At 45.3% G+C, this 57,671-nt stretch carries 49 protein-coding genes (1 of these 49 running past the window's edge); 36 read left to right on the top strand and 13 right to left on the bottom strand.

Annotated elements, in window-relative coordinates; translation table 11 throughout:
• From nuoH to nuoK, 4 genes are all read left to right on the top strand, one after another.
• On the top strand, positions 1-252 hold the 3' end of the coding sequence (gene nuoH / locus AAFP14_RS20890) for an NADH-quinone oxidoreductase subunit NuoH (RefSeq protein ID WP_341734129.1). The gene continues 867 nt to the left of window position 1, outside the view; 252 of the gene's 1,119 nt are visible here — the last part of the coding sequence; the start codon falls outside the window, past its left edge; the stop codon is at positions 250-252.
• Positions 253-358: 106 nt separating this feature from the next.
• The gene (ndhI, locus tag AAFP14_RS20885; RefSeq protein WP_341734128.1) at positions 359-934 is read left to right on the top strand and encodes an NAD(P)H-quinone oxidoreductase subunit I; all 576 of its coding nucleotides are present in this window, start codon (positions 359-361) and stop codon (positions 932-934) included.
• A gap of 209 nt (positions 935-1,143) precedes the next feature.
• Entirely contained in the window at positions 1,144-1,773 is a 630-nt protein-coding gene (locus tag AAFP14_RS20880; RefSeq protein WP_341734127.1) for an NADH-quinone oxidoreductase subunit J, read from the top strand.
• 302 nt (positions 1,774-2,075) lie between these two features.
• The gene (gene nuoK, locus AAFP14_RS20875; protein ID WP_341734163.1) at positions 2,076-2,381 is read left to right on the top strand and encodes an NADH-quinone oxidoreductase subunit NuoK; all 306 of its coding nucleotides are present in this window, start codon (positions 2,076-2,078) and stop codon (positions 2,379-2,381) included.
• 117 nt (positions 2,382-2,498) lie between these two features.
• Here the strand turns inward: nuoK and folB are convergent, their stop codons facing one another.
• From folB to AAFP14_RS20855, 4 genes are all read right to left on the bottom strand, one after another.
• Complete coding sequence (folB, locus tag AAFP14_RS20870; RefSeq protein ID WP_341734126.1) at positions 2,499-2,855, bottom strand: dihydroneopterin aldolase; 357 nt, start codon at positions 2,853-2,855, stop codon at positions 2,499-2,501.
• A gap of 155 nt (positions 2,856-3,010) precedes the next feature.
• A complete protein-coding gene (locus tag AAFP14_RS20865) occupies positions 3,011-4,375 on the bottom strand; it encodes a serine/threonine-protein kinase (RefSeq protein WP_341734125.1) in 1,365 nt (454 codons plus the stop codon).
• Between the two features lie 264 nt (positions 4,376-4,639).
• On the bottom strand, positions 4,640-5,401 hold the full coding sequence (map, locus tag AAFP14_RS20860) for a type I methionyl aminopeptidase (protein WP_341734124.1): 762 nt from the start codon (positions 5,399-5,401) through the stop codon (positions 4,640-4,642).
• 328 nt (positions 5,402-5,729) lie between these two features.
• The gene (locus AAFP14_RS20855) at positions 5,730-6,893 is read right to left on the bottom strand and encodes a HEAT repeat domain-containing protein (RefSeq protein WP_341734123.1); all 1,164 of its coding nucleotides are present in this window, start codon (positions 6,891-6,893) and stop codon (positions 5,730-5,732) included.
• A 314-nt stretch (positions 6,894-7,207) separates the two neighbouring features.
• Between AAFP14_RS20855 and AAFP14_RS20850 the strand changes: the two genes are divergently transcribed.
• The 6 genes from AAFP14_RS20850 (at position 7,208) to gmk (ending at position 17,898) form a co-directional block, all read left to right on the top strand.
• Positions 7,208-10,090 (top strand): pentapeptide repeat-containing protein, encoded by a 2,883-nt coding sequence (locus tag AAFP14_RS20850; RefSeq protein WP_341734122.1) that lies wholly within the window; start codon positions 7,208-7,210, stop codon positions 10,088-10,090.
• Between the two features lie 284 nt (positions 10,091-10,374).
• Positions 10,375-12,129: a CapA family protein gene (locus AAFP14_RS20845; RefSeq protein WP_341734121.1), complete on the top strand. Its 1,755-nt coding sequence runs from the start codon at positions 10,375-10,377 to the stop codon at positions 12,127-12,129.
• 1,309 nt (positions 12,130-13,438) lie between these two features.
• Entirely contained in the window at positions 13,439-14,257 is an 819-nt protein-coding gene (locus AAFP14_RS20840; RefSeq protein WP_341734120.1) for an MlaD/PqiB family protein, read from the top strand.
• A 173-nt stretch (positions 14,258-14,430) separates the two neighbouring features.
• Complete coding sequence (locus AAFP14_RS20835; RefSeq protein ID WP_341734119.1) at positions 14,431-16,533, top strand: M3 family metallopeptidase; 2,103 nt, start codon at positions 14,431-14,433, stop codon at positions 16,531-16,533.
• Positions 16,534-16,994: 461 nt separating this feature from the next.
• Positions 16,995-17,261, top strand: a complete 267-nt coding sequence (remA, locus tag AAFP14_RS20830) for an extracellular matrix/biofilm regulator RemA (RefSeq protein ID WP_340518650.1) — start codon at positions 16,995-16,997, stop codon at positions 17,259-17,261.
• Between the two features lie 79 nt (positions 17,262-17,340).
• Positions 17,341-17,898: a guanylate kinase gene (gmk, locus tag AAFP14_RS20825; protein ID WP_341734118.1), complete on the top strand. Its 558-nt coding sequence runs from the start codon at positions 17,341-17,343 to the stop codon at positions 17,896-17,898.
• A gap of 221 nt (positions 17,899-18,119) precedes the next feature.
• Here gmk and AAFP14_RS20820 read toward each other — a convergent pair whose 3' ends face one another.
• On the bottom strand, positions 18,120-18,854 hold the full coding sequence (locus tag AAFP14_RS20820; RefSeq protein WP_341734117.1) for a hypothetical protein: 735 nt from the start codon (positions 18,852-18,854) through the stop codon (positions 18,120-18,122).
• Positions 18,855-18,932: 78 nt separating this feature from the next.
• Here AAFP14_RS20820 and xseA point away from each other — a divergent pair, with 78 nt between their 5' ends.
• Together xseA and xseB are read left to right on the top strand one after the other, a co-directional pair.
• On the top strand, positions 18,933-20,102 hold the full coding sequence (gene xseA, locus AAFP14_RS20815; protein ID WP_341734116.1) for an exodeoxyribonuclease VII large subunit: 1,170 nt from the start codon (positions 18,933-18,935) through the stop codon (positions 20,100-20,102).
• The gene (gene xseB, locus AAFP14_RS20810) at positions 20,099-20,326 is read left to right on the top strand and encodes an exodeoxyribonuclease VII small subunit (RefSeq protein WP_341734115.1); all 228 of its coding nucleotides are present in this window, start codon (positions 20,099-20,101) and stop codon (positions 20,324-20,326) included. Before xseA ends, xseB begins: the two co-directional genes overlap by 4 nt.
• A 103-nt stretch (positions 20,327-20,429) precedes the next feature.
• Here xseB and AAFP14_RS20805 read toward each other — a convergent pair whose 3' ends face one another.
• From AAFP14_RS20805 to AAFP14_RS20795, 3 genes are all read right to left on the bottom strand, one after another.
• Complete coding sequence (locus tag AAFP14_RS20805) at positions 20,430-21,308, bottom strand: 3'(2'),5'-bisphosphate nucleotidase CysQ family protein (RefSeq protein ID WP_341734114.1); 879 nt, start codon at positions 21,306-21,308, stop codon at positions 20,430-20,432.
• Positions 21,309-21,501: 193 nt separating this feature from the next.
• Positions 21,502-22,626, bottom strand: coding sequence for a cupin-like domain-containing protein (locus AAFP14_RS20800; protein ID WP_341734113.1), 1,125 nt, complete (start codon positions 22,624-22,626; stop codon positions 21,502-21,504).
• A gap of 559 nt (positions 22,627-23,185) precedes the next feature.
• Positions 23,186-24,043 carry a PfkB family carbohydrate kinase gene (locus tag AAFP14_RS20795; RefSeq protein ID WP_341734112.1) on the bottom strand — a complete coding sequence of 286 codons (858 nt, stop codon included), beginning with the start codon at positions 24,041-24,043 and terminating at the stop codon, positions 23,186-23,188.
• A gap of 49 nt (positions 24,044-24,092) precedes the next feature.
• On the opposite strand from AAFP14_RS20795, the gene rsmI reads away from it, so the two are divergent.
• The 7 genes from rsmI to AAFP14_RS20760 all read left to right on the top strand — a co-directional run bounded on the left by rsmI (position 24,093) and on the right by AAFP14_RS20760 (position 30,321).
• A complete protein-coding gene (gene rsmI, locus AAFP14_RS20790) occupies positions 24,093-24,953 on the top strand; it encodes a 16S rRNA (cytidine(1402)-2'-O)-methyltransferase (RefSeq protein WP_341734111.1) in 861 nt (286 codons plus the stop codon).
• Between the two features lie 79 nt (positions 24,954-25,032).
• Complete coding sequence (locus tag AAFP14_RS20785; RefSeq protein ID WP_341734110.1) at positions 25,033-26,256, top strand: glycosyltransferase; 1,224 nt, start codon at positions 25,033-25,035, stop codon at positions 26,254-26,256.
• 256 nt (positions 26,257-26,512) lie between these two features.
• Positions 26,513-27,673 (top strand): FAD-dependent urate hydroxylase HpxO, encoded by a 1,161-nt coding sequence (gene hpxO / locus AAFP14_RS20780; RefSeq protein WP_341734109.1) that lies wholly within the window; start codon positions 26,513-26,515, stop codon positions 27,671-27,673.
• Positions 27,674-27,721: 48 nt separating this feature from the next.
• The gene (gene uraH / locus AAFP14_RS20775; protein WP_341734108.1) at positions 27,722-28,084 is read left to right on the top strand and encodes a hydroxyisourate hydrolase; all 363 of its coding nucleotides are present in this window, start codon (positions 27,722-27,724) and stop codon (positions 28,082-28,084) included.
• Positions 28,085-28,194: 110 nt separating this feature from the next.
• Positions 28,195-29,214 carry an aromatic ring-hydroxylating dioxygenase subunit alpha gene (locus AAFP14_RS20770; protein WP_341734107.1) on the top strand — a complete coding sequence of 340 codons (1,020 nt, stop codon included), beginning with the start codon at positions 28,195-28,197 and terminating at the stop codon, positions 29,212-29,214.
• Positions 29,215-29,409: 195 nt separating this feature from the next.
• Positions 29,410-29,910 carry a 2-oxo-4-hydroxy-4-carboxy-5-ureidoimidazoline decarboxylase gene (gene uraD, locus AAFP14_RS20765; protein WP_341734106.1) on the top strand — a complete coding sequence of 167 codons (501 nt, stop codon included), beginning with the start codon at positions 29,410-29,412 and terminating at the stop codon, positions 29,908-29,910.
• A gap of 255 nt (positions 29,911-30,165) precedes the next feature.
• On the top strand, positions 30,166-30,321 hold the full coding sequence (locus AAFP14_RS20760) for a hypothetical protein (protein ID WP_341734105.1): 156 nt from the start codon (positions 30,166-30,168) through the stop codon (positions 30,319-30,321).
• On the opposite strand, the gene AAFP14_RS20755 is transcribed toward AAFP14_RS20760, so the two are convergent.
• Positions 30,306-31,076: an ABC transporter permease gene (locus AAFP14_RS20755; RefSeq protein ID WP_341734104.1), complete on the bottom strand. Its 771-nt coding sequence runs from the start codon at positions 31,074-31,076 to the stop codon at positions 30,306-30,308. The genes AAFP14_RS20760 and AAFP14_RS20755 overlap by 16 nt on opposite strands.
• 16 nt (positions 31,077-31,092) lie before the next feature.
• Positions 31,093-31,920, bottom strand: coding sequence for an ABC transporter ATP-binding protein (locus AAFP14_RS20750; RefSeq protein WP_341734103.1), 828 nt, complete (start codon positions 31,918-31,920; stop codon positions 31,093-31,095).
• 409 nt (positions 31,921-32,329) lie between these two features.
• On the opposite strand from AAFP14_RS20750, the gene AAFP14_RS20745 reads away from it, so the two are divergent.
• The 4 genes from AAFP14_RS20745 to puuE all read left to right on the top strand — a co-directional run bounded on the left by AAFP14_RS20745 (position 32,330) and on the right by puuE (position 37,865).
• Entirely contained in the window at positions 32,330-33,451 is a 1,122-nt protein-coding gene (locus AAFP14_RS20745) for an ABC transporter substrate-binding protein (protein ID WP_341734102.1), read from the top strand.
• Between the two features lie 28 nt (positions 33,452-33,479).
• Entirely contained in the window at positions 33,480-35,618 is a 2,139-nt protein-coding gene (locus tag AAFP14_RS20740) for an iron uptake porin (protein ID WP_341734101.1), read from the top strand.
• Between the two features lie 514 nt (positions 35,619-36,132).
• Positions 36,133-36,825, top strand: coding sequence for a GntR family transcriptional regulator (locus tag AAFP14_RS20735; protein ID WP_341734100.1), 693 nt, complete (start codon positions 36,133-36,135; stop codon positions 36,823-36,825).
• A gap of 113 nt (positions 36,826-36,938) precedes the next feature.
• Positions 36,939-37,865, top strand: coding sequence for an allantoinase PuuE (gene puuE, locus AAFP14_RS20730; protein WP_341734099.1), 927 nt, complete (start codon positions 36,939-36,941; stop codon positions 37,863-37,865).
• Between the two features lie 167 nt (positions 37,866-38,032).
• On the opposite strand, the gene AAFP14_RS20725 is transcribed toward puuE, so the two are convergent.
• Entirely contained in the window at positions 38,033-38,485 is a 453-nt protein-coding gene (locus AAFP14_RS20725) for an allophanate hydrolase-related protein (RefSeq protein ID WP_341734098.1), read from the bottom strand.
• A gap of 167 nt (positions 38,486-38,652) precedes the next feature.
• On the opposite strand from AAFP14_RS20725, the gene AAFP14_RS20720 reads away from it, so the two are divergent.
• The 3 genes from AAFP14_RS20720 (at position 38,653) to AAFP14_RS20710 (ending at position 42,905) form a co-directional block, all read left to right on the top strand.
• On the top strand, positions 38,653-39,891 hold the full coding sequence (locus AAFP14_RS20720) for a Zn-dependent hydrolase (protein WP_341734097.1): 1,239 nt from the start codon (positions 38,653-38,655) through the stop codon (positions 39,889-39,891).
• Positions 39,892-40,229: 338 nt separating this feature from the next.
• Positions 40,230-41,075, top strand: a complete 846-nt coding sequence (locus AAFP14_RS20715; RefSeq protein ID WP_341734096.1) for a FecR family protein — start codon at positions 40,230-40,232, stop codon at positions 41,073-41,075.
• 6 nt (positions 41,076-41,081) lie between these two features.
• Positions 41,082-42,905, top strand: a complete 1,824-nt coding sequence (locus tag AAFP14_RS20710) for a CHASE2 domain-containing protein (RefSeq protein WP_341734095.1) — start codon at positions 41,082-41,084, stop codon at positions 42,903-42,905.
• 50 nt (positions 42,906-42,955) lie between these two features.
• Here AAFP14_RS20710 and AAFP14_RS20705 read toward each other — a convergent pair whose 3' ends face one another.
• Positions 42,956-43,993, bottom strand: a complete 1,038-nt coding sequence (locus tag AAFP14_RS20705) for a DNA cytosine methyltransferase (RefSeq protein ID WP_341734094.1) — start codon at positions 43,991-43,993, stop codon at positions 42,956-42,958.
• An 80-nt stretch (positions 43,994-44,073) separates the two neighbouring features.
• Here AAFP14_RS20705 and AAFP14_RS20700 point away from each other — a divergent pair, with 80 nt between their 5' ends.
• Positions 44,074-45,336 (top strand): bifunctional folylpolyglutamate synthase/dihydrofolate synthase, encoded by a 1,263-nt coding sequence (locus AAFP14_RS20700; protein WP_341734093.1) that lies wholly within the window; start codon positions 44,074-44,076, stop codon positions 45,334-45,336.
• Between the two features lie 565 nt (positions 45,337-45,901).
• Here the strand turns inward: AAFP14_RS20700 and AAFP14_RS20695 are convergent.
• Positions 45,902-47,185: an ABC transporter substrate-binding protein gene (locus tag AAFP14_RS20695; RefSeq protein ID WP_341734092.1), complete on the bottom strand. Its 1,284-nt coding sequence runs from the start codon at positions 47,183-47,185 to the stop codon at positions 45,902-45,904.
• Positions 47,186-47,503: 318 nt separating this feature from the next.
• Between AAFP14_RS20695 and pilM the strand changes: the two genes are divergently transcribed.
• From pilM to AAFP14_RS20650, 9 genes are all read left to right on the top strand, one after another.
• A complete protein-coding gene (gene pilM, locus AAFP14_RS20690; protein ID WP_341734162.1) occupies positions 47,504-48,598 on the top strand; it encodes a type IV pilus assembly protein PilM in 1,095 nt (364 codons plus the stop codon).
• Between the two features lie 47 nt (positions 48,599-48,645).
• Entirely contained in the window at positions 48,646-49,572 is a 927-nt protein-coding gene (locus AAFP14_RS20685; RefSeq protein ID WP_341734091.1) for a PilN domain-containing protein, read from the top strand.
• On the top strand, positions 49,569-50,396 hold the full coding sequence (locus AAFP14_RS20680) for a pilus assembly protein PilO (RefSeq protein WP_341734090.1): 828 nt from the start codon (positions 49,569-49,571) through the stop codon (positions 50,394-50,396). Before AAFP14_RS20685 ends, AAFP14_RS20680 begins: the two co-directional genes overlap by 4 nt.
• A gap of 112 nt (positions 50,397-50,508) precedes the next feature.
• Positions 50,509-52,926 carry an AMIN domain-containing protein gene (locus AAFP14_RS20675; protein WP_341734089.1) on the top strand — a complete coding sequence of 806 codons (2,418 nt, stop codon included), beginning with the start codon at positions 50,509-50,511 and terminating at the stop codon, positions 52,924-52,926.
• A 464-nt stretch (positions 52,927-53,390) separates the two neighbouring features.
• The gene (locus AAFP14_RS20670) at positions 53,391-53,696 is read left to right on the top strand and encodes an HU family DNA-binding protein (protein ID WP_341734161.1); all 306 of its coding nucleotides are present in this window, start codon (positions 53,391-53,393) and stop codon (positions 53,694-53,696) included.
• Positions 53,697-53,714: 18 nt separating this feature from the next.
• Positions 53,715-54,857, top strand: a complete 1,143-nt coding sequence (cobD, locus tag AAFP14_RS20665; RefSeq protein WP_341734088.1) for a threonine-phosphate decarboxylase CobD — start codon at positions 53,715-53,717, stop codon at positions 54,855-54,857.
• Between the two features lie 610 nt (positions 54,858-55,467).
• Positions 55,468-56,946, top strand: a complete 1,479-nt coding sequence (locus AAFP14_RS20660) for a dihydrolipoyl dehydrogenase family protein (RefSeq protein ID WP_341734087.1) — start codon at positions 55,468-55,470, stop codon at positions 56,944-56,946.
• Positions 56,947-57,144: 198 nt separating this feature from the next.
• The gene (locus AAFP14_RS20655; protein WP_341734086.1) at positions 57,145-57,339 is read left to right on the top strand and encodes a hypothetical protein; all 195 of its coding nucleotides are present in this window, start codon (positions 57,145-57,147) and stop codon (positions 57,337-57,339) included.
• Entirely contained in the window at positions 57,336-57,668 is a 333-nt protein-coding gene (locus tag AAFP14_RS20650; protein ID WP_341734085.1) for a type II toxin-antitoxin system RelE/ParE family toxin, read from the top strand. The genes AAFP14_RS20655 and AAFP14_RS20650 overlap by 4 nt, the downstream gene beginning before the upstream one ends.
• Positions 57,669-57,671: the final 3 nt, after the last annotated feature.

Here is a 57,671-nt window from a genome sequence, read left to right as displayed (position 1 = left end):
ACCAATGCCCTAGGATTGAGCGAAAATACTCCTTGGTTGCAGGTAATTACCGGCTTGCTGGGCATTACAATGACCCTGATCAAAGCCTACTTTTTCCTGTTTCTGGCAGTTCTGCTCCGCTGGACTCTGCCACGAGTTCGGATTGACCAATTGCTCAATTTAGGATGGAAGTTTTTGCTTCCCGTTGCTCTAGTTAATTTACTATTGACCGCAGCGTTGAAACTTGCCTTTCCCTTTGCTTTTGGCGGTTAATTCGTAATAGGTAAACAGCTAATAGCTAAGGTCAATTAGCTGTTAACTATCCTTACCTATTATCAATTAGCAATTACCAAAAACTCAAGTACAGAGAGAGAACACGATGCTAAAATTCCTCAATCAAGTAGGCGAATACGCCAAAGAAACTTTTCAAGCTGCTAAGTATATCGGTCAAGGGTTATCGGTTACTTTTGACCACATGAGGCGGCGGCCAGTTACGGTGCAGTATCCTTACGAAAAACTGATTCCCTCCGAACGTTTTAGGGGCAGAATTCACTTTGAATTTGACAAGTGCATCGCCTGCGAAGTCTGCGTTCGGGTATGTCCGATCAACTTACCTGTAGTGGATTGGGAATTTAACAAAGAAACTAAGAAGAAACAACTCAAGCACTACAGTATCGATTTTGGGGTGTGTATCTTCTGCGGCAATTGTGTGGAATATTGTCCGACTAATTGTTTGTCGATGACAGAAGAGTACGAGTTAGCAGCCTACGAACGTCATGAGTTGAATTATGACAACGTGGCCTTGGGACGTCTACCCTACAAGGTTTCAGACGATCCGATGGTGACACCGTTGCGGGAATTCGCTTATTTGCCCAAAGGTGCGATGGACCCCCATGAAGTTTCCAGCAGCGATCGGCGTGCAGGTCTTCGTCCAGAGGAAATTATCGAAAAATAGGTAATTAGTCATTAGTCAGCAGTCATCAGTCATTAGTAGCAACGTGCGTCAGATCCCGAAATTCTCGATAATCGTTATAGAACTTCGTCTGACGCACCCTACAAGTCGATGGTCGTGTGACAGTTGTGTCCAGGACTATAATTATTAATGACTGCTAACTAATGAATAAAAACGAACGATCGAAAACTAATGATTGAGGATTAAAGATTGTGAATTTAGCTGAAGGGGTTCAAATTGTTTCATTTGGCATACTGTCCGTAATGATGATTGGAGGAGCATTAGGAGTAGTGCTATTCTCCAACATCGTTTACTCAGCTTTTTTGCTGTGTGGGGTGTTTACCAGTATTGCTGGTTTGTACCTATTGCTAAATGCCGACTTTGTAGCAGCAGCCCAGGTATTGATTTACGTTGGTGCTGTTAACGTCTTGATTTTGTTTGCGATTATGTTGGTGAACAAGCGAGAAGATTTTCGCAACATTCCTAATGCTTGGGTGCGTCAAGTAGCAACAGCAGTAGTTTGCGTAGGTTTGTTTGCTCTCTTGAGCACAATGGTGCTGTCTACTCCTTGGGCAATTGTCGCCACGACGGGCGCACCAGCCGAAAGTTCGATCGTGACGATCGCCAAACACTTCTTTACAGACTATTTGCTACCTTTCGAGTTAGCATCAGTGTTTTTGTTAATGGCAATGGTAGGAGCAATTGTGTTAGCCCGCCGCGATTTCTTCGTCGATGAATTGCCCTCCAACAAACTATCTGAAACACCAGCTTTTAGTTTGCCAGAAAGACCTCGTGAATTAGTAGCAGCCGGAGATACTTCTTTACCCGAATCTAACAAGTAGTAACTCGTTAACTCGTTCCCAGGCTCTGCCTGGTAACGCAGATCCAGAGGCTCTGCCTCAAATTTTCATGAAACTAAGAAGGAAGGTTGAAGAAGCGAGGCAGAGCAAGAAAGAAATCGGTTCCCAGGCAGAGCCTAGGAACCAGTTAGAAGCGAGGCAGAGCAAGCAAGAAATCGGTTCCCAGGCAGAGCCTAGGAACCAGTTAATTTCCTTCTTCCTTCTTCCTTCTTCCTTCTTCCTTATTCCTTCTTCCTTCTTCCTTCTTCCTTCTTCCTTCTTCCTTCCTCTTTAAATTTATGCAACTGCAACTCCAGTATTTCCTGTTATTAGCCGCCGCACTTTTCTGCATTGGTATTTACGGTTTGATCACTAGCCGAAATGCAGTGCGGGTGTTGATGTCGATCGAGCTAATGCTAAATGCCGTCAATCTGAATTTGATGGGTTTCTCTAATTATCTCGACCCAGTGCACATTAAAGGTCAAGTATTTACCGTATTTGTAGTCACGGTAGCTGCTGCTGAAGCTGCGGTAGGTTTAGCAATTGTGTTGGCGATTTATCGCAACCGTAATACCGTAGACATGGAAGCATTTAATTTGCTGAAGTGGTAATTAGTCAGTAGTCATCAGTCATTAGTCATTAGTTATTGGTTGAATCATAACTGACTACTGCCAATAGCCAACAGCCAACTAACTAATGACTAATAACGAATGACTAATGACTAAGGACTAATGACTTCTAGTAATTTCGAGAGTAATTCTGCCACCAAAATCCGGGATAGGGGCTGCTGGTTTTGAGAGTTGTAACTTGACTTTATCCACTAAAGGTAGTTGTAAAAGCGCTTGGACGATGGTATCTGCTAAACGTTCGATCAACAAAAACTTAGATTCTTTGACTAGATTTTGAATCAGAGTAATGGCACTGCGGTAATCGAGAGTATGTTCAATATCATCACTTTTGCCAGCTTGCGATAAATCCAGCCAGAGAGTAACATCCACTTCAAACCACTGCCCCAAAACCTGCTCTTCCGGCAGATAGCCAGTATATCCGTAACAGCGAATGCCTGTAAGTTGAATAGAATCCATTTTGCAATAAACTAAAAGTGGTTTGCCTATACAAATTTGTATTAAAGCAGATAAAGTTATCTTTCTCTTCCCTCTCTTTCCTGTGCTACTCTTCCTCTTCCCTCTGCGCCCTCTGCGCCCTCTGTGGTTAAATAAATCTTATTCTATCTTAAATATCAAAAAGTTCCTCCTTTCTCCAACTTGTCCAGAAAATCCTCAGCAACTTCACACCATTTCTGCCTGATTTCTGCATCTTCTGGCTTATCTGTCAAGCTACGACCTTTTAATTCGGGATATTTATTGTAAAATAACTCATCAACTTTTTGATAGAATATATCTTTATCAATGTTGAGATTTTTACGTCGCTGACCAATTTTTTCTTGACGAAGTATTTCGGCTCTGTCTAAGGATGTATCCGGTGGTTGGCGGCGGGAAGAAAATTTCGGTAAATCAGGCAGCTTAGGAAAGGTGAAACCAGACTTAACTACACTAAATGCTAGCATTCCTGGTAATAAAACAACACTTAAACTCGCTAATATTTTCCAAGGAATTAATTGGAAAATTTTGATATTAACAACTTGAGGATTGGGGCCAACAGGAGTATGATTGCTGGTAGGGGTTTGAGTGCTGTTTTTGAAAGGGCGGCCGACAAAGTTCATTGTCACCATTTGGGAGATGATGCTGCTAATTTGAGATAATTTTGGATCTTTGAGTGCTGCGCGGACTTCTTTTGCAGACTGATAGCGATCGCCCGCATTGTCTGCTAACATCCGATCCAATACAGTACCGAGATTTTGACTGACACTGACGTGCGATCGCCAATCCCAAGTTTTGTGATTAACATCGTACAATTTCTGAGGCTTTTTCCCTGTCAGCAAGACTAAAGCGGTGACAGCCAAAGCATACAAATCGCTAGCCGGAGACACTTTACCCTGTCGCATCTGTTCCATAGGCGCATAACCCTGTTTGCCGATCGCCGTATCCGATTGTCCTTGAAACTGAAATACAGCAGTGGCTGCGATTTGTTTGACAGAACCGAAATCAATTAAAAATGGTAATTTGTCAACATCATGTTGAATAATATTGTCCGGGGAAATATCGCGGTGAATTAAATTTTTCGAGTGGATGTATTCTAGAATTGGCAAAATCTGAAATAGCAGTTGAGTAACTTCAGCTTCGTTAAAATTTTTACCTTGTTGCTGACGCGATATCAGTATTGCTTCGTAGGTTTGACCAGGGATATAATCTTGGACTAAAAATAAACATTGACTCCCACCGATATCGGTTCGCAGAAGTTCTCGAAAGCGGGGAATTTGGGGGTGTTGGAGGTTGTAAAGGATACTCGATTCGCGATCGAACAATTCGGCAGCTTTGGGGCTGTGAATCACCGGAGAAAACTCTTTGAGTACGCAAGGTTCGTGGTAGCGGTTGATATCTTCGGCGAGGTAAGTGCGCCCGAAGCCACCGCGGCCTAATTCGCGGATAATTCGGTAGCGTTTTTCGAGAGTTGAACCTGGGTTGAGGAGGGAGGAGTTAGACATAGACAACTGAAATTTGTTCGAGTTGGGGAGCTCAGCATAGCTTAATTCTAGCCAAATTTGTGGACAAGGGAGAGAAGCAAGGGCGATCGCTTTTTTTGATTAAGGAAAAGAAACACTTTGCTAAAGATTGATAGCAGTAGCCAAAGCGCCTTAACAGCTTTGGCAGTTGCTATAGGTAATTCCGAGTCGTGAGTTTTGCCAAGGAACACAAGCATCTCAGACCCTCACCAAACCATTAAAATGCCTAATGTTGGTTAATCAATTCTAAGGTAACGTCAGAATTTCCACCCCAGAATCAGTCACCGCCAAAGTGTGTTCAAATTGAGCCGAAAGCTTTCCATCTTGAGTCACAGCAGTCCAACCATCTGCGAGAATTTCCACTTCCCAAGTACCCTCATTAATCATAGGTTCAATGGTAAAAACCATCCCTTGTCTCAACTTTTTTCCAGTCCCCCGTTTCCCATAGTGCAGAATTTCCGGTTCCGTATGAAACACTCGATGGACACCGTGCCCGGCAAAATTTCGGACTACCGAAAAGCCCTGTGCTTCTGCATACTCTTGAATTGCTGCGCCGATGTCGCCAGTACGAGCACCGGGTTTGACTTCCGCAATTCCTCTTCTCAAACATTCCTCAGTTACTTCCACTAACCTTTTTGCAACGGGTGAAGGTTTCCCAACAAAAAAAGTTTTGGAAGTATCGCCATGATAACCATCAACTAAAGGCGTTACATCAATATTAATAATGTCACCTTCTCTCAAAATTTGTTTGGCATTTGGGATGCCATGACATACTACTTGATTTACACTAGCGCAGAGAGACTTAGGAAATCCTTTATAACCTAACGGAGCACTTTTTGCGCCATGTGCCAAAGTCCAACGTTCGGCTTCGTCATTAATTGCTAAAGTGCTGACACCGGGTTTGATCATGGGTTCAAGGTGTAGTAAAAGTTGGGCAGCTAAGCGACCTGCTTGGCGCATTTTTTCTATTTCTCTACTAGATAACAACACTAAACGTTCGGTAGCCATAGTTATTTTTTTGTGTTTTTTGTGGTTGAGTAAGAGTTAATTTAACTCAAAGGGGACTTTTCCGAAAGCTTCAATCCAGGGTGTTTTCATCAACAAAGGTGGCCATGGACACCCTCGGATTTGTTTTTGTACTTCGGTTGTGGTCAGAAACCATAAATATTCTACCGGAGCATTGGGGTAATCTGCACAAATTTTTCGCCAATCATCCTCATTCTGTATTTCCATAATTGGGAAAGGTGCTACTACTTCTATTTTATGGTGGCGATCGTGCAATTATTTAGTAATATTAGAGAATAGAGAAATAAATAATTTATCTGGAAAGAAATTATTAACTATCCTTCCCAGAACGAGGACGGATGAAACTTAACTGATTAATTGCCCAGCGGGCTGTTTCCTGAACTTCGGGGTCGGGATCGTCAGTAGCATAATGCAATAAGTAAGTAATTTGATTCACCAATTCATAGATGCGTGTCAAATCACGAATTGCATTTTTACGCACTTCGGGGTTTTGATTTTGCAATGAAATTGACCAAGCATTATTCATTGGCTTGAGGGTGCGAACGCCTATTTCTGAGAGAGTTGCCAAGACTAAACTGTACTGGTTAGAGTCAGAATTTGCGAGCAGATCTACCAGTGGCTTAATAGCTCTGGAATCTCCATGTTGCCCCAGTTCCCAGATTGCCTTACGCCGCCTCTCTGGATTGAGGTGCTGCAAATCTTCAATCAATAATTCAATAATATCAACTTGACTTCTTTCATCATTTTCGGGCAGGAAAATATCTTTGGTAAGAGGGGCTAAGGAATCGGCAAGATGGCTCTTTGGGGAAAGATTCAAATCTGTGTCACTGTATAAGCCGTTGCTGCTAGTCTCTACATATAAGGCATCGGAATTAATTCGATCGCCTTCACTTCCTGTTTTTTCCGCTTCTCTACTGTCTGGATTGTCGCCTTTAGAGAAATCAGAACCATCGGGCAATACTGGTGTGGTTTTGATTCCCAAATAAATGCCTGCTGGTCTAGTTTCGTTGAGCTTTGTGGGAGAGTCGGCAGTTTTGAATTGAGTATTTTTTGGTTTGTGGCGCTCGAATCTACCCCGTTTTCGCTTAGCATGATTTGAATCGTCACTACCCACTAATTTGAGCATGATAAATACTGCTGCTGCCGTGATGACAATGGCTGCCACACCCAAGATTAACAACCCTCGCTGGTGAGACAAAATGACGATTAAATTTGAGATTGATTTGGGGAGTTTGGAATTAGATTTTTGGGTTTTAGAGGGTTGAGATTTACTTCTATTGGTTTCTGGAGATGGTTTTGGAGTCTTGGAGTCGGGGCTAGTGTCCGAGGAGGAGTTCGCCTCAGCAATTTCTGGAGAAGCATCGCGGTAGGAAACATTGACGGCGTGTTGACGTCCGTCCCCATCGGGACTGAAGGCTGCCCCCAGACAGGCGATACAGGTAAATAAAAGTAAAGTGAATCGGTAGTACGCCATAAGACTCAACCGGGTTTTTTAGAGGCAATGCCGCATGACAGGCTTTAGCTGGAACCTTGAGCTAGCTCGATCCTAGCTGCTATGGGCTCAACTAATTCAAAAATAGCCCCAGATTATGAAAAAATAATGGTTTGAGATTGCCTCAAGGAAGGCAAAAGGCTTTCGGCAGCAGACAGAAGAAAAGAAAAATTGGGAATGCAAGACTTTTGCTGTTTTTTCGATCGCACTTTAAAAGTCTGTCTTTAGTTGACACAATTGCCTCCTTGCCGGTTTAGTCATTGAATTAATTATCGTAAACAGATACTGAGACTCTTGTGAGTAAAGCAGCACAATCTCGAAAATTTATTGCGACTGAGCCACTAGGAAAAACCGGAGAAACGGCAGAAAAAAAGGTTTGGGATGCCGTTTGTGAGGCTTTTGCCGATCGCGATTGCATTGCCTACTGGCGATATCCTATTTTTTCTTCCTGTGGAAATTTTCGCAAAGAGCCTGATATTCTAATTGCTGATTTTGAACTGGGTTTAACTATCATTGAGGTCAAAGCGATCGCGATCGACCAAATTGTCGCCATATCTGGTCATAGATGGGATTTCCAACATTTTTATACTACTGGGGGCAACCCCTATCAGCAAGCAGAGCATCAACTATACGCCCTGCTTGGCTACTGCGATCGCGAAACAGCTTTGCGAGGCAAAGTCAGCGGGCGGGCGATCGTTGCCTTACCATCAATTTCTCAGCAACAGTGGCATAATAAAGAGTTTAACAAGCTTCCGAGCAATCCGCCGATCCTTTTTCACGACCACCTCCACAGAAATTCAGGACAAACAATAATTAGTGGAATCGAAAAACCAGGAACCGCCCAAAATTTTGTCATTTCCTCACCGGGAAATCCTCAATTATCTATTCCGCATCTAATAGAATTCATTAAAAATACGGCTTGTGTTTTTAAAGGAAGCCAATTAAACCGGGAACAGTGGCAGTTACTGCTAGCTGTAATTGGCGGAACTCCTATTTTTAAACCACGACCCAGACGATTTTTTTTCAATCAGCAGCAACCAGCACTACCAACAAATTTGATTTCTTCCCCTCTGGCAAATTATACAACCCGTGCAGCAGTTTTAGCTACTTTACAGCAGCAGTTTTCCCAACTAGATTTACAACAAGAACGCATCGGCAAACAGATTCCTCCTGGGCCGCAGCGAATTCGCGGAATTGCTGGTTCTGGCAAAACAGTTGTGCTCTGCCAAAAAGCAGCTCTGATGCACTTAAAATACCCTGATTGGGATATTGCCTTGGTCTTTTTTTCTCGCAGTTTGTACGAGCAGATTGTCGCCCAGTTAGATAAGTGGCTCCGCCGTTTTAGCAATGGTGAAATTGGCTACGATGCTAATAATAATCAAAAATTGCGTCCCCTCCATGCTTGGGGTGGACAAGACAAACCCGGACTTTACAGTACAATTTGTCGCGCTGCGGGAGTGGGACGTTTGACTGTTGGTGACACAGATTTTCAGGAACCAAGTCAAGCTTTAGCCTATGTCTGTCGCCACTTGCTAAAGTCTGCTAATATACCCCAAATTTTTGATGCTATTCTCATTGACGAATCTCAAGACTTAATGGTTGCCACAAATTTTAATATACAAGGAAAACAGCCATTTTTTTGGATGGCTTATCAAGCTTTGCGTCTTGTGAATACCCCCCCAACTCCCCCCGATCGAGAAGGCGGTGCTAATCAGCTACAAACATTGGATAATTTCTCCCCCCCTTTACAAGGGGGGGTTGGGGGGGGTCAAGATTTGCGCCGTTTAATTTGGGCTTATGATGAAGCACAAAGTTTGGAATGTCTAGAGATTCCCACCGCTAGCAAATTATTTGGTGAAGAGTTAGGGCATTTGGTAAATGGCGAGTACAGCGACGGTATCAAAAAGACTGAGATTATGCAAAAATGTTACCGCGTTCCCGGCCCAATTTTAACTGCTGCTCATGGAATTGGTATGGGTTTGTTGCGACGGGGGGGAATGCTGACTGGTATTACTCGCGTGGAAGATTGGAAGGCGATCGGCTACGAGGTAGTTTTCGAGGGAGAATCGGCACAAAATCTATCAACAGTCAAAAATAATCAGTATCAATTCACTAAAAAAGTTACTATTTATCGCCCTGCTCATAACTCTCCGAATTTAGTGCCTAAATTGTGGTTAAATCCGGTTTTAGAGTTTGAAGCATACCGTTCTCGTCAAGAAGAATTAACTGCCATAGCTGAAGATATTTTATACAATCTCAAAGTGGACGGTTTGAGACCCTCTAGGGAAATTTTAGTGATTGTTTTAGGTACGGGCTTTGAAGCTATGGAACTTGAAACTTATACGGCTAATTTTTTAATGAACCAAGGAATTGATATTTACATTCCCAGTACCCCAAGTTGCAATCTATTGAAAGTAAATAAACCCAATTCTCAGCCCGATCGCTTTTGGTGCGAAGGCGGAGTCACGGTATCTCGAATTCACCGTGCTAAGGGAAATGAAGCAGATATGGTTTATCTGGTTGGTTTTGACTCCATTGCTAAAAATGAAAGTAATTTGATTTTGCGAAACCAATTATTTGTAGCCTTAACTAGGTCAAAAGGTTGGCTGAAATTGAGTGGAACTGGTGCATATCCTATGTATGATGAAATGTGGCGAGTCATGCAAAGTGGCGATAGTTTTACTTTTACTTGGAACCAGCACCATCAGAGAAATATTAGTGTTACAGATGCGGGAGATTTGGTGGGTAGATATGCAGCGGGAGGGAGAAATTTTCAGGGTGTAAATTTATCTGGTGCGGATTTAGTTGGTGTAAATTTGCAGCGAGCTAATTTGGTTGATGCTAAGTTGAGCGGTGCAGATTTAGCAAATGCTAATTTAGATGGTGCAAGGTTGATTATTGCTGATTTGAATGGTGCTAATTTGAGCGGTGTTAGTTTGAAAAAAGCCAAGTTAGTGGGGGCTTTTTTAAATAATGTTAAGTTAAATCAAGCTAATTTAAGCCGTGCGGATTTGAGCGAGGCTCAGTTGAAAAATGCAGATTTAAGATGTGCTATTCTCACTAAGGCTAATTTGAGTGGTGCAGATTTGCAAGGTGCTAATCTGGAGGGTGTTGACTTGACTGATGTTCGTTTGAGTGGGACAATCATGCCGGATGGAAGCGTTTGGGCGATCGATTAATATTTACATTCCTGGACGCAAAAAACCCGGTTTCTTTCAAAAATCGTCGCTTTATCCGAGAGATTTTGACGCAGAAACCGGGTTTTTGACCCCCCGTGCCTTCAGGACTGATTTATTTACTGATATAGCAGTCCTTGCAGGAGTCGTAAAGTTTTTTACCCCACCCCAACCCTCCCCTTATTAAGGTCCGGGAGTAAGAAATTCACAAATGATTTAGGATTGCTATATGGTGTAATTTTGGTATAAAATTAACCTAAATTTTTAGTGTGAGAGTAGAGGCATTTGTGAGCCAACAAGATATTGTAAATTTAGCAAAAGAAGGCGATGCTAAGGCGATCGCATTTTTGATCTCTCAAGCACTCCAAAACTTTGGAGTCACAGCTAAAGCCAGTCGCGAAAACAACACCTTGCATCTGTTGCTCGAAGGTGAAAAATTACCCGCCCAAGATGCTTGCATCCGAGTCGCAGTCAAAGGCTTGCAGAGACTGCAACCAAATCACCTTTACTCCCTGACAATTTACGGGCGACAAAATGGTGAGGAATTGCCAGCTTGGACTCAGAATCTCGAATTAACCAAACCATTGAATTCCGCACCAGCAGTTACAGGGGCTGCTCGAATTAGTGCGGTTTTACAAAAGGTAGAACCACATCAAAATGTCAAAATTGCTGCTCCTCAAATCACCGAGCAAACAGCACCAAAACCACCTGTACTTACAACAGAAAAACCAAAAAGTCCTCAAATCACCGAGCAAACAGTACCAAAACCATCTGTAGTTACCACTGAAAAACCCAAGAATCCACCGGAAGAACAAAAGCTTGTCAGCAGCAAAACTCAGCATCAAAAACCTTGGCTTTACATGGCTGGTTTGAGTCTAATTTTAGTGCCGATATCTGGGATTGTTCTAGCTACTCAACTTTACAAATCGCCAAGCACCGCTGCTACTGAGACTGAAATACCCCAGGCGGAGGTACCCCAAGTGCGATCGATAGACTTCCCCTCACCAACTCCCCAAGCCATCCCCACTCCAAAAACACCACCCGTAGCAGCCAAAAAAACCCTCACAGCACCCGCAACTGTCAGTATCAAAGCAGTGGGGGATATTATCCCAGGTACTAATTTTCCCTACAACAAATTACCTCAAAAAAACGAGATTTTATTTGAGTCGGTTAAACCGCATTTGAAAGGAGCTGATATTCTATTTGGCAATTTTGAAAGCACGATGACCGATCATCCTTACAGCTCGAAAGGAGGCGGCGGAGGTATGCTGTTTGCCTTTCGCACACCTCCGAGTTATGCAAAAATCTTGAAAGATGCTGGTTTTAATATTTTGAATATTGCCAACAATCATTCCTACGATTTTAACGAGCCGGGATTTAAGGATACGATTAAAAACATTGACAGCAATGGGATGAAAGCCGTTGGTAAAAGAGACCAAATTGTCTATAAAAATGTCAAAGGTGTGAATTTTGCTTTTATCGGTTTTAGCAACTACGGCGAAGTTCATAATTCGTTATTGGAACTAAAGGCTGGGGCGGAAGTTGTCAAAAAAGCTAAGCAAAAGGCTGATATTGTGGTGATATCTGTTCATGCCGGTGCGGAAGGGACGGGGGCTTTGAATGTGCGAAATAGAACTGAATTCTTTGCTGGTGAAAACCGGGGAAATATGGTTTTGTTTTCGCGAGCAATGATTGATGCGGGTGCGGATTTGATTTTGGGACACGGGCCCCATGTTCCTAGGGCGATGGAACTTTATAAGGGGAAATTGATTGCTTATTCCCTGGGCAATTTTATGGGCTATCGTACTTTGTCAACTGTGGGAGAATTGGGTAAATCTCTGATTTTGGATGTGAAGATGAATCCGCAGGGTGATTTTGTATCTGGTAAGATTATTCCGATCGCACTTAATGGCCAGGGTATTCCGTATTTGGATGATGATTTTAGGAGTGTGAAGTTGATTCGGCGTCTGACGAAAAGCGATTTTCCTAATGCTGGTTTGAGTATTGGCGATGAGGGACAAATTGTGAAGCAGAGTAAATAGTTGATACCAATTTTTTGTGAGGCTGCATAGAATGTGATCCCCCCTAACCCCCCGCGAGTTCGGGGGGGACAAGAGCGCTTTCAAAGTCCCCCTTTCCGCATCCCCCCTTGGGGGGGGTGGGGATGCGAGGGGGATCGGAATATTAGGTGTAAATATTACAGAAACCGGAGTTTTTGGTTCTAGTGGAAGGCTGAAATGCAGCATCTAGGTAAGAAATCCGGTTTCTGGGTGTAAAACTTAGTATCTTAAAAGAGTGAGTTAGTCGATCGCTCCGACAATCAGGCGATCGAGCCGACTTGCACAGTGAATCTAAAGAAACAAGGAAAGTTTTGTGCAAATGGTTCTGTAACAGCACAAAGTGAGTGAGGGCAGGTTTACGAGATTGTGGGTTTTAGGCAATTATTGTTAGTGAACCCGCCCCTACATATTTTTAACACACAGTAAAATTTCAGTTATACCCAATCCGCCTTAAATACCTCCTTTATTTCTTAGTCGGCGGAGGCAGACTTTTTGTCACAATTGAATGCTCTGGAAGTTATCAATAATCAGAGCAAAAGTCTGCGATGTCATGGCATAGTTGGGAACAATACTACTGAACCTAATGGCTTTGGGATTCCCAATGAATCTGCGCTAGTAAATATGCCCTACCAGTTTCAAATTTCTGCGAATGAATACGGTCGCATGGCTTTTTTAGTGAAAATGTTTTTTATATTGTCTGGCTAGACCCAGACCATAATCTTTACAGTTGAAATTATAGCCGAAGAAAGAAGTCACCTCCCCAAGGGCATGGCTGTCAGCAGGACTTACAGACTCCGACTAAAGAAACTGGGTTTTTTTATTGCATCTGTGGCTGTCAGGAAATATTCCCGCAAAAAATCTGGTTTCTGCGCTATCTAGTCTGGTTTAAGAAAATTTTGCATAAATAGCTAAAATAAAATTAACGCTTAAAAAACCTACTCCAAATGCAAGAATCACAAAGATTGTGATACTGAAAATAGACTGGAGCCGATCGCCAATTCCGGGTTTTTCTGAGTTCATCGGTCAATTATTACCATAAATTTGGGACGGGCAATCGATGTTGACTAGGACTTACGCGCAAAATCCTGTAGAATAGGGGCGCGAAGGAGGCCGATCGCCACAAACCGCTAAATACACTAGACATATCATAATATGCAAGCCATCTTTAACTGACTCGCTCAGGTGAAAATATTAAGAGTGGCAGGAAATAATCTAAGAAATATAGTTTTAAAAAGGATAACCATCGATGCTCCACCCAATCTCGCAACCTTACCAACAACGAGAAGATACTATGACCCAAAGAGTCCTGCGGCAGCCAAACCCCTCAGCCTCTAAGCAGTTGAGACAAACAGCCCCTCAAAGACACTGGCTGGAGTTGGCAGAATACGCCTCCCTCGCAGCCTCTGGTGTCGGTTCCCTAGCCGTGGCCCTGTCGGGTCAAGCTTTTTATGGTGTGGCACCCCTAACTTTAGCTTTGTCGCTGAATGTTGCCAACCGTTATCGATTTGAGCAGCAAGTGCGGCTCGATCAATACTCGGAAATTGCTACAGTGCAAAAGTCTGTAAACAAAGTCGAGAAAACTGCGGCGACGGTAATTCTCAAAGTCCGTAATCAGTTGTCCGCAGATATAGAATCACTCCGCCAGCAAATGTCTGCACTACCACGGCCCGAAAGTTTTGAGGATTCGATCAATATTGAGCAGCAGTTGCTGAGCTTGGGACAGTCGGTAGCTTCTTTACAGGAAATTGTCGCCTCCGCTGTCCTAGATGTCCGCCACCAGGTGAGAGAACAACTCCAAGATTTATCCGTGGGATCACCGACAAATCTCGAAGCAGTTGAACAGGCGATTGAGGATTTGCAAAGCCTGACTCAACTATTGGGAGAAACTTCCATTACCCAAGATGACTGGGAAGGAGTCAATACTCGATTTTTAGAAATCCAGAAAGTAATTGCCAATCTCCAAAGCCAAGTGCAGGCTCAAGCACAACAATCGGGAGATTTATCCCTCGTCAAGGCGCAAATCGACAATTTGGAACAGGAACATCAAGAAGTTGTTAAACCCCACCTCAAGCGGTTAATTTCTGTGGTGAAGCAGTTGCAGAATACTTAGTAAAAGTTAGTAGTGTCGTTTCCGGTTGGATCGGAATGATTTAACCGCAGAGGACGCAGAGAACGCAGAGGGAGATTGCAGTGAGATGAAGACAGGATTATGCTATCTGTGTTACACAATTAAAAGCTAACCTGTCTAGTTCCAAAGTTTTTAACCTCTCACCACAAAATTAAATGACTGAAACCGTCACGATTACGGAAAATCCGTTACTAATTGGCAAAGGATTGCCTCCTTTTGAAGCGATCGCGCCCGAACACATTGTCCCTGCGATCGCCCACCTGCTGCCGCAACTAGAAGCAGAACTGACTGCTTTAGAAGTCTCTGTCAAGCCGACTTGGAGTGGCCTAGTAGAACCTCTACAGGAACTCGGAGAGCGTTTAAATTGGACTTGGGGTATTGTCGGACATTTGATGGGGGTGAAAAATAGCCCGGAATTGCGATCGGCTCACGAAACTGTACAGCCACAAGTAGTAAAATTTTGGAGCAAGCTCAGTCAAAGTAAGCCTCTTTACGAAGCTTTTAAAGCACTGCGCGCCAGCGAAAGTTGGGATAGCCTGGAGTCTGCTCAACAGCGAATTGTAGAAGCTGCTATCCGAGATGCCGAACTCTCTGGTGTCGGTTTAGAAGGTGAAAAAAAAGAGCGTTTTAATGCCATTCAATTAGAATTAGCAGAAGCTACTACTCTATTTTCCAATCACGTTCTCGACGCTACCAAAGCCTTTAGTCTCACCCTCACCAACAAAGATGAAATTGATGGTTTACCTCCCAGTTTGTTGAGTTTGGCAGCCCAAGTTGCTCGCAGCGCCGGCGCAGAAAATGCTGATGCTGAAAATGGCCCTTGGCGCATTACTTTAGACTTTCCCAGTTACGGCCCTTTCATGCAGCACAGCACCCGCGCTGATTTGCGGGAAAAATTGTACAAAGCTTTTATTAGCCGCGCTTCTAGTGGGGAATTGAATAACTGGCCCTTGACCGATCGCATTTTAGCACTACGCCAGGAACAAGCTGCTTTGCTGGGTTTCAGTAGTTATGCAGAATTGAGTTTGGCGAGCAAAATGGCTCCCAACGTTGCAGCAGTAGAAGCTTTATTAGAAGAATTGCGCCTCTCTAGTTACAATGCTGCGGTTAAAGATTTAGAAGAATTGCAGGCTTTTGCGGAGGCAAAAGGCGGACTGGAATCTGGGAAATTGAAGCACTGGGATGTCACTTTTTGGTCGGAACGGCGACGGGAAGAAATGTTTGCTTTTAGTGCTGAAGAATTACGTCCTTATTTTGCTTTGCCACAGGTATTGGAGGGGTTATTTGGATTAGTCAAACGACTGTTCGGCGTGACAGTAATTGCTGCGGACGGTCAAGCTCCTGTGTGGAACAAAGATGTGCGTTATTTCCAAATAAATGATGAATCAGGAAATGCGATCGCCTATTTCTATTTAGATGCCTACAATCGCCCAGAAGAAAAGCGTGGCGGTGCTTGGATGAACGAGTGCGTGGTCCGGGCTTCCTTTGTGGAAGCGGGTGTTACTAAGACGCGCTTACCGGTGGCATATTTGGTTTGCAACCAAAGTCCGCCCGTGGATGGTAAACCGAGTTTAATGACTTTCTTGGAAGTAGAAACTTTGTTCCACGAATTCGGTCACGGTTTGCAGCATATGTTGACCAAGGTCGATTATGCGGGAGCATCTGGCATTAATAATGTTGAGTGGGATGCTGTGGAGTTGCCCAGTCAATTTATGGAAAATTGGTGTTACGATCGCGCTACGTTGTTCGGGATGGCAAAGCATTATGAAACTGGGGAAACTTTGCCGGAACATTATTACCAAAAGCTGTTAGCAGCGCGTCATTACATGAGTGGTAGTGCCATGCTCAGACAAGTACATTTTAGCAGTGTTGATATCGAATTGCACCACCGCTACCAGCCGGGAGGTAACGAAACTGTGATTGATGTCCGCAACCGGATTGCTAAAAATACTACTGTTTTACCTCCTCTGGAAGAGGACGCATTTTTGTGCGCTTTCGGACACATTTTTGCGGGTGGCTATGCGGCCGGTTATTACAGTTATAAATGGGCGGAAGTGCTTAGTGCTGATGCTTTTGCGGCCTTTGAGGAAGCGGGTTTGGAGGATGAAATGGCGATCGCCTCTACAGGCAAACGCTTCCGCGATACAGTATTAGGATTGGGTGGCAGTTTGCACCCGATGGAAGTATTTAAAAGTTTCCGGGGACGGGAACCGAGCACTAAAGCTTTGTTAAGACATAGCGGTTTAGTGGCGGCTTAATCCACTCAGGACATACCCATAGGGGACAAATAACCCGGTTTCTGTCAGAAACCGGGTTTTGTCGTATCAGTATTATTACGGTTATTATCCATGGAGTATTTGTGGAATTAAGTATGTAATTCTACTTAAAAATAGGGGTTGATAGTTTTTCATGTAAAGTGGATTTTGTTTGAATACAGATAATGCTTTTATTGGCAACTATAAATCGAAAACTTTACAAGATTTTTCAGATATCGGGCAAAATAGCTGCTATTTCTTAAAGTTTTCATAAACAGCCGGAACTACTACTGATGGGGATTTGGGTTGTTTCCGGTCAATCAGTTTGCGAGCGAATGACTCCGGGAGTCGAGAACTAAAAAAATATTTGAACTGAGTTTGAAAGTGGTAAAAAAACAATATTTTTATATATGATGATAAATCAGGAATAACAGTCGATCGTTCACCTATACATTTAGCTTTTCATGGATATTCAATTAATTAATATCGGTTTTGGTAATATTGTGTCTGCTAATCGAGTGATTGCGATTGTCAGCCCAGAGTCAGCGCCAATTAAACGAATTATTACCGATGCGCGGGAGCGAGGACAACTGGTGGATGCTACCTATGGACGTCGCACGAGGGCGGTTATTATTACGGATTCAAGCCATGTGATTCTCTCGGCGATTCAGCCGGAAACCGTGGCTAATCGCTTTGTGGTGAGCAAGGAGGGCCAAAGTCGGGATGATTGAGCTTGTGACGGTTGCAATTTGAGCGCCTACAGTCTAGACTGAGCGACAACTTAAATTGTTCAAAGTTTCTATTGTCAACATGAAATCAGGGAAATTAATTGTTCTGACAGGGCCTAGCGGTGTGGGGAAAGGCACCTTAGTTCGATCGCTCCTCATGCGCCATCCCGAACTTCATCTCTCTGTATCGGTGACAACTCGTGAGCCCCGTCAAGGAGAAATTGACGGACAACACTACTATTTTGTCAGTCGCAGTCGCTTTGAAGAAATGGTTGAGGCTGGAGAATTGGTTGAATGGGCTGAGTTTGCGGGTAATTTTTACGGTACTCCCTATTTTGCTCTCCAGCGGGGTATCGAAGCGGGTAAGTTGGTATTGCTAGAAATTGAGCTTGAAGGTGCTAGACAAATTAGAGATAAGTTTCCAGAGGCGCTGCGAATTTTTATTTTACCTCCTTCTTGGGAAGAATTGGAACGCCGTCTGCGGAGTCGGGGTTTAGATTCTGAAAGTGCGATTACCCGTCGGTTGTTACGGGCTAAAGCAGAAATTGAAGCTGCCGGAGAATTTGATTTTCAAGTTATTAATGATGATTTGGAAGTTGCTTTAAAAGGGCTGGAATCTGTTTTGACTGTTGAATGTTGACTGTTTCTTCCCTCGGACCTCGGACTGATGTCAAATCCGTTGACATCGGAATTATTATTTCTCTCTTCTCTTTCTCTGTGTCCTCTGTGTTCTCTGTGGTTTAATCATTCCGATACAACCGGAATTGATATGACCCGCTTCAGTCAGCTTTGCGGTGCGCGTGAGCCTAATCCAAGGGTCGAATGGCCCTCTTCCTTCTTCCTTCTTCCTTCTTCCCTCTTCTATAACCATTTTTCAGTGCGGGCTAAAACTTCGGTACTTTGTTTGATGGCGAGACAAATTTTTAAATTCAATTCCAGTATATTTGATTCCGGGAATAATCTCCTGATTGGTTCTATTTCGCGGGCGGAACAACCCAACATTTCCATATAAGCTAGGGTCCATCCAATGGCTGCAATGTCAGTGATATTTCCGGTACCTGCACAAAGGTGACAGCTAATTCCGGCTTGGGGGCCACACTCAGGACAAACCCAATTGCCGCTCGATAAATGTGGCGAATTTGTGCGAGTATCTGATGCTGTTTTTAAGGCTTTAATGTGATTTTGAACTACTTGGTCAAAACTTCGAGCTTGCTTGAGGTGGTGGATGGATTTGCTGCGCGGCACCGAATGTTCTGCTGGCTGTTTGGCCGCAATCATTGGTGCTGTTTGCTGTGCTATTCTAGGTCCAGATTCCCCTAGATTTGCAGTTAGTTGAATGCCGTAATCCTTTAAATCTTGCCGATGCTCGTTCTGTCTAGAGTCTGTGGATGGAAAGGAGGAATTGGGTTCGCCAGTGGTGAAAGATGGTGGAATGCGATCGGCTTCGGATTGTATCGAGAGGTGATGTTCGATCGCCAGAGACCAAGTTCTTCTGTGTCGAATGTTGCCATATTTTCTGGCTTCTTCCTCAGTAATACCGATCGCCTCCGCCTCTTGGCGCAACATATTCATGGAAGTCATAGAAACTGATATCATTAATATATTATTTCCAAACAAGTCGAATAAATCACCTTAGATATATTAGCCTAGATTTGCCTTTCGTTACGACGGTCGATGACTTCAACTATTTCCGACAAAGCTTTATCTGTTGCTCTACTAACATCTTACCTCCAAGACTTGTTAGAGGGCGATCGGCGCTTGCAATCCCTGTGGGTTACAGGGGAGGTAGCCAGCGTTTCCGAACACCCCAGCGGCACCTATTTCACCCTCTGCGATGCCGACAAAAGCGCTGCTATTCGCTGCGTAGTCTGGAAATCTCAGCGGCCAAAATTACTAGAGAAACCCAAAAAAGGAGCGCAATTACTGGTATTGGGAAGCCTCCGGGTTTACAAAACTCGCGGCGAGTACCAGTTGAATGTTTCCCAATCCCTACCCGCCGGGGAAGGCTTACAAGCCTTGCGATTGGAACAATTACGATCGCGCTTGGATGCTGAGGGTTTGTTCTCTCCCGCTAACAAACGCCCACTCCCGGCACACCCAAAAATTGTGGCAGTGGTAACATCCGATACCAGTGCAGCTTGGGGGGACATTCAGCGCACCCTAACTCAAAGATATCCGCGTTTGCAGGTGTTGTTATCGCCCACAGCGGTGCAGGGAGAATCAGCTCCTGCTGAGATTGTTAGGGCGATCGCCCGGGTAGAATTGGATGGTAGGGCTGATGTGATCGTTTTAGGGCGGGGTGGGGGTGCTGCGGAAGATTTGGCCTGTTTTAATGATGAGCGAGTGGTAAGGGCGATCGGCAATTGTGCGATTCCGATTATAACTGGCATCGGCCACGAAAGAGATGAATCTCTCGCTGATTTAGTGGCCGACAAGCGAGCTCACACTCCGACGGCTGCGGCTGAACAAGCAGTACCTAATTTAGCCGATATTTACTTCCAACATCGACAGCGAGTCGTCAATTTAGCACAGGTTGTCAGATCCAGATTCCAAAAAGAAGAAAAGCATTTACAACTACTGCAAAATCGATTAAAGCGTTTACCTGTAACATCCCGAACTTTGCAGCAAGCCAGTGGTAAATTGGAAGTGTTGCAACAAAAGTTATCCGCCTTAAATCCCGCAGCGGTTTTGGAAAGGGGTTACGCAGCGGCGATCCAAAGTGATGGTACGATCGTCCGTAGCACCGAGGGTTTAGTGTTGGGAGAGGAATTGACGCTGAAATTGAGTCGGGGCGTGGTGAAAGTTAAGATTGTAGAAATATTGGATGCGACAGAAAAGTTATGATTAATTCGCCCTTGCGCCAGTCAGACTGGAATTATGAAGAAACAGTCGATCGCATAGAAGCAATAATTGAGCGAGTGGAATCGGGAGAATTGCCTCTGGAACAGGTTTTCGAGGAATTTTCGGTAGCTGTCGAGTATTTGCAGGAGTGCGAAAATTTTTTGGCGCGGGGAAAGGAGAAAATGGATTTGTCGATCGAGATTTTAGAAGATGAAATAGATTTTTAGGAGTTCTTCATAATCTACCAAAATTCAATGCAAATATCTCCTGACTTCCCGTGACACCAATTTCCCTAGGGACTTAAGAAACAGTACAAAAGTCCCCACCAAATTATTTCAAACTTTCATCTATCCCTGCTAAAATCGCCTCAGCTTCCCCACACAAAGCAGCGTGACAGCAACCGTTACTAGCCAACAATCCCCCCCACTGACTCACATCTCCCCGGTTATATTGCAAAGCAGAACCGTCAAAACGAGTAAATCGGCCGCCCGCTTCCGTCAAAATCAATTCCGGCGCCGCCAAATCCCAATCTTTAGGCGCAGACTTTCCCGACAGCGCAATATACACATCAGCCCTTTGTTCCACAATAGTCGCCACTTTACAGCCGATGCTACCAACAGCTAGTTGATTTTGACAAGGCAGTTTATGCAATAATTTATTAAAGCGATCGTCCCGGTGACTCCGACTGGTTACTATCGATAAATCTCGTACTAGATTGCGCCCAGAAACCTGCAACTTTACCCTAGAACCATCTCGACTTTCCACAAAAGCACCAGCATCTTTGATCGCGTAATAAATCTTTTGTTGTTCCGGCCAAGCCACCACTGACAAAACAGGTCTTCCCTGGTATGCTAAAGCAATATGAACTGCAAATTCCCCTGTCCTATCAATAAAATCCCGCGTTCCATCTAAAGGGTCAATAATCCAAACCCAACTTTGAGGTAAGGGAATTTGCCCGTGAATTTCTAAATAAGCTTTGTAAGTTTCTTCGCTAAGATACCCAAATTCTGCATTCCCTAAAGCTGATTGTAATTCAGCGAGAATGTAAGCATTGACAGCGACATCGGCGGCGGTGACTGGCCCATCTTTTTGTTCTTGGATGTCGAGGTTTGGAGTCTGGGAATCCTGGCGATAATAGGATTGTAGGATATCTGATGCACCCCAGGCGATCGATCGCACAATTTCGCTTAATTCTTCGAGATTTTTCATCCTCAAACTTCCCCTAATATTAGCTTAATCATACTCGTTCCCAGGGTCTGGCTGGGAATGCCTACCCGGAGGCTCTGCCTCCTTCTTCCTGTTAATATAATCCGAGGCAGAGCCTCTAGATATACGTTACCAGGCTCTTCCTAGTAACGAGAGAACTTCTGTAGGGGCGGTGCTCCCTGCCCGCCCCTGAAAATTACCAATTAATATGAGGATATTTCCACTCATAATAATTGGGAAATACAAAATTAGTAAAAGAGACTGAAATACTCACATCCAAAGATTTTACATGATGCCACCAACCCACAGGAATAAAGATAGCTTCTCCAGGTTCCAAAATCACTTCAATAATTTTCGCCTGTCTATAAAGAGGATACTTTTCATAATCGGGATTTTCGCCATCAACCTTACTAAAAACACCCACATGATTGTAAAGCAGAGGTGTTTGTTGGGGACAAATTAATTTAATTAATTTTCGACCCGACACTTGCGCTAAAATTAAATTAACTGGGTCATGGTGTAAGGGCGTAATCGTACCTTTTGGACCGAACCAAAAGAAAACTCTGCCGCTTGTTTCCGCAGGATTTAAGTATTCTGGGAAAATTTCGATGTCATTAAATAGAGGTTTGAATTCCGCTCTTTCCAGAGTTTGGTTGTTAGCCACCATGTAGCAGTCATTGGTGGGGCCACCATTGACCACCATATCCACGTATTCGCGGAATAATACAGTTTTTTTGTGATTTTCGATCTTAATTTCGTAATCCGGGTCTGAGTTCCGGTTGGCCTGAATTTGCACCTCTGCATCGCCGTATTTTTGCTGCAAATACTCCGGGGTCCACAACTGCAACGCCTTCCAATTGTGCATGATGTTGGTAATAATTACTGGCGTATTTTTGGCGTAGTAATTTTCTAGAAAATATTCTCGCGAAAGGCTGCTCTTGCGTTCGATTGTCCCGTATTTCGCAGACAGGGATGCTAATTGATTGTTAATGCTAAGTTGCGATTCTAATTTCTGCAATAACTGCACGTATTGATTACCTGCTTGGAAGTAGGGGTGAGAGGATATTTCCCGAACTTCTGCTGTGGCTGTTTCTGCATCTATACCGGTACTTACTAGGGCTTGAATGATTTCGGCGTCGGGTTTATTTAATAATTTGTTGGCTGCTACCCACTGTCTCATGTTGTCGGGTACTTCTTTTTTGCTTGGAGTAAGTAGATTTTGCAGGTTTTGCGTCAGCCATTCTAGATTAACCTGCTGTTGGTCAGTCATGGTAATCCGCAAAGGGGGAAGTGTGATGGTTAGGGGTTGGGTATCAGGCATGATTTTGGTATGTTGTTTTGGGACTAAGTATAGCTATTTTAGCGAACCGCGAAGGCGCAAAGGGCGCGTTCCCCGCAGGGGTTCCCGAAGGGTAGGAAGATTGGGATGAAGTTTAGAATTTTTTCATGATTTTGGTATGTTGTTTTGGGACTAAGTATAGCTATTTTAGCGAACCGCGAAGGTGCAAAGGGCGCGAAGGAAGATTGGGATGAAGTTTAGAATTTTTTCATGATTCGGGTATGTTGTTTTGGGACTAAGTATAGCTATTTTAGCGAACCGCGAAGGCGCAAAGGGCGCGTTCCCCGCAGGGGTTCCCGAAGGGTAGGAAGATTGGGATGAAGTTTACATTTTTTTCATGATTTTGGTATGTTGTTTTGGGAATAAGTATAGCTATTTTAGCGAACCGCGAAGGCGCAAAGGGCGCGAAGGAAGATTGGGATGAAGTTTAGAATTTTTGTCGGGGTTGTTTTTATGATTTTAACTTAGGGAGTGTTGTCTGTTCAAGTTTTCTGGCGGGGAGTGGTTTTTCCCGGATGTTTTGGTAAGTTTTATTTGAAGATTAACTATTTTTTATCCAGCTACGGGTTCCGAATTGTTGGCAGGAATCCCCAGCGATTTTGGCGGCTGCGCTGAGACTGTCTGTAAAGTTTTTTTGCAGAATGTAGTGACAAAAAGCTCCGTGAAAAATATCGCCTGCACCTAAAGTGTCTGTGGCTTGAATTTGAGGTATTTCTAGACTGCCATAGTTACCATTGTTGAGGTATAAAATTGGTTTTTCGCCACGAGTGATGGCAATATTTGGAATTCCGGCTGCTGATAAATAAGCAAACACTTCTTCTGGGTTGTAGCAGTTGGGTGGATGAAAATTATCGGAGCATATAGCCCATTCGATAAATGGTAATATTTCGTCTAATCCTGGTTTCCAACTGCCTCCGTCGAGTACCATTGGGATGTTCTGGGACTTGGCAATTTTAGCAATTTGTGTGCTGGCTAATATTTGGTGTCCGTCTATCAGGACAATATTAACTGATGTTAAAATATCGGGGTTAATTGTTTGAGTGTCAACCTGGGATTTTGTAGCATTCATCGAGATTACCGATCGCTCTCCGGTTCCTTGAGTTACAATAATTGAAGAAACTGGCGGTGGGTCCGATCGCCTCAGTCCTAAATCGATTATGCTCACATTATACTCAGCCAGGTCATTTTTAATTAATTGGGCGATCGCATGAGTGCCCAAAACCCCAGCCCATATCGCCCTATTCCCCAAATAACCAAAAGTCACCGCAGCATTCGCCGCCGGCCCACCCGCAGCAATGGTACAATCGGAAGCAACAACTTTTTGATTTTCACCAGGAGGCTGCTGGGCTAAATAAATTAAATCCAACGTCCCCAATCCCAAAAATAATCCCGTTTTCATATCTGCGTTAATCCGCGTTTATCTGCGGTGAAAAAATCTACATCTTAAAATGCAAGCAAATCCCCATACAGGAACACTTTACATCGTCGGAACCCCGATCGGCAACCTCGAAGACATGACATTTCGCGCCATCAAAATTTTGCAAGCAGCAGACTTGATTGCCGCCGAAGATACCCGCCATACAGGTAAACTTTTGCAACATTTCCAAATCAAAACTCCCCAAATCAGCTATCACGAACATAACCGACATCAACGACTTCCCGAACTCATCGACAAACTGCTTTTAGGCAAAGATATCGCCCTAGTTACAGATGCTGGAATGCCCGGAATTTCCGATCCGGGTTCCGAGTTAGTCAAAGCTTGCGCTGATGCTAACATTAACATCATCCCCATTCCCGGAGCCTGCGCTTGCATAGTAGGAATAAGTGCATCAGGATTACCCACCGACAGATTTGTATTTGAAGGTTTCTTGCCCGCGAAAGGTCAAGAACGCCAACAAAGTTTAGAAGCTTTGCAAATAGAATCCCGCACCATTATCTTATACGAATCTCCCCACCGATTGCGACAAACTTTACAAGATTTAGCAAATAGTCTGGGAAGTGACAGACAGATTGTACTGGCGAGGGAATTGACCAAAATGCACGAAGAGTTTTGGCGTGGTAGTGTAGAAAGTGCGATCGAACTTTACACAAATAATGAACCCAAAGGAGAATTTACCCTCATCATCGGCGGCATCCAAACAGCAGCCCCAGTATTCTCAGAAGATGCCATCAAAGCCGAATTACAAACATTAATCAAAGAAGGAATAAGCCGTTCCCAAGCCAGCCGCCAACTAGCCCAACAAACATCCCTCCCCCGCCGCCAAATCTACCAACTCGCCCTCACACTAGACGACAACCAATCAGAATAAACATCCCTTCCTCCCCTCTGCGCCCTCTGCGCCCTCTGTGGTTAAATAAAAAAAGCCAGACAATCATACTAAAAACTATATGGTACGCGGAAACTACGATCGACAAAAACCATATTTAAGCAACCCCCACATCAACAAACCAATCGCCGAGATTTATGCAGACTTAGACGCCTTTAGCTGGGAAATATTCGAGGATCAACCTCACCGCTTCGATACCGTCAGCTTTTACGTCTTACTTCCCCCATTATTTTACGAAGGAAAATTCCTCAAAGGCATTTACTTCAGCGAAGGAGTCGAACTCATCAAAAAACTCTTTCCCCAACTTGAATCAGTATTTTTTGCCTTTACCTACTCTCCCGGAATCTCCTATTCTTGGGCCCCCGTAGCCGAGGCATATTCCAGCTTGTACAAAAACCCACAGCGCGAGAAATGGTTTCGCGAAACTTATCCCGATCGCGCCCACAAACCAATTATACCACTACAAGACACCGACTTCATCAACGAATACCTCATTTCCCCCAGAAACGTCCCTGAAAAAGACATCGACTTACTAGCCGTCGCCCGCATCTCCGAAGAAAAAAACTTACCCACAATCGCCAAAGCCTTAAAAATTTACCGCCAAAAATACCCGCAAAAACCAATAAAATTAACAGTTGTCAGCGGACACGATTTTGATGCAAACAACCTCAAAACCCTCGACGAGTACGCCTTAAAAGAATGGCAGCAAGTCGAGACAATTTTAGGCAATACCCGCGACTATATCAACTTATTGCCCAGAGTTGATTACTACAACGAAATGCCTCTGTATTATTCGCGAGCCAAAGCATTTGTCCTTGGTTCCCTCCTCGAAGGAAAAAACAGAGGCATCACCGAAGCCATGAGTTGCAACGTACCAGTAATTTGTTTCCAAGAATTCAACCAATATGCCAGAGGAGACTCTCCTGTTTTCCCCAAAGGTGCAGGGCTATATGCTAAATTCGACCCAGAATCTCTCGCTGATACTATATATACAGTATTAGAAAATCGAACAGAGTTTAAACCGCGATATCAATATTTAAAGCATTGCGGGCGAAAGAACTTTTTCAATACTTGCATTGACAGTTTCCCTTACTATCAGCACAACATTCCCGACTACAAGCCTGGAGATGCGATTAATAATTTGTGGCTAGATTTAGCAGTTCAACAAAACTATCAAGTCAGCTTAAATAGCTTCTTGTATGGAGGTTCACATCTTTCTCACCTGCGGGGAACAAATACGATTCAGCAAAACCTGGGCGAGTTAACAAAATTTATAGCTGAGTAGGGCTTAGATGCTGCCTCTATTCTTGAGTCCCCCTCTGCTAGAAAAAAAGTTTCTGTAGTTATGGTTTCCACTGCCGCAGAATTGATGAGTAAAAAACCGAGATTTAGCAGGAATTAGTAATTTGTGATACAGTAAAATCAGCAATAGGATGTCATAAAATATAGTAGATTTCCCGCTTATGGCAGAAGAAAGACAATAATTATTTAACCCCTATCACTTCTTGAAATTAGATGTCATTCAGTAGGAGAAACCAAGAATGCAGGACTTGAAAGTTGTCATTATCGGTGCAGGAATTGGCGGCTTAACTGCGGGAATTGCCCTACAACAAGCGGGGTATCAAGTGGAAATTTACGATCGCGTAAAAGAACTGCGCCCCGCCGGAGCAGGCATCTCTCTATGGTCCAATGGAGTCAAAGTTCTCAACCGCCTGGGCTTAGGCGAAGAAATGGCAAAAATCGGCGGGCAAATGGAGCGCATGGAATACCGCACCAAAACCGGCGAACTCCTAAACGACATCGATTTAATGCCACTAATTGAACAAGTGGGTCAGCGCCCCTATCCCGTTGCGCGCCGGGATTTGCAAAATATGTTGCGCTCGGCCTTTCAAGGAGAAGTCAAGCTCGATCGCAAATGTATCGCCGTAGAAGAAGATGAAAACAAAGTAACAGCAATTTTTGAAAATGGAGACAAAGCCCAGGGCGATTTATTAGTCGCGGCTGACGGCGTGCGATCGATTTTGCGTACCTATGTATTGGGCTACGAAGTAGAGCCGAAATACGGCGGGTATATCAACTGGAATGGATTAGTCCCAGCCGATGCAGAACTCGCGCCAAAAAACACTTGGGCGATATATGTCGGCGAACACAAACGGGCATCAATGATGCCAGTGGCGGGGGATAGATTTTACTTTTTCTTAGATGTTCCCTTACCCAAAGGCACTCCCGCTAATCCCGATAATTACAAAACGGAACTCAAAGAACACTTTAAAGGTTGGGCCGAACCCGTGCAGTTGCTGATAGATAGGTTAGATCCCGCAGCAGTGGCGCGCCCGGAAATTCACGACGTAGGACCGATCGACTCTTTCGTTCGCGGTAGAGTAGCTTTGCTGGGAGATTCCGCCCACGCCACCTGCCCGGATCTCGGCCAAGGAGGCTGTCAGGCCATGGAAGATGGGCTGGTACTCACCAACTACCTTTTGACTACGAATTTGGGGGTAGAATACGCGCTCAAACGTTACGAAACCGAGCGCAAACAGCGGGCCAATGCCGTTGTCGAAAAAGCCCGACAGCGCGCGGAACAAATACACGGTAAAGATCCCATAGTCACAGAAAAATGGTACGCGCAATTAGCCTATGAACGACCAACTGATGTCACAGATGCGATCGCCAAAGTCATCTCAGCCGGCCCGTTACACTAATAGAAACAGTTGCCAGGACATCGAAAACTCACATTTAACCTTGCAATAATGTCAGGAAAACTTACTACTCACGTTCTCGATACAGCCCGCGGGTGTCCGGCAACAAATATGTCGATCGCCCTGCATTCAATTGACCCAAAATCCGGCGCAAAAACCCTGTTGAAAACTGTAACAACGAATGCCGACGGCCGCACCGCAGCCCCGTTACTATCAGAAAGCGAACTCAAACCAGGAGTTTACGAATTAGTCTTTTCCGTTGGCGAATACTTCGCACAATACACAGAAAATTTGCCACAACCACCATTTTTAAACAGCGTTCCGATTCAGTTCGGCATCGCTGATGTCACCGCACATTATCACGTACCTTTGCTAGTTTCCCCTTGGTCTTATAGCACCTATCGCGGTAGTTGAAGAGAAGGAAGAGGGAAGTTGAGATTTGAGAGTTGAGAGTTGATAGTCGATCGATTGGTAGGGGCGGTGCCCCCGTGCCCGCCCTCATAGTTTTTAGTATAGGAGAGAATATGTTAGTTACAAAGCAACCTGTTTTCAAACAATTCTGGTATCCCGTGATTCCCACAGCCGAATTGTCTGGGGAACCAAAAGCTTTTGAACTATTAGGAGAACCCATAGTTTTGTGGTTAGATTCCCAAGGTAAACCCGCAGCAGTTGAAGACAGATGCTGTCACCGCACAGCCAAACTTTCCCTCGGCAAAATTGTCGGCGGCAACATTTGCTGCGCCTACCACGGCTGGACATTCAACTCATCTGGAACCTGTGTTTGCGTTCCGCAGCAGCAAAAAGACACCATCTCTCCCAACTACAAAGTAAAAGCATACCAAACACGCGATCGCTACGGATACACTTGGGTTTGCCTGGGAGAACCCCTAACAGATATTCCCGATATTCCCGAAGCTTCAGACCCCAACTACCGCCAAATTCACGAATTTTATGAACCCTGGAATTGCGCGGGATTGCGAGTAATGGAAAATGAATTAGACATGGCTCATCCTACTTTTGTACATACCACAACCTTCGGCAGTGAATCACATCTTACACCGGATGTAATGGAATTTCAAGAAACAGAATGGGAACTACACTACCACAGCGTTTTAGGTGTCGTCAATCCCGCCCAGCAACAGCAAAACTTAAAAATGGAGGAAAAAGAAACCGTGCGGACAATCGATGGAATTTGGTTTATGCCATTTACCGTCAAAATCAGGATTGTTTACCCAAATGGACTCGTTCACATCATTGTCAATACCATGACTCCCATTAACGATTCCACTTCTCAAATGGTGCAATTTTGCCTCCGCAACGACACCGAAGCCGATGCCAAAACCAGCGACATTATTGCCTTCGATCGCGCCGTTACATTAGAAGACAAACGCATCTTAGAAACAACCGATTGGGACGTACCCCTCGACATCAACCAAGAACAACATATGCTAACAGATAAGCCGGGAATTATCATGCGCCGCAAAATTGCAGCACTTCTAAAAGCCCACGGCGAAGTCGAACAAACTAAAGTCATGAGTCATTAGTCAGTAGTCATTAGTCAGTAGTCAGTAGTCATTAGTCAGTAGTCAGTAGTCATTAGTCAGTAGTCATTAGTCATTAGTCATTAGTCAGTAGTCATTAGTCAGTAGTCATTAGTCATTAGTCAGGTAGGGGCGGTGCCCCCGTGCCCGCCCTCTTCGCAGTCATTAGTCAGTAGTTAAATCGTATTTGGATTGGCAATGCCATACTCTTTAGTTGAACTCAACCAAATCAGCCAGGAAGAATTTACACAAGCCCTGGGCGCGATTTTTGAACACACACCCGACATCGCCCGTCGCACTTGGGACGATCGCCCTTTTGCATCCACAGCCGACTTATACGCCAAAATGGTAACAGTAGTCAGCGCCATGACTGTCGCCGAAAAACTCGCTTTAATTCAAGCCCACCCAGATTTAGGAAGCAAAGCCAAAATGGCAGAAGCCTCCGTTAGCGAACAAGCCGGTGCGGGTTTGGATAGGCTGTCTGTTGACGAGTTCGATCGCTTTCAATCCCTCAACCGATCCTACCGCCAAAAGTTTGGTTTTCCCTTCATTGTGGCGGTAAAAAACCACACTAAAACCAGCATTCTAGAAGCCTTTAAACAGCGCCTCGACAATTCCCCAGAAACGGAAATGCAGCAGGCTGTAGCTGAAATTTGCCAAATAGCCCGCTTTCGGCTGGAGTCAGCAATCCGAAATTAATCACTCCGACTCAAGAAACCGGGTTTTTAGGAAAATACTGCCTTACAGCCCGCAGATTCGGTAAAAAACCCGGTTTCTGGGGCCCAATCACAATTTAAATGCAGGAAATATCCCCCGATCGGGCGATACTTTCCGCCAAAATAGTTGTAAAATAGTATCATAAGGCACAGAAAAAGATTCGGACATACCAAATGAAGCTGGTATGGTGACAGGTTTCCATGTGCTTCCCAGAAAAACCATCTTGGAGGCAAAGTTATGACATTCTTCAATCGCAAATTCACCAAAAAATCCCCCGCGCCAGTACCTGTAGCAGACATCAAACAGCCTGGGCACGAAGAACCGATTGGCCATATGCACGGCAATTTTCGGCACTGGGTTTGGTTGAATCCATCCCATCAGCGCGCCCAGTAAATTAGGTATTTCTCCGCCGCCGCAAACAAGCCGTAAAGTGCGGTTCCCATCACTGCCAACACCATCAATCCTGCAAAACCTAAAGGTACGTCAAAGTTAGAACTCGCCGTGACAATTAGGTAGCCCAAGCCTTTGTTGGATGCTACTGTTTCCGAAATTACAGCGCCGACAAAGGCAAGGGAAATTGCTACTTTTAGGGATGCAAAGACGTAGGGTAAGGTGTGGGGGAACCCCACTTTTTGGAAAATTTCGATTTGCGATGCACCTAGCGATCGCATCACATCTTTCATCTCTGGTTCCACGGTATCTAATCCTAAAGCTACGTTAACCGCGATCGGGAAAAATGCCAGCAAAAAAGCAGTCAAAATTGCCGGCACCGTACCGATGCCAAACCACAGCGCAAACAGTGGCACTAACGCTACTTTCGGTACCGTATTGAACCCCACTAATAGGGGGTACAGAACTACATAGGCAATGCGCGAATACCCGATGAGAAACCCCAGCACTATGCCAGCGACAATGGCGATGATGAAACCCGCTAAAGTTGTAAACAAAGTTTGGCCGCTGTTTTCGATCAGTGCCTGACTTTGGTTGAAAGTGGCTGCCAGAATCGCCGAAGGTGCGGGCAAGTTATAGGGAGGAATTTTCAACAAAAATACCAGAATTTCCCACACCAGGAACAGCAAGATTGTCGCAGCAATTGGCATCACAACACTTGCTGTTTTTGAGCGTGCAAATTTCTCTAAATTATCCATTGCTTTCTCGTGTTTTTTAATTGCGGTGAATGTGGCGGCGCAGTTCTGCTACAATGTGATTGAAATCATCCGACATCATCATATCTAGATTTGTGGGACGCGGGAGATTGACTTTTACTTTGTAGACGATGGAACTCGGACGCGGACCCATCACATAAACTGTATCTGACAAGAAAACTGCCTCGCGCAAATCATGAGTGATCAGGATGCAAACGCACTTCACCCGCATCCACAACTCTTGCAACATCACCCACATTTCCTCGCGAGTGAAAGCATCTAACGCCCCAAAAGGTTCGTCTAATAGCAGGATTTCCGGTTGGTGAATTAATCCCCGACACAGGGAAGCCCTCTGCCGCATTCCGCCTGACAATTGCCAGGGAAACTGTTTCTGAAAGTCTTGCAATCCCACTGTAGCTAACAATTCTTGGGCTTGGCGCACGAACATTTCCCGGCGCTTCGGATCTTTCGATTCTCGCTTGTAAGGCTGCACTACTTCCAGCGGCAAAAGTACGTTGTCGAGGGTATTTCGCCAAGGTAACAGCACTGGATTCTGAAAAGCAATTCCGACATTTTTTAGCGGTTTGGTAATTTTTTTTTCCCGCATCCTAACTTCGCCAATCGGTGCTGGAGACAGCCCGGAAACCATCCTTAAGATAGATGTTTTACCGCAACCGCTGGGCCCGACAAAGGACACAAATTCTCCTTGGGCGATCGACAACGAAATCTCGTCGATAATCCTCCTCGGTTGGCCGTCAACTCGATACTCTAAACCCACGCGATCGAATTCCAAAAGAGTCGGTTCTTGCGTTTCGATCGCATCTGTTACCATTTTCGGCTGTACCACAGTTACTTTACCTCCTTTTTTTCGGATAAACTCAACAGTATTTTTTTAACCGTTTTATTATCCGTATGCTGTATACAGTAATCTTTTCAAAACTTATAACTTATAGTTATTCTAGATAATTGTTCTCGTGTCTGTATCAGAAAATACAAAGTTTTGGATAATCTAGCAAGCGATCGCAGTATTAGCAAATACCGCCCAAAATATCCACTTGTCTATAGGATTATTTTTTGACAAAAACCGATAAAATGTATTTTTGTATACAGTATGCTTAAAGCAAAAAAAATACAGTATACAGAAATGTGATTAACAGCTTTACTTTGACGCGAAATTCGCAAATATAAGCGATCGCGTTTGGTGAGCTAGAGAGGTTTTACTCTCAGTTTCTGGTCCAAATAGCAAGCTTTTTTTCATGAAAAATACGTGGTTAGGACGATCGCTATCCCTAGTGCCGATCGCAGCGCTACTGATTCTAAGTAGCTGCCAATCTCAGCAGCCGAATGCCGCAACTACCCCTGCATCGGGGGGAGCAACTGCCACCACAGCCGCCGATACGTCACAGAAACGCAGCATTAAAGTCAATCCATCTTGGCTGTTACAAGGCGACAACGCACCGCTGACAATGGCGATCGACAAAGGCTATTTTCCAGCCGAAGGATTGGATGTTAAAATCGAGCGCGGCTACGGTTCCTCTGATACAATTACTAAAGTTGCAGCAGGTCAATTCGAGATCGGATTTGGCGATATTTACTCCATGATGGAGTTCAACGCCAAGAATCCCAACGATCCAGTAGTAGCAGTTGCAGTACCTTACAATCGATCGGCCTTTTCCATAGTCACCCTCAAATCGAGCAACATAGCCGATCCCAAAGCATTAGCCAGCAAAAAGTTAGGAGCTCCCGCAGGAGATGCACCGCGCAAATTGTGGCCGGTATTTGCCGAAAAAGTGGGCGTACCCGCCGATGGCGTAGAGTGGATTACCATGGAACCAAAGCTACGCGAAACATTATTAATTAAAGGCGATGTGGATGCAGTCAGCGGTTTTGCAACCACCATCGTCCCTGCGTTAGAAAAAGCAGGCAAAAAGCCAGAAGATATGAATGTCTTTTACTATACCGATAACGGTTTAGATTTGTACGGAAATGCGATCGTTGTCAAAAAAGCATTTTTAGAGAAGAATCCCGAAGTAGTAAAAGGCTTTTTGAGAGCGTATTTTAAAGGAATGCAAGACACATTAAAAGATCCGACAGCCGGATTGGAGTCGGTAGTGAAAGCTGGAGACAGCTTGATGGACAAAAATGCCGAAAAGCGCCGCCTGCAAATTGCTTTAGAAAGGCTGTACATAACTCCAGAAGTGGAAAAAGTAGGCTTGGGCGGAATCGATCCAACTCGTCTGGAAACGACAGCGAAACAAGTCGCAGAAGTCTTGAAAATTACAGCGCCGCCAGTTAATCAGATAGTTGACGAGAGCTATTTACCTCCCAAAGAAGAGCGGGCTTTACCTGCTGCGGGCGATCGCAAACCTTTGACTTAAAAGATCGATTGGCGGTTCAAACCGCTCCTTGTCAAACGAATCTACTCGTTACCAGGCTCTTCCTGGTAACGCAGATCCAGAGGCTCTGCCTCCAGTTTCGCTATTCGATATTTACGGTGTGAGGATCATGTCTAAATTTTTGTTTTCCCAAATCCTGCTGACAGCAACGCCAGCCTTTTTTTGTATTCATTTGCTGCATTCTCCGGCAAGCTCTGCTGCGGAAATTCCCATTACTGAGGAATCCATAGCGGCGACAGCAGAATTGGCAGCATCACCAGAGGCGATCGCATCAACTCAAACACAGATAAATCCAGCGGTAACGCCAGAAAAAACCGCGGATATCGAACCAGAAAAACTTCCGCCAACTGAGAATATTTCCCTCGCTACCGACAGCGAAAAGCTTGCCGAAATTTCTCAAAATAGAGAAACAAAGCAGACAGAAACAACAGCCCAAGCATCCGGCGCATCTAACGACTTAGCAGAGTCAATTCAAACAGAGCAAAATCCGGCTACAACTATCACCGATATCCCACAAATAGATAGCCTCGAAATAAACGACACTTCCCAAATCGAGCAAGTCACCTCCGTTTCCCAACTCAGCGATGTCAAACCCACAGACTGGGCATTTGGCGCACTGCAATCCTTAGTTGAACGCTACGGATGTATCGCAGGATATCCTGACGGAACCTTTCGCGGAAATCGAGCCATGACGCGCTACGAATTTGCCGCGGGCTTAAATGCGTGTCTAGATAAAGTTACGGAATTAATCAGAGCCGGAGGTTCTAATTTAGTCCAAAAAGAAGATGTAGAAAAAGTCCAAAAACTGCAAGAACAATTTGCAGCCGAACTAGCAATCCTCCGCGGTAGAATCGATGTATTAGAAGCTCGCACAGCCGAGCTAGAATCCAATCAATTCTCGACCACAACTAAACTCAATGGTACGGTTTGGTTCAACCTGACATCAGCATTTCCCACAGGCGATATCACTGCTGAACGCAGCCGCACCGCGCCTGGTAGTGCCTTTGCTCCTCCAACTCGCGATGCCAATAATCGACCGACTCGCGTCGAACGCGATCGCCCGGAAACCACTTTTAGCTACTACGCTTTTTTGACCCTAAATACTTCATTTACAGGCAAAGATTCCCTGGTAACTCAGTTAGTATTTGGGAACGGCAACTCCCCTGCAAATGAACTCGTATCAGCGGGTTTTTACAACTCTTGGGGAACGCCGTTTTTAGATCAAACTGGCGTACCGACGGCCAATACTGTGGGAATTCGCGAGATGTCCTACACGTTTCCAGTGGGAGATAAGGTGCAAGTTGCGATCGGACCGCGGTTAAACTATTATCGCTATTTTGACGGCAATCGCTTTACATTTTTCATGAAAGGAGCGACGAGTTTTAACTCGAACGGCAGTACACTGTTAAATGCAGTCGATCGCGGATCGGGCGCTGCTATAACCTGGCAAATTGCCAAACCGCTGAAATTCACCGCTGCTTATATGGCGGAAAATACCGAATTTTTGAATCCTGCGGTATTTAATACCGCTAGCAATCCCAGGGATGGTTTGTTCAACAGTTCCAACACGATGACAGCGCAGTTGGAATACGCCCCCAGCAACTCTTTCAATCTGAGACTGATTTACGCGCGATCGAGCCTCAAACCTTATAATGGATTCATAGGTGGAACAGTGGGCGAACCACTCCCTTACGGCTATGCAGATGATGGTTTCGGGGGTAGAGTTAGAGACTCCGGCGCTGATACTTTTGTGGTTAATTTTGATTGGTTGCTGAGCCGAAATTTTGGTTTGTTCGGCCGATATTCCTACGGGCAACTCGATATAAATCCAGTAAATCGCGATCGCGCTGGCGGAGATATTAAGGTACAGTCTTTTCAAGTTGGCATGGGATTTCCCGATTTGGGAAAAAAGGGAGCATTGGGAGTAATTTCATTTGTGGTTCCTCATGATTACATATCGGGCCGCAGATTTTTGCTCTCAGGCGGCGGTAATGGAGGTACTCAGTACGAAGTAGAGGGTTCGTACTACTACCCGATTACGAATAATATTGCGATCGTCCCGGCATTTTATACTATCTTTAATGCCAACAATTTTGATGGCAACCCCACCGTATTTATCGGAAATCTGCGCACTCAGTTTACCTTTTAAGCTAGTGCTTTCCCGACAGTCCGACAGGGGTTAAAAACCCCTGTCTCATAGCGAAAGTCCTCTCAAAGAGGACTAAAATGAATCGCAGTTTCCATCAACCTCTTTAGTCGGTTTCAACCGACTTTCGCTTTGAGGCAGGGGTTTAAACCCCTGCTGTCTCATAGCGAAAGTCCTCTCAAAGATGACTGCAATTACTCTCATGTTCCATCAACCTCTTTAGTCGGTTTCAACCGACTTTCGCTTTGAGGCAGGGGTTTAAACCCCTGCCGGAATCCTGCCGTACTTCATCCAAGCCCATGGTGGTTGGCACCGGGAGCGCCAAGCTCAAGTCCCTAAAGACGTGTCACCGACAATCTATGCCTACCTGCTACAGAAGCTTCAATGTGCTGTATCATTGATAATGACTCAGCCCAAACCGAACTTTCATTTAACACAAAAGTTTAGATATGCGGCTGAATTAACAACTTTTAACAATAGAGAATTTACTCTAGTTTGAACTTAAGGATAAGTAATTTTGGGCCTGTCATTTCGCGCGATTCGCCGCACTCAATCCCTCCACGAGCAAACATACCAAGCTCTCCGAACTGCTATCCTGTCGGGAGAATTAGCAGGTGGAGAACGATTGATCGAAACACAACTGGCCGAAATGTTAAACGTCAGCAGAACTCCGGTGAGAGAAGCTTTGTGCCAACTGCAACGAGAGAATTTAGTCACCGCAGATCCCCATCATGGATTGCGAGTTGCTAGCTTGTCGATCGCCGATGCTGCGGATCTTTACGATTGTCGCATCGCTTTGGAACAATTATCAGCCGCCGGGGCCAGTCAAAATGCGACACCAACTCAATTGAAACAACTCGAATCCATCGTCTCTCAAGCAGAAAATAACACACAAGTGCGATCGGGCGAACTGACAAACTATCAATTGCTGTACGCAGACTATCAATTTCACCGATTGCTAGCCCAATGTTCCGGCAATTCTTGGTTAGTAAACTTATTAGATCAGGTATTTGACAAAATGATCTTAGTGCGACTCCGTACAATGGAATACAATCCGGGAGTATTGGAAATCCGCACCGAACACCGCCACATTTTTGAAGCCGTCATCGAACACAATCCCGTCGCAGCAGCCCAAGCAATTAAAGAACATTTAATTGCCAGCAAAGCGCGGGTAATCAAAGAAATTCAGGAGATAGAACAAAATCAATAAGTTGAGATGGGGAATTGGGAATTGGGAATTGGGAATTGGTTAGTATCACTATCCACTAACAAACAACAAATAACAAACAACAAATAACAAACAACAAATAACAAATAAATTATATGCCAGCAAATTATCCAAGAGACTTAATCGGTTACGGCCAAAATCCCCCAGACCCAAAATGGCCCCAAGGAGCCCGCATAGCCCTACAATTCGTCATTAATTACGAAGAAGGTGGAGAAACCTGCATCCTCCACGGAGATGACTCTTCAGAAACATTTTTATCCGAAATTGTCGGGGCTCTCCCCTTATCCGGGCTGCGACATATGAACATGGAATCCTGTTACGAATACGGCAGTAGGGCGGGTTTTTGGCGACTGCACCGGATGTTTACTTCCAGGGGAATGCCACTCACAGTTTATGGCGTAGGAATGGCCTTAGAAAGACATCCCGAAGCAGTAGCAGCCATGCTAGAAGCCGATTGGGAAATTGCCAGCCACGGCTACCGCTGGATCGATTATAAGTATTTTGGGGAAGAGGCGGAACGGGAGCACTTGCAAAAGGCGATCGCCATTCATACCCAAGTTACCGGTAGCCGTCCCCTCGGCTGGTATACCGGGCGCACCAGCCCCCACACGCGCCAGCTAGTAATCGAAGAAGGTGGTTTTCTTTACGATGCTGACAGCTACGCCGATGACCTGCCTTACTGGGTGTATGAGGGCGGCAAACCCCACTTAGTAATTCCCTACACCCTCGACAACAACGACATGAGGTTTGCAACAACTCAGGGGTTTAATTCCGGCGACCAATTTTTTGCTTACCTGCGCGATGCTTTCGACCTACTCTACGCTGAGGGCGAGAGGGCACCGAAGATGATGAGTGTGGGGCTGCACTGCCGTTTGGCGGGAAGGCCGGGGCGGGCGGCGGCCCTGGGGCGTTTTTTGGATTACGTGCAGCAGCATGACAAGGTGTGGGTATGTCGCCGCCTCGATATCGCCCGACACTGGCATCAACACCACAGGTTGAGTGGCGAGAAACCGGGTTTTTAACCCTCATATTTGCTTCAAACCCATAACATCAGCAAAAAACCCGGTTTCTTTAGTCCCACGGCACAACGGTTGAGTGGCGAGAAACCGGGTTTTTAACCCTCATATTTGCTTCAAACCCATAACATCTAAAAAACCCGGTTTCTTTAGTCCCACGGCACAACGGCGGTCTAATTTGGCGCTGGGTTAACCGCGCTGGCTTTATAAGCGGCCCACCCACCGCGATCGGAAATATCTTCCCATTGGTACTTTTCAATCAACTCCTGGGGGTACAAGAAAGCCGTCAGCACTTCCCCGTCCTCCAAAACCACATCGGATGGATACATATGCGGCGGTTCCCCCGCAGCAAGCTGTTCAAATTGTTCTGACGATAATTCGTAAACTTCGCCCGGAATCGATACACCGGAGGCAGCCACTTCATAAATTGCAGGATGCCAGCCATTTTCTGCTGAATGCAGGCGGTAAATCGGACGAGTTTTTGCTTCTCTAATAAACTTGGCATCTCCGAGGTTGCTGTTGTCCGGCTGACCCCGAAGGGCCGACCCACAAATGAACACTCGTTTAGTTGCAATTGCTGTTTGACTCATATACACCCGATCGAAAATTTTGCTTTTTTTGTACATTGAAATCGTCGCGATCGCTCTTATTTTACCTGCTGTATTTTGCCTACAGTAGTTTAAATTTCCAGTCTACTAATTTTGGTAAACCAGGCTACTTTTTTTCACCACTTCCAATGTTATTGAATACAGTATACAGCAATTAGTTAAATCAATCAACAGGACAACTTTAAATGACACTTACATTAACACTTGCAGTGAACGGAACCCGCCTCAACCGCAGCATCGCCCAACTAGCCCAAATCGGCAAATTGCCGGGAGGAGGAGTCAGCAGAGTAGCTTTTACCAAAGAAGATTTACTCGCCCGCCAACTCGTTGAGTCTTGGATGGTAGAAGCAGGGATGACAGTTCGGATTGACCCCGCGGGGAACATGATCGGCAGATATCCGGGAAAGGGCGAGGGTGGAGCTCTAGCCACGGGTTCTCACATTGACACAGTTCCCGTGGGGGGTCATTACGACGGAGTTTTGGGAGTTTTAGCAGGGATTGAAGTCGTGCGGGTACTGCATGAAAACAACGTGCGCTTGGAACATCCCATCGAGACAATCGTATTTACCGACGAAGAAAACACCGTCATCGGCTGCAAAGCGATGGCCGGGAATACAGTCAGCGATGCCGAATATTATCGGCGTGGCGACGGTACTTCCATTGAAACTTGTTTAGCACAAATTGGCGGAGATTGGTCAAAAATTGCCCAGGCAAAACGCCATCCCCAAGAAATAGCAGCTTTTGTAGAACTCCATGTCGAACAAGGAGGCGTTTTGGAAACTACGGGGGATGAAATCGGCATAGTTCAAGGCATTGTCGGACAGTACCGCTACGCAGTAACGGTAACGGGCCGCCCCAATCATGCCGGTTCTACACCCATGCACGATCGCAAAGATGCCCTAGTAGCTGCTGCACAAATGGTACTAGCAGTCAACAAACTGGGAGTAGAAACAGCGGGGGAACAAGTAGCCACGGTAGGCTACTTAAACGTGTCGCCGAATGCTACAAACATTGTACCAGGAAAAGTGGATTTTAAAATCGACTTGCGGGATATATCTCAAACTAATTTGGAAGAATTGTTAGTTAAAATGAAAGAGAAGTTTAGGGCGATCGCACTAGCCACCAAAACCGAAGTTGAAATGACCGAAATGCTGCACGTATTGCCGACATTAGCAGCACCAAAGATTCAAAATGCGATCGCCGAAGTTTGCCAAGAATTAGGATTGAGTTCCACATATTTAATCAGCAGGGCTGGACACGATGCCCAAGAAATCGGACGGTTTGCCGATATGGGGATGATTTTCGTGGCTTCTCGCGGCGGCATCAGCCACGCAGAAGATGAATATACATCCCCAGAACAGTGCACTCAGGGAGCAAAGGCGCTGCTGCAAACCTTCTTAAAACTCGATCGACTTTACAGCTAGGGCGATCGATCGATTCATCGGAGTTGTCAAGCCTCATTAAAACGTGATAATAAATGAGTGCTGAGCATATAAAAAATCAACCAATTCCTCGAATCAATCGATGTTAATTTATGCTCTATTGATGGCGGAAAAACTCAATTTTTGATGCTAAAATAGCATTCATTATTATCCGTTTCGATATTTCCTTTGGGTTGGCGATCGCTAGTAACGCAACCTGCTAATTGCTAATTGCGAGTAGGGAACAATTACAAGTCTGAAGATGTCGTTAAAAAATGTCTAGAGCAGCTACCAAAAAGATAGTAATCTAGATAACGACCTTGGCAAAATGTTTTTTAGCGATGAAATTACAATTTTCTGGTATTTCTAAATGGGTGGCAATCCTATTGGCTAGTATTTTAATCACTTTAGCCTTGCCTTTGCTGGCGAGGGAGATTCAACTGCCTGGGAGTCGCTGGGTAGAAGTACGGCAAGTTAGGGGAAGCGTAACATATCAAGGAAGACCAGCAAAAGTGGGCGATCGCCTGACAACAGCCGGCCAGCAAATCTCCACAGGTAAAGAATCCAGCGCCGTTTTAGCGGTAGACACTGGCATCGCTACGATTAATCTAGCAGAATTAACCACCGTCCGAGTTACAGGTCTGTCCGTTGCAGTCAATGGAGGTAGAGTTACCTTGCTGTCAGTCCCCACAGGATTGGCAAGAGTTTCAGCCCGACGCTTGACTAACCCCAATTCCCGCCTAGAAATTAACAGCCCAGGGGGAGTTGTGGGCGTCAGGGGGACTGAGTTCGCCGTGGGTGTTGGCCCAGAGGGAAAAGCCGCAACTGCCTTATTTGAGGGGAAGGTTGACGCTACTAGCACTCAAGGGCAAACTGTGAAGATAGAAAAGGGCTATGCTTCCGTCACTTTTCCCGGCAATCCTCCCAGTCCACCCAAGGCATTCAAAGAAAATATGAACTATGAATTGATCAGTTTATCAGTCATCAGTCCAGGCAAAGTTCGATTAATTTGTACTGTCGATCCGCTGAATTTAGTGTATTTAAACGATCAACCCTTAAAGATGGATCGAACAGGTAAAATCGACGAGGTAGTGCCGAGGCCAGCTAATTCTGACTACTGGCTAGTTGTTCGCAGTCCACTGGGAAATCAGGTATCTTATGAACTCGGTGCAAGTTTAGTTAGGTAATGGGTAATGACTAAATTAATAATACCTAGTTTCCGACGTGTTTTTGCCCGCAGCCAGTCCTTGCTGCCGGGAATTGCTGCCGCTATTATTTCCTTGGGCGCGTTGCATTTGGATGGCTGGAAACCGCTGGAACAACTGAGCTATAACAGCCTGTTTCAACTTCGCGAAAGTGGAATTTTACCCAAACCTATTTGGGATAAACGAGTGGTGGTAATTGCAATAGACGAAGCAACTTTAAGCAAATTGGGTAGATTTCCATTTTCGCGCGATCGCTACACTCAATTATTACAAGCCCTTTCCCCCGATCAACCCGCAGTTATTGGTTTCGACATTATTTTTGCCGAACCCAGTCCCCAAGATAACCAACTTGCAGACGCTATGAGTGCAAAAGGCAATGTAGTCTTAGCCAAGGCTTGGGATGACCAAGGAAAACAGCTACCAATTGTATCAACTTTAGAATCCGCAGCCGCCGATAGAGGTCATATTTTACATAAGTCAGACACAGATGGAATCGGTCGTCAAGCCACGCTGTGGCTGCGAGATATTCCCTCATTGGGAATTGCCATGCTGCACGTTTACAACGCCGACAAGCAACCGCAATCTGTAGGGCTAGAAAAGTTTTTATCACCGCCTAATAACGGCAGTCTAGAATTTCAGCAGGCTTGGATAAATTGGCCGGGAAAAGTGCAATATTTACCGACTTATTCGTTTGCTGACGTTCTGGAAGGTAAAAATCCTAAAAATGCTTTTAAAGACAAATTGATATTAGTAGGTACGACGGCAACAGGTTTAGATCCCTTCCGGACTCCTCTCGATCGAATTCCACCAACCAGCGGGATTTACCTTCATGCCGCAGTTATTGATAACTTGCTCAATAACCGACTGCTGCAACCTTTGCCTGACTGGAAAATTGGGCTAATATTACTTTTAATTGGACCAATTACTAGCGGGATATTATCGAAACTTGGACCCTGGGGACGAATTACGATGGTTATCCTTCTCCCCCTAACTTGGTATGCAATTTCTTTCTCATTATTTACATTTAATTCTCTACTAATGCCCATCGCTGCACCGATTGGTACGATTGTCTTAGCTGGAGTTGGACTGCAACTGCGAGAACAACAAGAAAAACAACAATTAATGAGTCTGTTTGAAAAATACATGGCAAAAGAAACTGCTGAATTAATTTGGCAGCGCAAAGACGAAATATTTAAAAATGGCGAAATGCAACCGCAAGAAATGGTCGCTACCGTTTTATTTATGGATATTCGAGGGTTTACTAGCATTTCCGAACAACTATCTCCGAGTGAATTGATGTCTTGGCTAAATCAATATTTAAATGCCATGAGCGAGTGTATTATGGATCGCGGTGGCGTTATCGATAAATATATTGGCGATGCAATTATGGCAATATTTGGCATTCCCTTTCCTCATACTAAACCAGAAGAGATTAAACAAGACGCTCAAAATTGTATGGCCGCTTGCTTGGATATGTCAGAACGATTGAAACAATTAAATCAACAATTTCAAAGAGAAGGAAAGCCAAAAATTGAATTCGGAGTTGGAATTCATACAGGGTCGATTATTGCTGGAACTGTCGGCGGCGGGGCGCGATTGAATTTTTCGGTTTTAGGAGATACTGTGAATGTTGCCGCCCGATTGGAAGCCATGAATAAAGATCTTAAAGAAGGCAATCCTTATCGGGTATTGATTACTGGAGAAACATGGGAATTGGTGAGCGATACCTACAAAGCAAAACCAGTGAAAAGTATTCAATTAAGAGGCAGAAAACAAGAAACAACTATTTGCGCCCTCCTAGGGCAAAAGTAAAGACATACCAGCAATCTAACAGCCCAAGATAAAATTAGCGGCCATTTCTTTTAAGTCAGATCGATCGCAAATTTAGAAATGACAGATAATACCGATAATGCCTTATGCCCGAAGACAATATCCTCAAAAATCTTACTAGCCAAAACTCTAGCCAATTTTACAGGAACAGCATTACCTACCATTTTGTATCCATCAGCAATCTGCTTATACTTAAAAATAAAATCATCGGGAAAAGTCTGAACTCTCGCACATTCCCTCACCGAAAGTCGGCGGTAAGGCCGAGGCGAATTTGGGTCAAAAATGCGTTTGTCCTTCGCAATCAAAATCATTTTATTAGCTTGAGGATGGATAGGCGCGTGTCGGCCACTAGCCTGAATTGTAAAAGAAGGTTCCGACCAACCTCTAACTCGATTTCGCGACATATAAATACTCGAAAATCCCAAATCAGCACATTCATGATTGGCAATTAACGAGTGATACTTATCTAACTTACCTGAAACAGCCAGAGGTGCGATCGACTCCAAATCACCAATCGCATCTCGCAAAGTCAAAACCTTATTTCCCGGTGCGGGAAACTCAAAACCAAAACCCAGACTTTCCCGATAACCAACCACAATCACCCTTTGCCTGTCCTGCGGTACACCAAAATTTTTAGCATTTAATAACTTGAACGAAACCCGATAGCCAATTTCCTCAAACTGCGATAATATATAAGTAAAAGCATCCCGGTTTCTAGCAGCCAAAATCCCACTGACATTCTCAGCCAAGAAAAACAAAGGCTGCTTGTCGCGCACAATTCTGATATAATCCCAAAAAAGCTGACCGCGACAGTCATCAATACCGCGTTTAGCACCAGCAGCACTCCAACTTTGACAAGGAGGCCCACCGATTATCCCGACACAATCAGGAACTTCCTCCGAATTGATTTTTCGGATATCTCTGCGATCTAAAATAGTGTCAGGATGGTTAAACTCGTAGGTATCCCAAATAGACTTATCATATTCATTAGCCCAAACCGGATTAAACCCAGCCAAACGAAAACCCAAATCCAACCCACCACAACCCGCAAACAGAGAAATAATATTCATATAATTAACATCTATCTTCTTTCTTCTTTCTTCCTTCGCGCCCTTCGCGCCTTCGCGGTTCGTAAAAAACTCCCACCTCAATGAATGCAGAATCCATCCTCAAATCATACCAACACTTCGGCATCCACCTCGGCCTCGAAAGAATCAAACAACTTCTAGAAAAACTAGAAAACCCCCACCAAAAAATCCCCATCATCCACATCGCCGGCACAAACGGCAAAGGTTCAGTTTGCGCTTATTTATCATCCATACTCACAGAAGCAGGATATCGAGTCGGGCGGTATACATCCCCGCACTTAATTGATTGGACAGAAAGAATTTGCATCAACCAAAAACCAATTTCCCAAACAGAACTACAAGCATACCTCAAACGAGTAATCGCCACCACCCAAAACAACACCGAAACCCCCACCCAATTTGAAATCATCACCGCCGCAGCTTGGCTGTACTTCGCCGAACAAAAAACAGACATCGCCATCATCGAAACTGGATTGGGAGGAAGACTAGACGCGACTAATGTTTGCCAAACACCCCTCGCCTGCGTCATCACATCCATTAGCCTAGAACATTGGCAAATACTTGGCCCAACCATCGCCGACATTGCTGGGGAAAAAGCCGGAATTCTCAAAGCAAATTGTCCGGCTATTATCGGAGAATTGCCACCAGAGGCGAGAATAGTCATAGAAAAACGCATTCAACAATTAGACTGTCCCCCAACTTGGGTAAAACCAGCCCTAGATTTCGGACAAGGATTAGCGGAGTATCAGTCACCTCAAAATGGGGTTAAAATAAGATATCAATTGCCATTGCTGGGAAACATTCAACTGATGAATTCAGCAATGGCGATCGCAACTATCCAAACTCTGCAACACAGAGGATGGCAAATATCCCAAACTGCGATTGAAAACGGTATCGCCAAAACCCAATGGCGAGGAAGACTCCAACAAACAACTTGGAAAAACCAGAAAATATTAATCGACGGAGCCCACAACCCAGCCGCGGCGATTGCTTTGCGCGAATATGTCGATAAATTTAATCATCAGCAACCAATTAACTGGGTAATCGGCATTCTGGCTACTAAAGACAGCGATGATATATTCAAAGCATTACTCAAAAAGGGCGATCGACTTTATCTAGTACCCGTACCCGACCAAAATTCCACACCACCCACAGAATTAGCAGCCCTCGCCCAAAACATCTGTCGTGAATTAACACTCTGCCAAACCTTCCCCGACTTAACCACAGCCTTAGACACTGCTGTAACAGACAACAACTTAACAGTCCTTTGCGGTTCCCTTTACCTAGTCGGTTACTTTCTGCAACTACAAACAACCCAACTCTAAAAATATCTCTCTTTTATCTACCTGCATCCGCCATCATCTGTGGTGGAAATTATCTTCAAACTTAAGGCACAGCTAGCTTATATGTAGGTACAGATTCCCATGATGATATAGTATGTCAAATCCCGCTAAATTGCAATAGGAAAAACCCAAATAAATTAGGCGATTGGCGATCCATCCCAGCCTAAAATATCCAGAATTCATTAGTGTTCGCTGACCATCATCTGTGGCGGACAAAAAGATTAATATATCTCTTCTCCTCCTCTGTGTCCTCTGCGCCCTCTGCGGTAAAAAAATCTTAAATTTCCCTATCTTTCTCCAAATTCTTGATAGTTGATATTTTTTGTCCTATACTGAAGTATATGATTATAACTTTAGGCTGTATATATGCGCGCACAGGTTTCGATTATTAAATAATAGGTCAAGCTACAAAAAAAAGCAAGGGGCGATCGCCAAAAAAAATCCGCGTGCATCCCAATTTTGTAGGGGCGAATCATTCCGGCAGATAATTTATTAGTCAGAAGCAGAGACAGACTGCCGGAATGCTTCGCCCCTACGGATATATTTGCTACCTTTGATCCCAAGCAGTTGCCGCATCAGCCACAGCTTGCTCTACCGACTTCTCCCCCAACATAGCCGCTTGCAAATTGTCATAAATTGCCTTTTGCAACTTCTTAACATCCTTCAGAGGCGGAATCAACAACTCGGCTTTTTCCAACCCAGAAGCACTGACAATCCGAGCTCGATCGGCAGTAGGAGCATCCGCCGGTACACTCTTAAAATAAGAGTCCTTTAAAGCATCAACACTAGAAGGCAAAACATTAGCAGCCTTAGCAAAAGCCAACTGATTCTGAGAATTAGTCACAAACAAAGCAAACTTGACAGCATCATCAGGGCGCTTGCTGTCGCGAGGCACCACCAAATTCATCACCGCCACAGTCTTCTTGCCGTTTGGACCAGTAATTTGAGGAGCCACAGCCGAAACAGCACCTATACTAGGAGCATTCTCGGCGATCGCCTTCAAAAATTGAGGTCCAGAAGCTAACAAAGCAGTATCCCCAGATTGATAAAGCTCGATCGCCCGACGATGGCCCTGCACCAAAACATCCTGGGGCAAAAATCCACCCTTGTACAAATCAACCCAATACTCAAAAGCAGCCTTACCTTTATCGTTATTAAAAGCAGCCTTACCTTGAGCATCAACCAAAGTAACACCCATCTGCACCAAAGATTGCAAAACCTCCGCCGAATCCTCCGGTACAAAAGTCACGAAAAAAGCAAACTTACCAGTCTTCTGCTTCACCTGTTTTGCTACTTGAGCCAACTCAGTATAAGTAGTAGGAGGCTTAGCAATTCCCGCTTTTTTCAACAAGTCCGTATTATAAATTGTTACCCCAGTTGTGAGATACCAAGGAATACCAAAACTCTTGCCATCGAGAACGCCAGATTTCCAGATATTTGGGAGATAGGTCGATCGCACTTGCTCCGGTATCCTAGCATCCAAATCCAACCAAGCATTGCGCCCCGCCAACAGCGACGCAAAATCAGGATTGAGGTTAACCACATCCGGGGCAGTTTTCGCCGACACAGCGCCCAAAATCTTACTTTCCATCGCCGACCAAGGGACATCGACCCAACGCACCTTCACGGTCGGATTTTCCTTTTCAAAATTGGCGATCGTCTGATTGAAATATTCCGTAAACTGAGGTTGCAGTTGCATAGTCCAGAACTCAAGAGCCATCGAATTTTGGGTTGGGGAATTAACAGCAGGCTTGCCACAACTGACCAATGCAGACAACAGTAGCCCCACTAGCCCAAAAATAGTAAATAATTGCCAAGATTTACGTTTCATCTTTCTGCCTCCTTGTTTTAACTGTTAGGTAATTTATTAGGTAATTCCTGTGGGTTGTTTCCAGAATTGGCCAGGGGGTCGATCGACCCAAGTTGAAATTTGTTGACATTCACACCAGAATGCTCAATCTCAAGTAGATTGGATAGGATAAAATCGGACAATCGCGCAACACACACAGTGGCCACCGTTTAGGTACTGCCCAATAGCAAGATGTCAGCACCCTCGCCGCGTGGAAACAAAGTTTCCCACAGCCAACTGCTGACTCAGGCTGGCCAAGCACAAGTTAAAGAAAATAGCAATTACCAGCGACCCAATCACATGGTTAACTTTTTCAAAAATCTAATTTCCAGACGCCAGCCCGGAATCGGCATCGAACTAGCCTCAGACCGCATTAACATCATTCAACTGGAAAAGAAAGCTCAGGCATTAAAAATAGCCACATTAGCCTCCATAGAAGTACCAGAAGACATAGTACAAGAAGGACAAATAGCCGACCCGCCAGGGATGGCAGAACTGATACGTTCAGTCCTCGCCGAAAACAAAATCAAAGCCAAGCACGTAGCCACAGCCATTCCCGGACGGGAAGCCGTCATTCGGTTAATTCCAGTCCCATCAGAACTCAACAACGAAGAACTGCGGGAATACATGAATTCAGAAGCAGGGCTATACTTGCCATTTCCCAGAGAAGATGCCGACGTAGACTATCAAAAAATCGGCCTATTTGTCGATGACGACGGCGTAGAAAAAGTGCAAGTTGTACTCGTAGCAACCCGCAAAGAAGTCACAGACACCTATCTAGAAACCTTCAAAGAAGCCGGACTGATTATAGATGTGCTAGAAGTAACCAGCTTTGCCCTGATCCGCACCCTCAAAGATCAACTGCAACAATTTTCCTCCCAAGAGGCAGCAGTCTTGACAGATATAGAATTTGACAGCACCGAGTTAGCTATAGTAGTGGACGGCATACCACAATTCAACCGTACCATCCCGATCGGCACTTACCAAATCCAGACTGCCCTCAACGAAGCCATGAATCTGCCACCAACCAGAGACACCAGCGAACTACAAGGCATGACCTTACCAGTAACAGATACAATGGGTACATCAGGGGATGCAAATCCGGGTACAAATGCGATGATTAAAGTCTTGGGAGAACTCGCAGACGAACTGCGTCGTTCAGTAGACTTTTATCTCAACCAGAGCGAAGAACTAGAAGTAGCACAACTCCTGTTAGCAGGGCCAGGAGCTGCGATCGGCAAACTAGATGAATTTTTCATGCAAAGATTAAGCTTGCCGGCTTCTCAAGTAGATCCCATCGACACCCTACGACTCGAAGTCAGCGAAGAAATTAGCCCAGAACAGCGAGCAGGTTTAGGAGTAGCTTTAGGTTTAGGACTAAGGGAGGTTTTGTGAACAGACAATTAAAATCTCAAATTTAAAATCTCAAATCGAGTAAAGCCATGTACAGCCTAGATATTAACTTTCTCAGAGACCGTCCCGAATACAAACAGGACGAACCAAGCCAAGCTCCAACCAAAAAAGGTTCGGGTTCGGCAAAAGACCAACTTCCGTTAATTGGTGCCATGCTCTTCGCCATGGGCATCAACGTCGCCGTCATGGGTGTCTGGTGGTGGGCCACTAACGAAAATAATGGCTTGAGTGCAGTACAAACAGCCCTCGACCAAGAAGTGGCAAAATTAAACACTCAAGCCAGTGCCATCAAAGCCATCAACAGCGAAACCGATAAAGTTACCGCAGAATACAAAGCATTAGCAGGAGTCTTCGACCAAATTAAACCTTGGTCGGCAATGCTGCAAGACCTAAGTAACCGCACTCCCGCCGGAGTGAAAATTGCCAAAATCGAGCAAATAGACCCCAGTCCGTCCCCAGTAGCAGCAGCTCCCCCTCCACCCGCAGCCACCCCAGCAGCCAGCCCGTCCCCAGCCGGAGGGAGTCCTTCCCCAGCAGCCACCGCTACTCCCGTGGCAGTGGCCACCCCCGTGGCCCCGGTTCAGCCATCCAAGGTAGTAATTTCAGGAGTCGCCAGTACCTTTGCTCAAGTTAACGACTTCATGCTGCTAGTTCAACGCTCTCCCTTTTTCCTCAATACTGATACCAGACTGCTAGCAGCCACCTTAAAAAACAACCCCGCACAAGTACAAGTACGGAACCAAAGCGCCCTAGGTGCGGTAGAAATTCCCAAACTGCGGCCGGTGGTGGAATATAAAATTGAAACCAGCCTCAGTCCGACAGTAGCCTCCGAGTTGCTTCCCGAACTGCGGAGTCAACAAGCAGATGGGCTGGCAATACGGATAGAAACACTTCAAGAAAAAGGAGTGCTAGAAACACCAAAAAGCGAACAAAAAGGAGAAGTTAAAAAACCATGACAGCAGCAAATGAGTTTATTCCCAGCGGAGAACAAGGACAAGATTCATCTAGTCAGGAAATATTCGGGATTAAGCTGACACCCCAAGTTCAAGCAATAGCGATTGCTGTTCTCGGCATCGGAGTCGCCGGCTACATCGGTACACAGTTTGTGATGCCAGAAATGCAGAAAACCGCCGACATCAAGCAAAAAATTAGCGAAGGCAAAGAAACGCAACTGAGCTTGCAAAATCAAATCAAAAAAAGGGCAGAAGCAGAAGCCAAACAAGAAGAGGCAAAACAGCGCAGGGCAGAGGTGACGGCAATGTTTGCTAGCGACGAGGGTAGCACCACCTTGTTGCTGGACATGAATCAATTGGTGAACAAAATCAACGTAGGCGTACAAGGGGATCAGGGTAAAGCTAAACTGACAAAATTTGAGCCAGATATCTTGCCGGCAACTGCACCGTCTGCTACCGTACCTGGAGTGGCAGACCCCGATATTCTAAAAGATACGTCTTTTGGACCTTCTCTGGCTGGCAAGCTCAGACGCAAAAAATATAAGGTAGAGTTTGAAGGGAATTTTGCTCAAACCCGCAGCTTTATGCGTAACTTGGAATTGATGCAGTCGCTTTTGGTAGTGAGAAATTTAAAATCTGAATTGGCAGAACCAAATCAGACCATAGAAGTTGACGTTTTGAAAGGGAAAATAGTCCCCATTACGCCACCGCAAACTAAAATTAAAACTGCTTTTGATTTACACGCACTGCTGCCGTTAAAACAAGAGGAAAAACTGCCGACACCGACTCCAAGTCCCAGTGCAGCAGCAAGTCCTGTTGCTAAATAAGCAGCTAGTTAAGCCCATCTAAAAAAACAGAATACCCAGCAGCTCCCCAACTTTTGGAAGAAGTGGGGGAGCTAAAAGACAATAATTGATAAAGTTTATTTGAGGAGCGAACGTGAAACACCATCTACGATTAACTGGAGGACTCTTTAGCAGTGTGGCGGGAGTGATGATGGCCCAAGCCCCTGTTTGGGCAGCCCCAACTCAAGTCACAGGAGTGCAAGTAAGTCAAGCCAATAATGGGATAAATATTGTGTTGGCGACGGAAAAGGGCGATCGCCCGCAAGTCTTCGCCATTAATAATGGCAATACCTACCAAGCCACAATCATCAATACTCAGCTCCGCTTAAGCCAAGGCAGCACATTCCGGCAAGAAAACCCAGCCCCTGGCATTTCTTCAGTAGAAGTCACCCCGGCAGATGCTAACAGCATCCGCGTCTTGGTGACAGGCACTAACGGCGTTCCCAGCGGACAAATCGTTCAGGGACAAGGCAATGGCATCGTTCTGAGTGTCGCCAGACAGGGCGGTACACCCCAGACTACTCAAGCTGCACAGCCGGGAACCCCCGCCCTCAACCAAACACCTCCACCACCTCCTAGCCTGCCCCTGAGCCAAACAGCCCCTGTGCCGGGTCCCCAAATCCGTACAGGGCAAAACCCGAACGTGGTCTTGCAAAATCCTGAAGTTACAATCACTAGAAACGATCGCCCACCACTCCCCAGCGAGATTCAATCTCCCGCCAGTCAGGCCGCGCCGTTGCTACCGCGGGCAGTTGCTCCACCCCTAGGAGATATCGCCGTTTCTAACATCGCTCCAGCGGCGGGAAATATCGAGCTGAGTTCGGGAGAACGCATCCCTCGGTTAGTCCTACGGGATGCCCCTGTTCGGGACGTGTTGGCTCTACTGGCTCGTGCTGCGGGGTTGAATATTGCTTTTACAGGTGGTGGCGGCGCTCCTGGTCAGCCAGGCCAGCCAGCGGGTGCACCGGCTGCGGGTGCAGCAGGAGGTTCGGATGAAGGGCCGAAGATTTCTTTGGACATCGAAAATGAGTCGGTGCAAGATGTGTTTAACTACGTGCTCCGCCTGAGTGGGCTGCAAGCTAATCGGGTGGGACGGACGATTTTTGTAGGTAGTAATCTGCCACTGGACTCGCGCAATATTATCGTTCGGACTCTGCGGCTCAATCAAGTTCGGTCTACGGATGCAGCTAACTTTTTGAGCGCTCAAGGTGCTGAAACTCAACTCCCGATTACTCGCGTGACTATTCAAACGGTGGGCCAGGGTAATGCGGCGCGGGATGTGGAAATTCGGGAACCTGATATTAAGGCGATCGGGGCCAGGGATGGTAATGGCCCGTTATTGTTGAGGGGACTGTCGGTGCTGGCCGATGCGAGGCTCAATTCCATCACTTTGGTGGGAGATCCGCGCAAGGTTGATGTCGCTGTAAATTTCTTGACTCAGCTAGATTTGCGCCGCCGTCAAGTGGCGGTGAATGTCAAGGTGATCGATATCAATTTGTCGGGAAATAACATCAGTAGCAGCAGTTTCTCTTTCGGGATTAATAACAATTTCTTCGTGAATGACGGTGGGGCCGCAAGTCTCAATTTTGGTGGCTTGCAGCCTGCTACGGGAGCAGATGTCAGCAATAGCCGAACGACTCCGCCCATCGTCCCCAACCAAATAACCGGAGAGGTTTTCTACGATGCGAACGGTCGCGTTACCGTCCCATTGACAGGTCAAGGTATCAACGGTCCAGCTAAGGGTGTGTTCCTTCAGCCTACAGCCCCAGTTAGTAATAGCCCTACACGAGTTGGAATTACCGATTACACACCAGGAGGAGCGACCAGTTCGGGAACCGCAGAGTTCGGATTGTTCCCGTTGTTGCAGTATCCCAGGAGGTTCCTGTCTGCGTTGCAGGCACAGATTAACACGCGGAACGGCAAAATTTTGACCGATCCGACTCTGGTTGTCCAAGAAGGGGAAACGGCGAATGTAAATATCACGGATGAGGTGATTACTAACATCACCCAGCAAACACAGACCACCGGAAATACAAGTACCACAACAACTACGGCGGTCAAAGACAAGGCGGGTTTGCAGTTGGGGGTGGCGATTGATCGGGTTGACGATAATGGTTTTGTGTCTCTGCGGGTGAATCCGATTATCAGGACACCCAACCCCACTCTCGACCTTTCGGTTGGCTCTAACACCAATAGGATCACGCCACTAGGGGAGCGCTCTTTGCAATCGGGTCTAATTCGCCTGCGAGACGGTCAGACTTTGATTCTTTCTGGAATTATCCGCGACGAAGAACGAGTGATAGCCCGGAAGATTCCGATTTTGGGAGATTTGCCGATTATCGGTTCGCTGTTCAGGAGCACTACTAAGGACAACCAGCGGGCGGAGTTGATTGTATTGCTGACACCGCAGATTTTGGATGATAGCGATCGATCGAACTTTGGCTACCAAAACAACATCAGTCCCGACGCCCGCCAACTGTTGCAGCGGGGTCAGCCCATCCAGCCTAGGTAGTAGTCCGAAGGAAGGAAGAAGGAAGAAGGAAGAAGTAAGAAGGAAAATCTTCCCCTTTAGCCATTGACAAATGACATTCTGTTCCTTCTCTTTCTCTTTTTTCCGGTTCTCAAATCCACCGAGGTGAGAAATGTGCTCTCCAAGGTGGTATTTTTGTAACCAAATTTATGGATTAATTCTAAAAATTGTCCAAATCCATATAAATTAAAGGTTCCACCGATCCATAACGGTCGGGAAGACTTTAGAATAATGCAGTGAAAATTAGATGCTGTGGGGTTTTCAGCAATTAAAAATGAAAATTCCTTTTCTGACCAATTACTCTAGGGTAGTTAGTATTCAGCAGGAGTTCTGATTTGGGGAAGCTGACAGGGGCGATCGGGTGCAACCGAAACCTCCCCAAGCACAGCCCAATCCAGTTGATAACTCACAGCTAATAGTTGAAATCTGTTGAACGTATTTTGCAAATCCAGAAGGAGTTCGTAATGAACAAAGGTGAATTGGTTGATGCAGTCGCGGAAAAGGCTAGCGTGACGAAAAAACAGGCAGATGCCGTTTTGAGTGCCGCTTTGGAAGCAATCATGGAAGCTGTCTCCGACGGCGACAAGGTGACACTGGTGGGTTTTGGCTCCTTTGAGTCACGGGAACGTAAGGCTCGTGAGGGTCGCAATCCCAAAACTGGCGCTAAAATGGAAATTCCGGCTACCAGAGTTCCGGCATTTTCCGCAGGGAAATTGTTTAAGGACAGAGTTGCACCGGATAAAGACTCCTAAATATCGGCAAACTAAGCTTTGACTAGACCTGTTCACGGTGGGAATTTAGCTTGGGCGGCCACACTGGCTGGTTGCCCTGCTTCTGCTATTCTCGATTTTTCTGCCAGTATCAGTCCTTTGGGCCCGCCTAAGTCGGCTCTGGATGCGATTCAAGCACACCTGGGCAGTCTGACTGCTTACCCAGACCCTGATTATGGAGAACTGAGGGCTGTTTTGGGTGAGGCTTTGAATGTTGACCCGGATTGGATTTTGCCGGGTAATGGTTCGGCGGAATTGTTGACTTGGGCGGCTTGGGATTTGTCGAAGCTGGAAGCAACTTATTTGGTGACTCCGGCTTTTGGTGATTACTGGCGGGCTCTTTTGGCTTTCGGCGCGAAGGTGTTGGAATGTCCTTTGGATCTCACATCTGGCACTATTGTCAATCACCGACAAGATGCCCATTCCACAAGAAATGAATTTTCTTGTGGAACAGGTATCTTGCCTGTTCCTCAAGAAGTCCCGGTGCCTCTGGCTCTGAATGCCGGATGCCACGGCTTGCTGCTGAATAATCCGCATAATCCTACGGGTTTGCTGTTCAGTAGGGAGGCGATTGGGCCTTATGTGGAGCAGTTGGGTCTGGTGGTGGTAGATGAGGCTTTTATGGACTTTCTACCGCCGGAACAACAGGAGAGTTCGATCGATGCTGTGGCGGAGTTTCCGAATTTGGTGATTTTACGATCGCTTACTAAATTCTATTCTCTGCCGGGACTGCGGTTGGGCTGTGCGATCGCCCATCCCGATCGCCTCCGTCGCTGGCAGTTGCAGCGCGATCCTTGGCCTGTGAACGCTCTGGCTGCGGCCGCGGCGGCTGCTGTGGTGCGAGATGTTGTGTTTGAACGGCAAACCTGGGATTGGCTACCTGTGGCTCGCCAAGAGCTATTTGAGGGTTTGGCTAGTTTACCGGGTTTACGGCCGTTTCCTGGTGCGGCTAATTTTTTGTTGGTGGAGTCTTCGGTTTCGGTGGGGCTGATTCAAAAAAGTCTGCTGGAACGTCACCGGATTTTAATTCGGGATTGTTTGAGTTTTCCTGAGTTGGGCGATCGCTTTTTTCGGGTAGCTGTGCGCGATCGGGCAGACAATCTACGACTTATTTCTGCAATTCAAGAAGTTATTGGTCATTAGTTATTGGTTATTGGTTATTGGTTATTGGTTATTTATTGAGTTCTTAGACTCCGCTCAGGGAGCAATAACCAAAACGCCTTGGTAAATGCTCTAGTTAACAGCTAAAAACTAATAAATACCCACTAATAATTACCCAAGAATAACTACTAAGTAGGAATCAAGAGTAAATAATTAACAACAAATAACCAATATCCACTGACTAACAACAAATAACAAATAACAAATGACTAATAACAAACAACAAATGAGTAACAACAAATAACAAATGACTAATGACTAATAACTAATGACTAACAACTAATGACTAATGACTAATGACTAATAACTAATGACTAACAACTAATGACTAATGACTAATAACTAATAACTAATAACTAATAACTAATGACTAACAACTAATAACTAACAACTAATAACTAACAACTAATGACTAATGACTAATAACTAATAACTAATAACTAATAACTAATGACTAACAACTAATAACTAACAACTAATGACTAATGACTAATGACTAATGACTAATAACTAATGACTAATGACTAATAACTAATGACTAATGACTAATGACTAATAACTAATAACTAATGACTAATGACTTATTAAATTTATGATTGACTACGATTTAGTAATAATTGGTGGTACGACGGCCGGACGCTATGCTGCTTTGACTGCAAGTGGTTTTCAAGCTCGTGTTGCTTTGGTGGAACCCTTGAGTGATTTACAAAATTTGCCGACGGCGGGCCAAGATGCGATCGCCTTAAGTTTGCAATACAACCAAATTTTGAGTGAGAGTGGCCGATTTGCTGAACAAATCACTAACCAGAAATTCGGTGTACTTTGGGACAATACTAATTCGGAAATGCCCAGGGAATTGCGGTTTGATGAGGTGATGCAGTGGACAGAAGGTGTTGTTTCTAATTTGTCAGAAATCAACGATTTGGGTATTTTGGCGACTCGCGGGGTTGATGTTATTTGTGGTGATGGCGAGTTTGTGGTGAAACCGGATATGGCTTTTGCTGTGAATGGGCGGAAATTGCGATCGCTTGGTTATTTGCTCGCTTGTCCCAGTCTCCCGGCGATTCCCAATATAGAAGGGCTTTTGTCTGTGGGCTATTTTACTTCGGAAACTGTCTGGAAACTAGCAAAACTTAAACAAGCTCCTAAAAGTTTGGTCGTAATTGGTGCAGATCCTAGCGGTGTGGAAGTGGCTCAAACTTTTGCTCGATTAGGGGTGGCTGTGACGCTGGTGGTGAAGGGTTCGCGTATTTTGGCGAAAGAGGAGCCAGAGGCTGCTGGCTTGGTTCAAGCTGCAATGGAAGCCCAAGGAGTGCGGATTTTGACGGCTACTGAGGTGACTCAAGCTAGAGCGATTGATGGGAGGAAGTGGGTTCAAGCGGGAGATTGGGCGATCGAAACTGAGGAGATTTTTATCGCTGCGGGGCGCAAGCCTAATTTTCAATCATTAAATCTAGAAGCGACTGGTGCTAAATGCAATCACCAGGGATTGATTTTAAATGAGAAATTGCAAACAACTAATCCTCGGATTTATGGAATTGGTGATGTTGCTGGCGGTTATGCGTTCCCTCACATTGCTAATTCCGAAGCTGTGGTGGCTGTGAAAAATGCTTTGTTTTTGCCGAGGTTGAAAATTGATTATCGCGGGATTCCTTGGGCTATTTTTTCTGAGCCGCAGTTGGCGAGGGTGGGTTTGAGTGAGGCGCAAGCAAGGCGTCGTTTTGGTGATGATATTATAGTGAATCGGGAATATTTTAAGAATATTGAAAAGGCTCAAATATGTGGGGAGATGACTGGTTTTTGTAAGATTGTGGGACGGGGTAATGGGGAGATTTTGGGGGCGAGTATTGTGGGACTAAATGCTGCTGAGTTGATTCATGTTATGGCTTTGGCTGTGCGTCAGGGAATGACTGTTGGGGCGATCGCGGAAATTCCTTTTATTGGGTCTACTTTTTCGGAGATTACTGGAAAAACTGCTGCTAGTTGGGAATTAGAGCGTTTCCGTCGCAATACTTTTATACGTAATTTATGGGAAAATTTGTTTCATTGGCGCAGGTATTGGAAAAGGTAGTTTTGGGAGTTGGGTATTGGGCATTTTTGGGTTTTGATGCCATGATTGTTGTTGAATGATTTAACCGCAGAGAACACTGTAATTGCCTAAAACCGACAATCTCGTAAACCAGCCCTCACCCAACGGTAAATCGCAACCCATTTCTTTAGTGCGATCGTCTAGTTTTGATATAGCGATCTGCTTGCGGATCTTCTCAGCTTGGTGCGATCGCTCAAATCGCCTCCACACCCCCAAGTCAATACCTACGAACAACTCCTAGAGCGCATCGACTACCTCGAAGCCATCATCGGCATCCGCAAAGGACTTGAAAGCTTCGATCGAGGTGAAGGAATCCCAGTCGATCGAGCCATGATAGCCCTACAGCAGCAGTTCAACATTCCTCAGAGTCTATGAGTTATCAAGTCTTAATCCAACCACCCGCTTTTGGTGAAATTGAAACCACCTATCGTTGGATGTGCGATTATTTGAGTGCTGATGCTGCAAATCAGTGGTATTACGATATCCAAGATGCGATCGCATCCCTACAAGAGTTTCCTTACCGTTGCTCAGTCGCACCCGAAGCAGCCATTATTGGTAGGGAAATTCGACAACTGTGGGTTGTTGACATACTCCCCGGCGTAAACGCGCGGGGATTCTTTACGCTTCATCGAGATGTGCCACAAGTGGTCTTACCTTCTCTCTGCGTACATTTAGAGTCGTGGCAATGCCCTATCCCGACTTGAAGT

The sequence above is a fragment of the Microcoleus sp. EPA2 genome (assembly GCA_020882975.1).
GTDB lineage: Bacteria > Cyanobacteriota > Cyanobacteriia > Cyanobacteriales > Microcoleaceae > Microcoleus.
This window is presented reverse-complemented; position numbering and strand designations above follow the sequence as displayed.

Bases quoted from the DNA above. Each gene is read 5' to 3' on its own strand.
- ndhI (WP_341734128.1), top strand. From the start codon at position 359: ATGCTAAAATTCCTCAATCAAGTAGGCGAATACGCCAAAGAAACTTTT.
- folB (WP_341734126.1), bottom strand. From the start codon at position 2,855: ATGGATTCTATTCAACTTACAGGCATTCGCTGTTACGGATATACTGGC.
- AAFP14_RS20865 (WP_341734125.1), bottom strand. From the start codon at position 4,375: ATGTCTAACTCCTCCCTCCTCAACCCAGGTTCAACTCTCGAAAAACGC.
- map (WP_341734124.1), bottom strand. From the start codon at position 5,401: ATGGCTACCGAACGTTTAGTGTTGTTATCTAGTAGAGAAATAGAAAAA.
- AAFP14_RS20855 (WP_341734123.1), bottom strand. From the start codon at position 6,893: ATGGCGTACTACCGATTCACTTTACTTTTATTTACCTGTATCGCCTGT.
- AAFP14_RS20840 (WP_341734120.1), top strand. From the start codon at position 13,439: ATGACCCAAAGAGTCCTGCGGCAGCCAAACCCCTCAGCCTCTAAGCAG.
- AAFP14_RS20835 (WP_341734119.1), top strand. From the start codon at position 14,431: ATGACTGAAACCGTCACGATTACGGAAAATCCGTTACTAATTGGCAAA.
- remA (WP_340518650.1), top strand. From the start codon at position 16,995: ATGGATATTCAATTAATTAATATCGGTTTTGGTAATATTGTGTCTGCT.
- gmk (WP_341734118.1), top strand. From the start codon at position 17,341: ATGAAATCAGGGAAATTAATTGTTCTGACAGGGCCTAGCGGTGTGGGG.
- AAFP14_RS20820 (WP_341734117.1), bottom strand. From the start codon at position 18,854: ATGATATCAGTTTCTATGACTTCCATGAATATGTTGCGCCAAGAGGCG.
- xseA (WP_341734116.1), top strand. From the start codon at position 18,933: ATGACTTCAACTATTTCCGACAAAGCTTTATCTGTTGCTCTACTAACA.
- xseB (WP_341734115.1), top strand. From the start codon at position 20,099: ATGATTAATTCGCCCTTGCGCCAGTCAGACTGGAATTATGAAGAAACA.
- AAFP14_RS20805 (WP_341734114.1), bottom strand. From the start codon at position 21,308: ATGAAAAATCTCGAAGAATTAAGCGAAATTGTGCGATCGATCGCCTGG.
- AAFP14_RS20800 (WP_341734113.1), bottom strand. From the start codon at position 22,626: ATGCCTGATACCCAACCCCTAACCATCACACTTCCCCCTTTGCGGATT.
- AAFP14_RS20795 (WP_341734112.1), bottom strand. From the start codon at position 24,043: ATGAAAACGGGATTATTTTTGGGATTGGGGACGTTGGATTTAATTTAT.
- rsmI (WP_341734111.1), top strand. From the start codon at position 24,093: ATGCAAGCAAATCCCCATACAGGAACACTTTACATCGTCGGAACCCCG.
- AAFP14_RS20785 (WP_341734110.1), top strand. From the start codon at position 25,033: ATGGTACGCGGAAACTACGATCGACAAAAACCATATTTAAGCAACCCC.
- hpxO (WP_341734109.1), top strand. From the start codon at position 26,513: ATGCAGGACTTGAAAGTTGTCATTATCGGTGCAGGAATTGGCGGCTTA.
- uraH (WP_341734108.1), top strand. From the start codon at position 27,722: ATGTCAGGAAAACTTACTACTCACGTTCTCGATACAGCCCGCGGGTGT.
- AAFP14_RS20770 (WP_341734107.1), top strand. From the start codon at position 28,195: ATGTTAGTTACAAAGCAACCTGTTTTCAAACAATTCTGGTATCCCGTG.
- uraD (WP_341734106.1), top strand. From the start codon at position 29,410: ATGCCATACTCTTTAGTTGAACTCAACCAAATCAGCCAGGAAGAATTT.
- AAFP14_RS20760 (WP_341734105.1), top strand. From the start codon at position 30,166: ATGACATTCTTCAATCGCAAATTCACCAAAAAATCCCCCGCGCCAGTA.
- AAFP14_RS20755 (WP_341734104.1), bottom strand. From the start codon at position 31,076: ATGGATAATTTAGAGAAATTTGCACGCTCAAAAACAGCAAGTGTTGTG.
- AAFP14_RS20745 (WP_341734102.1), top strand. From the start codon at position 32,330: ATGAAAAATACGTGGTTAGGACGATCGCTATCCCTAGTGCCGATCGCA.
- puuE (WP_341734099.1), top strand. From the start codon at position 36,939: ATGCCAGCAAATTATCCAAGAGACTTAATCGGTTACGGCCAAAATCCC.
- AAFP14_RS20725 (WP_341734098.1), bottom strand. From the start codon at position 38,485: ATGTACAAAAAAAGCAAAATTTTCGATCGGGTGTATATGAGTCAAACA.
- AAFP14_RS20720 (WP_341734097.1), top strand. From the start codon at position 38,653: ATGACACTTACATTAACACTTGCAGTGAACGGAACCCGCCTCAACCGC.
- AAFP14_RS20715 (WP_341734096.1), top strand. From the start codon at position 40,230: ATGAAATTACAATTTTCTGGTATTTCTAAATGGGTGGCAATCCTATTG.
- AAFP14_RS20710 (WP_341734095.1), top strand. From the start codon at position 41,082: ATGACTAAATTAATAATACCTAGTTTCCGACGTGTTTTTGCCCGCAGC.
- AAFP14_RS20705 (WP_341734094.1), bottom strand. From the start codon at position 43,993: ATGAATATTATTTCTCTGTTTGCGGGTTGTGGTGGGTTGGATTTGGGT.
- AAFP14_RS20700 (WP_341734093.1), top strand. From the start codon at position 44,074: ATGAATGCAGAATCCATCCTCAAATCATACCAACACTTCGGCATCCAC.
- AAFP14_RS20695 (WP_341734092.1), bottom strand. From the start codon at position 47,185: ATGAAACGTAAATCTTGGCAATTATTTACTATTTTTGGGCTAGTGGGG.
- pilM (WP_341734162.1), top strand. From the start codon at position 47,504: ATGGTTAACTTTTTCAAAAATCTAATTTCCAGACGCCAGCCCGGAATC.
- AAFP14_RS20685 (WP_341734091.1), top strand. From the start codon at position 48,646: ATGTACAGCCTAGATATTAACTTTCTCAGAGACCGTCCCGAATACAAA.
- AAFP14_RS20680 (WP_341734090.1), top strand. From the start codon at position 49,569: ATGACAGCAGCAAATGAGTTTATTCCCAGCGGAGAACAAGGACAAGAT.
- AAFP14_RS20660 (WP_341734087.1), top strand. From the start codon at position 55,468: ATGATTGACTACGATTTAGTAATAATTGGTGGTACGACGGCCGGACGC.
- AAFP14_RS20650 (WP_341734085.1), top strand. From the start codon at position 57,336: ATGAGTTATCAAGTCTTAATCCAACCACCCGCTTTTGGTGAAATTGAA.